This is a genomic window from Enterococcus gallinarum, assembly GCF_021496385.1.
In the GTDB taxonomy this organism is placed as follows: domain Bacteria; phylum Bacillota; class Bacilli; order Lactobacillales; family Enterococcaceae; genus Enterococcus_D; species Enterococcus_D gallinarum.
In genome coordinates this window covers 173,014-230,684 of record NZ_CP050816.1, presented here as the reverse complement: position 1 = coordinate 230,684, position 57,671 = coordinate 173,014, and the positions used below count along the sequence as shown (strand labels likewise).

General features: G+C 41.3%; 47 protein-coding genes and 1 other annotated feature (2 of these 48 only partly in view). Of the genes, 34 read left to right on the top strand and 13 right to left on the bottom strand.

Features of this window, described 5'->3' with window-relative positions; genetic code table 11:
* A protein-coding gene (locus HED61_RS01015) for a bifunctional metallophosphatase/5'-nucleotidase (protein ID WP_219645402.1) crosses the window boundary here: on the top strand, positions 1–840 show its 3' portion. 708 nt of this gene lie to the left of the window's left edge; 840 of the gene's 1,548 nt are visible here — the last part of the coding sequence; its start codon lies off the left edge, out of view; it ends in the stop codon at positions 838–840.
* Between the two features lie 192 nt (positions 841–1,032).
* Here the strand turns inward: HED61_RS01015 and HED61_RS01010 are convergent, their stop codons facing one another.
* Genes HED61_RS01010 through HED61_RS01000 form a run of 3 tightly spaced genes read right to left on the bottom strand, consistent with a single transcriptional unit; the run spans position 1,033 to position 2,618 of the window.
* Positions 1,033–1,194: a hypothetical protein gene (locus HED61_RS01010; RefSeq protein WP_021149110.1), complete on the bottom strand. Its 162-nt coding sequence runs from the start codon at positions 1,192–1,194 to the stop codon at positions 1,033–1,035.
* A 29-nt stretch (positions 1,195–1,223) separates the two neighbouring features.
* On the bottom strand, positions 1,224–1,574 hold the full coding sequence (locus HED61_RS01005; RefSeq protein ID WP_003128598.1) for a hypothetical protein: 351 nt from the start codon (positions 1,572–1,574) through the stop codon (positions 1,224–1,226).
* A 21-nt stretch (positions 1,575–1,595) separates the two neighbouring features.
* The gene (locus HED61_RS01000; protein ID WP_113850222.1) at positions 1,596–2,618 is read right to left on the bottom strand and encodes a lactonase family protein; all 1,023 of its coding nucleotides are present in this window, start codon (positions 2,616–2,618) and stop codon (positions 1,596–1,598) included.
* Positions 2,619–2,736: 118 nt separating this feature from the next.
* Between HED61_RS01000 and HED61_RS00995 the strand changes: the two genes are divergently transcribed.
* The 5 genes from HED61_RS00995 (at position 2,737) to HED61_RS00975 (ending at position 9,071) form a co-directional block, all read left to right on the top strand.
* Positions 2,737–3,087, top strand: a complete 351-nt coding sequence (locus tag HED61_RS00995; protein ID WP_003128600.1) for a PTS glucitol/sorbitol transporter subunit IIA — start codon at positions 2,737–2,739, stop codon at positions 3,085–3,087.
* An 11-nt stretch (positions 3,088–3,098) separates the two neighbouring features.
* Complete coding sequence (locus HED61_RS00990) at positions 3,099–4,262, top strand: AI-2E family transporter (RefSeq protein ID WP_219645401.1); 1,164 nt, start codon at positions 3,099–3,101, stop codon at positions 4,260–4,262.
* A gap of 228 nt (positions 4,263–4,490) precedes the next feature.
* On the top strand, positions 4,491–5,390 hold the full coding sequence (locus tag HED61_RS00985) for an ROK family protein (protein ID WP_103300335.1): 900 nt from the start codon (positions 4,491–4,493) through the stop codon (positions 5,388–5,390).
* A gap of 100 nt (positions 5,391–5,490) precedes the next feature.
* Positions 5,491–7,749, top strand: coding sequence for a helix-turn-helix domain-containing protein (locus tag HED61_RS00980; protein WP_138372197.1), 2,259 nt, complete (start codon positions 5,491–5,493; stop codon positions 7,747–7,749).
* A 29-nt stretch (positions 7,750–7,778) separates the two neighbouring features.
* On the top strand, positions 7,779–9,071 hold the full coding sequence (locus HED61_RS00975; protein WP_227173511.1) for a family 20 glycosylhydrolase: 1,293 nt from the start codon (positions 7,779–7,781) through the stop codon (positions 9,069–9,071).
* A gap of 259 nt (positions 9,072–9,330) precedes the next feature.
* On the opposite strand, the gene HED61_RS00970 is transcribed toward HED61_RS00975, so the two are convergent.
* From HED61_RS00970 to HED61_RS00955, 4 genes are read right to left on the bottom strand one after another with little or no spacing between them, the layout of a single operon-like run.
* A complete protein-coding gene (locus HED61_RS00970; RefSeq protein ID WP_003128606.1) occupies positions 9,331–10,629 on the bottom strand; it encodes an alpha-L-fucosidase in 1,299 nt (432 codons plus the stop codon).
* Positions 10,630–10,640: 11 nt separating this feature from the next.
* Positions 10,641–11,126, bottom strand: a complete 486-nt coding sequence (locus HED61_RS00965) for a hypothetical protein (RefSeq protein ID WP_060813083.1) — start codon at positions 11,124–11,126, stop codon at positions 10,641–10,643.
* 47 nt (positions 11,127–11,173) lie between these two features.
* The gene (locus HED61_RS00960) at positions 11,174–13,036 is read right to left on the bottom strand and encodes a beta-N-acetylhexosaminidase (RefSeq protein WP_219645400.1); all 1,863 of its coding nucleotides are present in this window, start codon (positions 13,034–13,036) and stop codon (positions 11,174–11,176) included.
* A 27-nt stretch (positions 13,037–13,063) separates the two neighbouring features.
* Complete coding sequence (locus HED61_RS00955; protein WP_003128609.1) at positions 13,064–13,690, bottom strand: YesL family protein; 627 nt, start codon at positions 13,688–13,690, stop codon at positions 13,064–13,066.
* A gap of 647 nt (positions 13,691–14,337) precedes the next feature.
* Here HED61_RS00955 and HED61_RS00950 point away from each other — a divergent pair.
* The 7 genes from HED61_RS00950 to HED61_RS00920 all read left to right on the top strand — a co-directional run bounded on the left by HED61_RS00950 (position 14,338) and on the right by HED61_RS00920 (position 26,083).
* A complete protein-coding gene (locus tag HED61_RS00950; RefSeq protein WP_171917743.1) occupies positions 14,338–15,681 on the top strand; it encodes an alpha-L-fucosidase in 1,344 nt (447 codons plus the stop codon).
* Positions 15,682–15,759: 78 nt separating this feature from the next.
* A complete protein-coding gene (locus tag HED61_RS00945; RefSeq protein ID WP_003128614.1) occupies positions 15,760–16,713 on the top strand; it encodes an ABC transporter permease in 954 nt (317 codons plus the stop codon).
* 15 nt (positions 16,714–16,728) lie between these two features.
* The gene (locus HED61_RS00940; protein WP_003128615.1) at positions 16,729–17,643 is read left to right on the top strand and encodes a carbohydrate ABC transporter permease; all 915 of its coding nucleotides are present in this window, start codon (positions 16,729–16,731) and stop codon (positions 17,641–17,643) included.
* A 19-nt stretch (positions 17,644–17,662) separates the two neighbouring features.
* The gene (locus tag HED61_RS00935) at positions 17,663–19,312 is read left to right on the top strand and encodes an extracellular solute-binding protein (protein ID WP_103300339.1); all 1,650 of its coding nucleotides are present in this window, start codon (positions 17,663–17,665) and stop codon (positions 19,310–19,312) included.
* Between the two features lie 90 nt (positions 19,313–19,402).
* Positions 19,403–22,429, top strand: a complete 3,027-nt coding sequence (locus tag HED61_RS00930; RefSeq protein WP_219645399.1) for an alpha-mannosidase — start codon at positions 19,403–19,405, stop codon at positions 22,427–22,429.
* Between the two features lie 28 nt (positions 22,430–22,457).
* Positions 22,458–24,695: a glycoside hydrolase family 3 protein gene (locus HED61_RS00925; RefSeq protein ID WP_021149121.1), complete on the top strand. Its 2,238-nt coding sequence runs from the start codon at positions 22,458–22,460 to the stop codon at positions 24,693–24,695.
* On the top strand, positions 24,689–26,083 hold the full coding sequence (locus HED61_RS00920; protein ID WP_081131381.1) for a glycoside hydrolase family 1 protein: 1,395 nt from the start codon (positions 24,689–24,691) through the stop codon (positions 26,081–26,083). Before HED61_RS00925 ends, HED61_RS00920 begins: the two co-directional genes overlap by 7 nt.
* 121 nt (positions 26,084–26,204) lie before the next feature.
* On the opposite strand, the gene HED61_RS00915 is transcribed toward HED61_RS00920, so the two are convergent.
* A complete protein-coding gene (locus tag HED61_RS00915; RefSeq protein WP_003128626.1) occupies positions 26,205–27,065 on the bottom strand; it encodes a MurR/RpiR family transcriptional regulator in 861 nt (286 codons plus the stop codon).
* A 217-nt stretch (positions 27,066–27,282) separates the two neighbouring features.
* Here HED61_RS00915 and rpsO point away from each other — a divergent pair, with 217 nt between their 5' ends.
* The 5 genes from rpsO to celB all read left to right on the top strand — a co-directional run bounded on the left by rpsO (position 27,283) and on the right by celB (position 34,247).
* On the top strand, positions 27,283–27,552 hold the full coding sequence (rpsO, locus tag HED61_RS00910) for a 30S ribosomal protein S15 (RefSeq protein ID WP_003128628.1): 270 nt from the start codon (positions 27,283–27,285) through the stop codon (positions 27,550–27,552).
* Between the two features lie 704 nt (positions 27,553–28,256).
* Positions 28,257–30,374 (top strand): polyribonucleotide nucleotidyltransferase, encoded by a 2,118-nt coding sequence (gene pnp, locus HED61_RS00905; RefSeq protein ID WP_234981408.1) that lies wholly within the window; start codon positions 28,257–28,259, stop codon positions 30,372–30,374.
* Between the two features lie 188 nt (positions 30,375–30,562).
* Complete coding sequence (locus HED61_RS00900) at positions 30,563–31,330, top strand: DeoR family transcriptional regulator (RefSeq protein WP_081131380.1); 768 nt, start codon at positions 30,563–30,565, stop codon at positions 31,328–31,330.
* A 160-nt stretch (positions 31,331–31,490) separates the two neighbouring features.
* Positions 31,491–32,882 (top strand): glycoside hydrolase family 1 protein, encoded by a 1,392-nt coding sequence (locus tag HED61_RS00895; RefSeq protein WP_219645461.1) that lies wholly within the window; start codon positions 31,491–31,493, stop codon positions 32,880–32,882.
* Positions 32,883–32,885: 3 nt separating this feature from the next.
* Entirely contained in the window at positions 32,886–34,247 is a 1,362-nt protein-coding gene (gene celB, locus HED61_RS00890; protein WP_219645460.1) for a PTS cellobiose transporter subunit IIC, read from the top strand.
* 179 nt (positions 34,248–34,426) lie between these two features.
* Here celB and fni read toward each other — a convergent pair whose 3' ends face one another.
* From fni to mvk, 4 genes are read right to left on the bottom strand one after another with little or no spacing between them, the layout of a single operon-like run.
* Positions 34,427–35,467, bottom strand: a complete 1,041-nt coding sequence (fni, locus tag HED61_RS00885; RefSeq protein WP_219645459.1) for a type 2 isopentenyl-diphosphate Delta-isomerase — start codon at positions 35,465–35,467, stop codon at positions 34,427–34,429.
* On the bottom strand, positions 35,467–36,546 hold the full coding sequence (locus tag HED61_RS00880) for a phosphomevalonate kinase (protein ID WP_156248051.1): 1,080 nt from the start codon (positions 36,544–36,546) through the stop codon (positions 35,467–35,469). The genes fni and HED61_RS00880 overlap by 1 nt, the downstream gene beginning before the upstream one ends.
* A complete protein-coding gene (gene mvaD, locus HED61_RS00875; RefSeq protein WP_003128638.1) occupies positions 36,543–37,562 on the bottom strand; it encodes a diphosphomevalonate decarboxylase in 1,020 nt (339 codons plus the stop codon). Before mvaD ends, HED61_RS00880 begins: the two co-directional genes overlap by 4 nt.
* A complete protein-coding gene (gene mvk / locus HED61_RS00870; RefSeq protein WP_003128639.1) occupies positions 37,555–38,487 on the bottom strand; it encodes a mevalonate kinase in 933 nt (310 codons plus the stop codon). Before mvk ends, mvaD begins: the two co-directional genes overlap by 8 nt.
* A 414-nt stretch (positions 38,488–38,901) precedes the next feature.
* On the opposite strand from mvk, the gene HED61_RS00865 reads away from it, so the two are divergent.
* Positions 38,902–39,546: a deoxynucleoside kinase gene (locus HED61_RS00865; RefSeq protein ID WP_003128640.1), complete on the top strand. Its 645-nt coding sequence runs from the start codon at positions 38,902–38,904 to the stop codon at positions 39,544–39,546.
* Between the two features lie 95 nt (positions 39,547–39,641).
* On the top strand, positions 39,642–40,544 hold the full coding sequence (locus tag HED61_RS00860; protein WP_003128641.1) for a magnesium transporter CorA family protein: 903 nt from the start codon (positions 39,642–39,644) through the stop codon (positions 40,542–40,544).
* A 4-nt stretch (positions 40,545–40,548) separates the two neighbouring features.
* Here the strand turns inward: HED61_RS00860 and HED61_RS00855 are convergent, their stop codons facing one another.
* Positions 40,549–41,184, bottom strand: a complete 636-nt coding sequence (locus HED61_RS00855; RefSeq protein WP_003128642.1) for a pentapeptide repeat-containing protein — start codon at positions 41,182–41,184, stop codon at positions 40,549–40,551.
* A 337-nt stretch (positions 41,185–41,521) separates the two neighbouring features.
* Between HED61_RS00855 and nox the strand changes: the two genes are divergently transcribed.
* The 14 genes from nox to HED61_RS00785 all read left to right on the top strand — a co-directional run.
* Positions 41,522–42,856, top strand: a complete 1,335-nt coding sequence (nox, locus tag HED61_RS00850) for a H2O-forming NADH oxidase (RefSeq protein ID WP_003128643.1) — start codon at positions 41,522–41,524, stop codon at positions 42,854–42,856.
* 191 nt (positions 42,857–43,047) lie between these two features.
* Positions 43,048–43,169, top strand: a sequence feature (ribosomal protein L20 leader region).
* A gap of 47 nt (positions 43,170–43,216) precedes the next feature.
* Positions 43,217–43,738 (top strand): translation initiation factor IF-3, encoded by a 522-nt coding sequence (gene infC, locus HED61_RS00845; RefSeq protein ID WP_003128645.1) that lies wholly within the window; start codon positions 43,217–43,219, stop codon positions 43,736–43,738.
* A gap of 60 nt (positions 43,739–43,798) precedes the next feature.
* The gene (gene rpmI, locus HED61_RS00840) at positions 43,799–43,999 is read left to right on the top strand and encodes a 50S ribosomal protein L35 (RefSeq protein WP_003128650.1); all 201 of its coding nucleotides are present in this window, start codon (positions 43,799–43,801) and stop codon (positions 43,997–43,999) included.
* Positions 44,000–44,060: 61 nt separating this feature from the next.
* Positions 44,061–44,420 (top strand): 50S ribosomal protein L20, encoded by a 360-nt coding sequence (rplT, locus tag HED61_RS00835; protein ID WP_003128653.1) that lies wholly within the window; start codon positions 44,061–44,063, stop codon positions 44,418–44,420.
* Positions 44,421–44,649: 229 nt separating this feature from the next.
* On the top strand, positions 44,650–45,261 hold the full coding sequence (locus tag HED61_RS00830; protein ID WP_156233639.1) for a YitT family protein: 612 nt from the start codon (positions 44,650–44,652) through the stop codon (positions 45,259–45,261).
* A gap of 29 nt (positions 45,262–45,290) precedes the next feature.
* The gene (locus HED61_RS00825) at positions 45,291–46,301 is read left to right on the top strand and encodes a LacI family DNA-binding transcriptional regulator (protein ID WP_103300348.1); all 1,011 of its coding nucleotides are present in this window, start codon (positions 45,291–45,293) and stop codon (positions 46,299–46,301) included.
* Between the two features lie 155 nt (positions 46,302–46,456).
* A complete protein-coding gene (locus HED61_RS00820; RefSeq protein WP_219645458.1) occupies positions 46,457–47,797 on the top strand; it encodes an ABC transporter substrate-binding protein in 1,341 nt (446 codons plus the stop codon).
* Positions 47,798–47,985: 188 nt separating this feature from the next.
* Positions 47,986–48,873, top strand: coding sequence for a carbohydrate ABC transporter permease (locus HED61_RS00815; RefSeq protein ID WP_103300350.1), 888 nt, complete (start codon positions 47,986–47,988; stop codon positions 48,871–48,873).
* A complete protein-coding gene (locus HED61_RS00810) occupies positions 48,863–49,687 on the top strand; it encodes a carbohydrate ABC transporter permease (RefSeq protein ID WP_103300351.1) in 825 nt (274 codons plus the stop codon). Before HED61_RS00815 ends, HED61_RS00810 begins: the two co-directional genes overlap by 11 nt.
* Positions 49,688–49,711: 24 nt before the next feature.
* Positions 49,712–51,478 carry a glycoside hydrolase family 35 protein gene (locus HED61_RS00805; protein WP_219645457.1) on the top strand — a complete coding sequence of 589 codons (1,767 nt, stop codon included), beginning with the start codon at positions 49,712–49,714 and terminating at the stop codon, positions 51,476–51,478.
* Positions 51,479–51,482: 4 nt separating this feature from the next.
* On the top strand, positions 51,483–53,423 hold the full coding sequence (locus tag HED61_RS00800; protein WP_219645456.1) for an alginate lyase family protein: 1,941 nt from the start codon (positions 51,483–51,485) through the stop codon (positions 53,421–53,423).
* Positions 53,424–53,437: 14 nt separating this feature from the next.
* Positions 53,438–54,568, top strand: coding sequence for a glycoside hydrolase family 88 protein (locus HED61_RS00795; protein WP_103300354.1), 1,131 nt, complete (start codon positions 53,438–53,440; stop codon positions 54,566–54,568).
* Positions 54,569–54,579: 11 nt separating this feature from the next.
* Positions 54,580–55,416: an MBL fold metallo-hydrolase gene (locus tag HED61_RS00790; RefSeq protein ID WP_171917839.1), complete on the top strand. Its 837-nt coding sequence runs from the start codon at positions 54,580–54,582 to the stop codon at positions 55,414–55,416.
* Between the two features lie 611 nt (positions 55,417–56,027).
* Positions 56,028–57,671, top strand: partial view of a SpaH/EbpB family LPXTG-anchored major pilin gene (locus tag HED61_RS00785; RefSeq protein ID WP_219645455.1) — the 5' portion only. 87 nt of this gene lie beyond the right edge of the window; 1,644 of the gene's 1,731 nt are visible here — the first part of the coding sequence; it begins with the start codon at positions 56,028–56,030; its stop codon lies off the right edge, out of view.

Below are 57,671 nucleotides of genomic sequence, written 5' to 3'. Positions count from 1 at the left end.
GCCATTGTCAATGGGGTCCCTGTGGTCCAGCCAGGTTATCGGGGCAGCCAAATTGGCCGAATCCAATTAACAATAGAGAAAAAAGAGGGACAAACAGTGATTACGGATCAACAAGCGACATTGCATTCAGTGGCAGAAGTTTCAGCCGATGAAGCAATTTTGGCAATGATCGAACCAATTGAGACGGAATTGGAAAGCTGGTTGGATCAGCCGCTAGGGAAAGTGAACGGGGATATGCGAATTACTGATCCGATGCAGGCACGGATCGTGGAACATCCATACGTGGAATTTATCAATCGCGTTCAGATGGCTGCCAGCGGAGCGGAAATATCTGGGACAGCGCTCTTCAATAATGAAGGGAAAGGCTTCGGTACAACGATCACGATGCGGGATGTCATCACGAATTATATTTATCCTAATACATTGGCTGTCGTAAAAGTGACCGGAGCAGAGTTGCGTCTTGCGTTGGAACAGACAGCGAATTACTTAGCCGTCGAAGCAGGAAAAATCGTCTTTAATCCAGCTTTTATCGAGCCGAAACCGCAATACTACAATTATGATATATACGAAGGAATCGACTATACGATTGATATGAACCAGCCAGTTGGCAAACGAATCACACGCTTGTTGTTCCATAATGAGCCTATCACGCCGGAACAGGAGCTGGAAGTTGTCGTAAATCAATACCGAGCGGTAGGCGGTGGGAATTACGCGATGTTTACAGCCGACAAAATTGTACGGGAGATCCAAGTGGATATGACTGAATTGATTGCTGATTATTTGAAACAACACCCAGTACTAGAAGCTGAGACGAATCAGAATTTCAAAATCGTGTACTAAAAAGCCAAAAAGGGCTGTGACATAAGTCATGCAACAAACGAACGATTCCGAGGAGAATGAGACTGTGCTTGCGCTTCAGCAAGTTTCCATCGCCAATAGACGATGGATGACACCCAGTTATCCTCGGATCGTCTTGTCTAGTTGCTACTTATGACACAGACCCTTTCTATGTTCTTGTAAAAGAAAATCAGATTAGTTTTCTACATTGCGGACATATTCATCGAAGTAGCGAATCAAATCGGCTTTTACCTGCTGATAGTCTTCTTCGCTATAGTTTTTTTCCTCTAATTTTGCTTGGAAAAAAGGAAGTTCTAACTCTTCTTTTAAGCGCTCAAGCACTTCTTCTTGGTTCATGAGATCACCTTTTCGTCTATTTGGTACCATCATAACAAATTGAATGCGGCTGTCAATGCTTCATACATTTCTTTCATTTTTTCCAAACGACTTTTAAGAGAAACAAAGTCATCGTCATCATGGAAAAGGACTTGTTTCAATTCAAAATAGTAAATCTCAAAAGCATCAAAGAAGCCAGTAACTTCGGATGTTTGCAATTCTTTAAAGGTATCACAACGAATATAGGCTTTTTCTGCAATGGCATAGGTTTCAGCCGTAGTCAATAAGACGAGGGCTTCATTGTAACGGCGGCTAGTGACCAATTCATAAGTTGACTGGCACTTATTATAAATATTTGAAAAATCTTTCAGTAAAAGCTCGATGGGTGTTTTATCAAACATGGGGGAGTCCTCCTGATCGTTTTATTTTTCAAATAAGACACAAACACATTCAGGCGCGTAAACGTCTTTTTGAATAGTAGTGAGTTCACCAGTTTCGGCGTTGCGACGGTACAAAGTCAAGTTGTCGGAATTTTGATTGGCACAAACTAAGAATTCGTTGGTTGGGTCCAAGTCAAAGTCTCGCGGGAAGTCACCTTCCGTTGATAGACGTTGAATGAAATTCAATCCAGCGCCATCTTCAGTTACTTCAAAGACAACGAGAGAGTTGTGTCCACGATTGGATGAATAAACGAAACGTCCATCTTTTGATACTCGGACAGCAGCCCCACTATTAAAGTCGGTGAAATCTTCTGGTAAAGTCGGTACTTTTTGGATTTCTTCAAAGCTGCCATCAGCTTCATTGTAGCGTAAAACAGTCAAAGAGCTGTCCAGTTCTCCTACCAGATAAGCATATTGGTGGTTAGGATGGAACACTAAATGACGAGGGCCTGTTCCGGCAGCTGCAACATAAACAGCCGCTTCTGTTAATTTTCCTTCAGCAGAAACGTCATACGTATACACACGGTCTGTTCCAAGATCACATACAGCTAAGCGTTGATCCGGCGTTAAGTCTGTGTAGTGTACATGAGGGTTGTCTTGATTTTCGTGAGGACCAACAGGTTCATCATGATAGATGTGATCAGTGGCTTCAATACTGCCGTCCGCCAATATTTTGTAGACGTTTACTTCACCTTTATGATAATTAGCACCATAAGCAAGTTGACGAGGTTCATCTACTGCTACATAACACAATGGTGCGCCTTCTTCGGTCACAGTATTCAACAACTCAAATTCAGGCGTATAAGCACCACAACCGCCTGCGCCATCAACTTCGGTCACAGTATAAACTCTTTCTTTTTTACTGCGGGCAAGATACGTTGGGCTCTTTTCTTCCGCACGCAAGGTCAAGTCGACCAATTGTTCTTTTTCTGTATCTAAAGTGATCGAATAGATCCCTTTACTTTCGCGACGCGTATAAGTGCCTAGGTAGATCGTTTGCAACATAAAAAAAGCCTCCTAATAGTTTGATTTCTTATTAATTCTACCATAGAATGCGGAAATGGGCGGATAGAAAAACTTCTTATGTTATAATAAAAAAAGAACATAAAGGGGAGGTTGTTGTATGAAACAAGGAACAATCAAAGCGATTGGGCCACAAGCGATCGATCAAAAAGAAAAAATGCTGATTTTTTTCGGCGACCAAGCAACAGAGATCTTAAGGGAGTATTCAGTGATCCAATCGATTCCAGATTCTCAAGATTTGGTCGTAGAAAACGGCGATACACTTATTTTTGGGGATCAGTCGTACACCGTGACACATGTCGGTCCTATCGCAAATCAAATTTTGCAAACGATCCAGCATGTGACATTTATCTTCGATGAAGTACCCGAAGAGCAACTGACCAGCGCTATCTATTTAGAACCTTTCAATTTGCCGACCCTTGAAGTTGGTATGAAAGTTATCTACAAGTAGGAGGCGGGGAAATGAAGGAAACAGAGAAGCGCCCTTTGTCCTGGTTTTGGAAGTGGTTTTTAAATAATCAAGCAGTCACGAGTCTATTAGTGGTTCTACTCGTCTTATTGATCTTGTTTATGTTTACGAAAGTATCCTATCTATTTGAGCCAATTTGGCAATTTCTGGCGATTGTTGGATTGCCAATCATTTTGGCGGGGATTTTGTATTACTTGATGAATCCTGCGGTTGATTATCTGGAACGAAAGGGAATCAAACGCATCTATAGTATTTTCGGTCTTTTTATTTTGGTCATCGGATTGATCGTCTGGGGCGTTGTGGTGATTGTGCCGAAGATCCAAGAACAGTCCATGAGTTTCGTTGAGAATTTGCCCGGATATTTGGATATCATTGAAAATAAAGTCAATGAGATTTTGTCCGATCCGATTTTCTCACAAGTTCAAGATCAATTGGAAGCATCTAATGAGAAGTTGATTGCATCAATGACCGACATCATTCAAAACTTATCACGGAGCACGATTCAAAATATCGGCAGCTTTTTTGGGGCCGTTGCAACGGTGGTATTGGCTGTCATAACGATGCCGTTTATTCTCTTTTATCTTTTAAAAGATGGACGACAGTTAGCACCTTATTTCGTGAAATTTTTGCCGACAAAAATGCGTAAACCATCATTGACGGTTTTAAAAGAGATGAATGATCAAGTTTCTTCTTATATTCGCGGGCAACTAACAGTCGCATTTGCAGTAGCCATCATGTTTATGGTCGGTTTTAGTTTGATCGGCCTAGATTATGCCATCACATTAGGGATCGTAGCTGGCTTTTTGAACTTGATTCCATACCTAGGCTCTTTTCTAGCGATGGTTCCGGCGGTCTTTTTGGGTATCGTCGGTGGTCCTGTCCTGTTGGTGAAAGTCCTGGTCGTCTTTGTGATCGAACAGACTATTGAAGGGCGATTGATCTCACCACTCGTTTTAGGAAACGAGTTGTCGATCCATCCCGTGACGATTTTATTAGTATTGCTGACTTCGGGTAAACTCTTCGGACTTGTCGGCGTGATTCTGGGGATCCCAGTATATGCTGCGGCAAAAGTGATCATTACCCATATTTTTGAATGGTATACGACCGTATCGAGTTTGTATGAAGAAGAAACGGAAAGCGATGTTCAGCAAGAATAGTTCGAAGAAAATTTTTTGACGAAAGATCTTTGTGAAAATCACACTGACTCACACATTTTTCTAGTTTTTTATCGGAGTATAAAAAAGCTGAATTTAGAAGGCTGGAGCGAATTGCTTCAGCCTTTTTGTTATGTGCGATTTTTGACACATAGTTGCAAGAAAAACATATAGCTTCTGTTTCTAGAGAATGCTTATACTGAAAGCACATACAAGCAAAGGAGCGTTGGAATGAAGATTCTTGCAGTAGATATCGGAGGGACAATGATCAAGACGGGGTTGTTGAATAGTCACGGAGAAAGAATACAATTAGGAAGCTTTCCGATGAATAAAGACTATTCAACTGTGATCGACCGATTGATTTCACATATTGATAATGACTATCCAAAAGACTTTTCCGGAATTGCTATTAGTACGACAGGATTAGTCGATCCAGTGACACAACAGATTGGGATGGATTCACCGCTTTATGAGGGATTTGGTAATCGCATGGTTTCTTTCTTAACGGACTATTATCAAAAACCCGTCATCGCGGAGAATGATGGCAATTGCGCGCTTTTAGCAGAAAAATGGCTGGGAAGAGGAAGAGGCGCTAGCAGTTTTGCTGTCATTGTTTTAGGTACCTCTGTGGGAGGCGGATTGATGGTCGATAACCAGTTGATTCGTGGCAAACACTTTTTAGCTGGCGAGTTTGGTTATATGCTGTTTCCTGAAGTCGAAAAGAAAGATTGGGAAATTTGGAGTATTGCCGGTGCAACAAGAACATTGGTAGAACAAGTTGCAGCCGAAAAAAAAGATCCCTCGATTGATGGGTATAAAGTTGTTGCTTACTACCAGCAAAACGATCCGGCAGTGACGATTTGGGTGGATCGCTTTATTGAAAAGCTAGCCGTGGCCTGCTACAACCTACAATACATTCTTGATCCAGAAATTGTTTTGATTGGAGGCGGAATCAGTGAAAGCGACTTTTTACTGCCGCTATTAGAAAAGAAGATTCAGCAGATTGCAGCGCAGATTCCTAGTACAGTTCGATTGCCAAATGTTGCCTGTTGCCAGTTTGGGAATGAGTCCAATTTAATTGGTGCTTGCTACAATTGGTTACTGCAAACTTTTGAAATGAAAACTAGCTAAAACAGTTGCAATTCTAAGATAAAAATGTAATAAAAAAATAGTCTCTATTTTTTTATTATGTAAGCGTTTAAATTGCAGCGAATGAAACAAGGGTCAGGTGATAAAAGTGAAAAAGTTTTACGATCAAAACGGGCAAAACACGTTCAGAGGGATCGCGCGCTCAATCAGTTCCTACTTGCTGGTATTCCTGATCCCCTTTTTAACGGTCTCGTGGATTTGGTATGCGACTTCTGTCAAAAGTATCAATGAACAGGTTGCATTAACGGCAAAGAATCAGTTGATTCAATTGAAATACTCCTTAGAGAACAACTTCCTTCAATTGAACTACCTGACCCAGAAAATGACGGATGACCATCAACTCTCATTAAATTTTTTGACCCATCCCTATTATTCAAAGGAAGGCAAAGCAAGCCTACAAACCTACAAGATCACGAATGAGTTTGTCGAAGAAGTTTATTTATACTATAAAGAAGAACCGGAGAACTTTTTTTCTTCGATTGGCAAATTATCCGTCGAAGGTTTCTTAGAAAAAGTAATCCCAGATAATGATATGCAGCAAGGACAGCTGATCGATCAGCTAGAGAAAGCTTATCCAACGTTGCTGACTATCGAAGGGGCATCATTGGCACGGCATCATTCCCGATTCTTCTACATTGTGCCGTTACAAAATGATGAACTGACTGTCTATGGAGCAGCTATTTATGAGATCAAAGAAGCCAGCTTAGCAAAAATGCTGGACTTGACCAATAGTGATGGTGCGAGTACGAATTATTTGATCAATGATGAGTTTCAGATTTTAGCTAGCACAAATCATAACGATTTGACAGTTTTTTTGAATGATCCCCAAGAAATGGCTCAGATCACCACTCAGGACACCTTTCAGTTTAATCAGCAAAAGTACCTCGTTCAATCAATTCCCAATGAGGAACTGCATATCTCAGTGGTATCGGTAACCAATCCATCACAAGCATTATCGCTGGTCAATCGCGTTCAAGAACATTTCATTCTTATTTTTATGTGTATTCTATTCGTGGGGATCATTGCTGTTACATTAATGGGGATCAGAAATTATCGACCGATCCGCAAAATCGAACATTTGGTTCGAGAATTCCATAAAGATATGGAGATGTCGGTCAATTCGATGGATGATGTTCATAATACATTGGCTGCTGTTTTAGAAGAACAGCAGGAACTGCATAAAGAAATCCAGATGCAGACGCCGCATGCTCGAGAACAAGTTCTTAGAAAGCTGATGAGCGGTCGTCTGCGTTCGGAACAAGAAGTTGCAAGGCTGATCGAAGCCGTTCATATTCATTTTCCTGCGGACAATTATTTTGTCATCACGATCGATACCAAAACCGTGGCTTCAAAATATAAAGCCGGCGAGAGCTGTTTTCTGATTGACTATATTGAAGAAATCAGCAGCCAAGGGTACACAGCCTACGCCACCGAGATCCTTTCCACTGAAGTGATCGCATTGACTGTGGGATTTGATCACAGATACCAACAGGAAGAGATCGTTCAAGAAGTCGCGGCAAAAATAGCAGCTGCGATTGGACTGCTTCCAGCAATTGGGGTGGGAACCATCGTCAATGAATTGACGGCTATCAATGAATCTTATATTGAAGGATTAGCTGCATTGGATTATCATGTCAGTAACAACCAGCAAATCATTTATTACCTTGAAATTTCCGCAGAAGAACAACGCTCGGCGATCCAGTATCCCGACAGTCAAAAATTAAAACTGATCCAAGCATTGAATCAAGGAAATAGCGATATCGCAATTGAAACGGTGCATTGGTTAATCAAAGACGGGTTAAGTAAACAACGATCTCAGCCGGTCCAAAAGATGTATGGCTATTATTTATTGAATACGGTTGCACAAACGGGAGGCGAATTAGTGGGAGAGGAGATTTTGCTATTTGCAGCCGAACATGCAGATTTTACCACTCTGATGCAGCTAGGAACGGTGTTGCAACAATTGGTCCAGCATATTTGCGAAAAAGTGAGGGATCGACCACAAAATCAAGAATCGGAGTTGAATGAAACGATTTTTGCTTACATCAAAGCAAACTTTCAGTCTTCTCAGCTGTCATTGGAATCTATTGCGGAAGAATTTAAAGTATCTGTCTCTTATATTAGCCGATTTGTGAAAAAAGAAAGTGGCAAAACATTTTCTAAGTATATCCAAGAACTGCGGTTAGAAAAAATCAAACAAGAATTAGTCGAAACCGATCTACCGATCAAAGAAATCATTCGGGACAACGGTTATTATGATGTCTCGAACTATACGCGTAAGTTTCGAACGATCGTTGGTGTAACACCAGGACAATATCGCAAAATCAACCAAAAACGCTGAAAATGCGAAAAATGAAGGGAAATGTGACAATGAAAGAAATGACTCAAAAAGCGAGAGAACTTTATACTTCTATTGGTGTCTCATTAGAAGAGGAACCAAAAATTAAGATCGAACCTGCACTAACGGCAGATTTTATTCTTGATGAGGAACAAAAAACGATTACTGCGAAAGATCCCCAGCAATTATTTTATGGTCTGACAACCTACTATTTGAATCAAGTGACGAAGAAACAACAAAAAAACAGCTACACCGCCCAAATCAAGGAGCGCTGCCTAATGATCGATATTGGCCGCAAATATTTTTCCTTAAAAGAACTAAAAGCACTCGTTCACAGTATGGCTTTTTTTCAGTTCACCCATTTGCAAGTCCATTTTTCAGAAAATGAAGGATTTCGAATCGAGTCTGAACGTTTTCCGGAGATTGTATCAACCGAACATTTAACAAAAACAGAGATCCGAGAACTAATCACATATGCCAAAGGTTACGGTATCGAGATCATTCCTGATTTTGACTCCCCAGGACATCTCAAGCAAGTTTTAGCCACCCATCCCGAATGGTGTTTACCTAACGCGACTGGTGGGGTCGATGCTAGGGCATTGAACATTCTTGACCAAGAGGCTGTCGCTTTCATCCGAGAGATCTACAAAGAATATGCAGAGCTATTTGTAGACAGCCATTATTTCCATATTGGTGCGGATGAATTTGTTGATTTTGACCGTCTAGAAGAGTTTCCGACTTTAGTTGAAGCTGCCAAAGAAGCATATGGACCAGAAGCAAGTGGGATTGAAGTATTCATTGCATATGTGAATGATTTGGTGGACTATGTGACTGACTTAGGTTTTGTTGTTCGTGTATGGAATGATGGGTTTTATCGCTTGAATCGAAAGGAACAGCTTTCCTTAACGAAAAACTGTGAGATTTCCTATTGGACACGCTGGAATCAAAATATGGCACCAGTCGCTCTTTATTTTGACAAAGGCTATTCTGTGATCAATCACAATGACAATTTCTTTTATTATGTAGTAGGTGAAGCTGCAGGGTATACGTATCCGACCTATGAAAAAATAAGCGATGAGTTTACATTAACGACTTTTGCCAACGGACAGCAAGTGACCCAAGAACAACTAGCACAAACCCCAGCGATCGCATTAGCGATTTGGGCAGATATCCCAGATGCAAAAGAAGGTGCGGCAGTGATCACAGAAGCTTTTTGGCTGCAAGCTATCATTAGCCTAAAAGTTTATGAAGAAACAGATCCAGGGAAAGAAACCTTTAGCCAACTATTTCAGAAATGGCAGTCGTTGTTGACTAAAGAGCAGTAAAGCGAAACGTTCTCTAGGAAAACGTGACTTGTTTTAAAGTGGACGATAAGAAGAGATTCCTAAGAAGAATACATGGAGAGAATACCTAAAGCGAGTATCTAAAGCGAGTATCTAAAGCGAGTATTTAAAGCAAGTACTTAAATAGTAGACGGCAGTCTAGTGAATCTTCGTCGTGGGTTTGCGAGGAAGATTTACTGTCTGCCGTCTATTTGCTAGAGATATTGTCTAGCGCTTTACGGTATTCTTTGTTCTACTCTTTTCACTTCAATGTAATCTCAAGGACTGGAATGAGAACATTAGGTGGCACTACCGGCAGCGTGACGACTAGATCATTAGGAGCAATGACAGCTTCCGTAGAAGTGATGACTTCATTAGGATCAAAGCCACGATAAAAAATTTCAGAGCCATCATGCAAGAAGCGGATAAAGCGAACTTGATCAGCAATTTCCGGCAAATGAATATGTTTGAAGGGATAGCTATATACATGCAAATAGAGTTTCTTGCCATTTTGAGTATAACGACAATCTTTAGGTACCGGGTATTTACTAGGACCACAATCGATGATAGCTTCTTTATGCAGCCGTATCCATGCACCAATCGCCTGCATTCGTTTGACTGCCCGCGGGTCGATCTCTCCTCGGGGATTAGGACCAATGTTCAATAAAAAATTACCCCCTTTTGAAACCGTATCGATCAACATTTTCACCAACATATCACTTGATTTCCATTCCAACGCATCGCGATCATAGCCCCAAGTCCCGTACATTGTCTGACAGGCTTCCCAAAGAACAGGTAAACCGTCTTTTTCCAGTGGTTTTTCTGGTTGAAATTGTTCAGGGGTGGTAATTCCCCGACCAAGTTCCAAGCGATCATTGATCAGCATATCCGGTTGGAGTGTCCGACAGATTTTTTCCAGTCGCGAACTGTCCCAGTCTTCTGCTCCTTTTCCTTTAGACCAGCCCCAATCACGATGACTGTAAGGAAAGTCGAACCACATATAATCGATCCTGCCATACTGAGTCAATAGTTCGGTCACTTGACCAGCAATGAAATCTTGATAAATAAGCATATCCCGTTGAGAATTGGACTCTCGAGCGGCTAAGTCACTTCTTTGAGGATGCAATCCATCAATCGTAAAATGAGGGTGGTACCAGTCAATCAGCGAATGATAGAGTCCGATTTTGATTCCCACATCACGAAACGCAGGCAATAATTCTGCGAGTAAATCTCGCTTAAAGGGTGTATTGGTGACTTTATAATCGGTCCATTCACTATCCCATAGGGCGAACCCTTCATGATGTTTCGTAGTAAAGACTATATATTGAACACCGCAATCTTTAGCTGTTTGGGCCCAAACAGCAGCATCAAATAAATTGGGATTAAATTGGTCGAAATAAGTTTCTCGATAAGTTTCGGGGGCAATTTCTTCGGTGGTCATAAACCATTCGTGGCGTGCACCAATACTAAATAAGCCAAAATGAATGAACAACCCAAACCGATCATGAATAAACCAGCTAGGATCGGGGTAATGATCAGGCCAATTCTGAAATGTTTTCATAGAGATACTCCTTAATCAATGAATTCGGTATTTGTCATAACCGTTTCTTTAATCTTCCACTGCCCATTCTCGAGCACAAAGGTATGATGGGCTTGGGTAATATGGTCGCGATAGTCATTCTGTCCTTGATTCACTGTTTTTTGCTGTGCAGCTACCAGCATGGAGTCTGCTTCTTGTTTGACAACTTCAAAAGACAAGAGTTCATGAGTCAAATCATATTTCGCAAAAAAAGCGTGCATTTCCTTTGCCGTAGATTCTCTGGCAGAAGTAACAAGGGTCGCTGTGTAGCCCTCAACGTCTTTCTGGGTGGCTGCCTGCAGGTTTTGCTTTAGTACGGTCAGACACGCTTGTGCTGCAGAAGAATCTGTAACGGCTCCTGTAACTTGCAAACGCGCTACAGTGGTTTCTGCTGAACGAGAAGTTGTCTGTTGATAAAAAAATAGACCGCAAATGAAAAGTAAACCAACGAAAAATAAGGGATAACTCTTTTTTTTCATGCAAATCCTCCTTGTTTTCTGCACTATTTTTTGTACTTTTTTTGTACTTATACATCAGATATCTTGCTGGCACTATAAATGCCATGGAAAAGATTTCTTCCCAAACTGCCGATACTTGAGGGATCATCTACTGGCAACAGTGGCATCTCTAGTTCTGGTAATCTAGTGATGTGACCATCCAAATAGTTCTGCAAACGCCATTGTGCCATCTCGGCACGTTTAGATAGAGCGCCGTAGCGAAGATCGATCACTTCAAACCCAAAGGGGCGGTTCCATTCAAACCACAGATCTCGATGAGATTGATGCAAGTGCTGTAATTCCTGCTGATAGCGCTGAATCATCTCAAGGGCTTTTTGAAGGTTCTCACGGTTTTTTTCATGATAGGCTTCTGAGATCCAGGGACTCAAAGAAGCTTTCAAAGCTAGTACCACCGCTAATTGGTGATAAAAGCGGAACATCCGTTGTGTGTCCTGTGTCCCCGTGACTGCGGCCAATCGTTGGGTCAGTTCCTCATAATGTTGGGTCAATGGTACCTCTCTGAATGACTTTTCATAAAGGCCATAAAGAATATCTTGATAAAGCAATAATTTACTTGGATTTGATCCAGAAGGATTTTCGGCAGCAACACCGGGAGTTTGGTCAAAAAGATCCAGCAAAAGAAAATCTTCTGCTTGTGATCCATGAAATAGTTTTAAGTGATCTGTGACAATCTCCCGCGATGGCGTGGCATAAAACTGGGCCTCGCTAAATAATTGTAGACCTAACAAGCTGGCAATCATCGGGGTCTCTGCGCCGTCATCTCCCCATAAGGTAGCATAGACTTCAGTGATGCCATTTGCTTTGGCACTTCTTAATGCTTGCTTCATTGTAGCGATGGTTTTGCCATAATTGGGTGCCAGTCCATTCCATGTCCAAATACCGCCAGCAAATACTGTGGGTTGGTTTAGCTTTTTATGTTCAGCAAACAGTCGTTGATACGTTTGAAAATCATGATGATAATAATCCCAGTACACCATGTTGACCGCTGGAATTTGCTGAATGACTTCTGGAGGAATGACGACTGCTGGATCATAGTAATCGCCTGTTGGAGAACCGATCCGAAAGAACATGTCACTCCACATCATGGGTTCTAGCTGTAGCTGTTCACAGAGAGTGATGACGTGTTTTAAATGTTTAATCATGATGGCAAAGCGATCTTCTAAACCATTGTGTTCGAGGTAACGGCCTTTTCCTAATTGGTGTGCTTCATCCATACCAATATGGATTTTATTTGTTTTGAAGCAGCTGCGAATGGAACGAAGAGCGGCTTCAAGAAAAATGTAAGTTTTGGGCTCACCAACTAGCAGAATGTCTTCCGTGTCACGTATCTCTTTGGCAAAATGCCACTTTAATGGATTTGTCAAATGAGCGAGTGTTTGGATCGCAGGAACTAATGTAACGCCTAATTGGTCAGCGTAATGGTCCAATTCTCGCAAGTCAGATTGACTGTATCTCCCTCGTAAATGACCAAAATAAGGATATTCAGGAATTTCGTAAGTATCTTCCATATATAGCATGAGACTGTTGAGCCCCATTTTACTGCTCAACAAAATGAAACGTTTCAACTGAGGTACTGTCAGTACTGCATTTCGAGATAAATCGATCATAGGACCGATTTGGTCAAATTGCGGAGTCTCTTCGTGGACAAAATCGGTATCTGCTTGCATCCATAGAAGGAGCCCTCGAAATAAATGGGCTTTTTCCTGATAGTAAATCGTGGCTTTTTCTGTATTGGAAATGATTTTCAATGATCCTTTTCGGCGGATCAATTCAAGCGGTTTGCCGGTTTCTGATAGTGACAAGCCAAGTTCAGGAGCAACGATTTGAAAAAAAGCGGCGACGTCTTCGTTGGTGACAATCTTTATCTCCATGATTCACTCTCCTTTAGTAAAAAATCGTCAGTGTTCATTTGTTAGCAACTCTGTTTTTTGGATCGCTTGATAGGCGAACCAACTGATTGGCCAGAGAAGCAAAGGGATGAAGGCAATGAATAACAAAATCGGCAAAAAGGTAGCGGCGAATGTAACCAAAAACACACCTAAGATCATGGCAATCGTTTGTGGCACACTAACGATCATTAAAAGAAACGCATTCCTGAAATAGACCCAAAAAGGAAGATGGTAGCGGACAAAGACCGGCAGCAAATAAAAGCTGATGAGCAAACCGCTGATAAAGAGTACCGTCAATCCGAAATGGAGAAAGGCATTTTGCAAGAATGTACTGGAGATCCGCAGCTCGATCCATAGCAGCAGCAAGATCGCCATTTGCAGCAAACCTAGTTGATTACTACGCCAAAAATTTTTGGCTGTTTGTTGTTTGAACCAACTATAAAGTTCGGCAGGCAGTGGTTTTTTTGCAAATAATTCAAAGAAATAGCGAATAACAGTAGCCGTCGCTGGAAAGAAGCCAAAAATGATTCCCCCCCGTAAGACAAAAAAGAACCACAAAAAATGCAATCGAATCACCATCAGCAAATAGTCACCCAAACGGTAAGATAGATCAAATAACCCTCGTGATTGTTTCATGGACACACCTCTTTTAACTAATTGATAAAAAGTAGAACACTACTAGCCAAATAGTAGCAAGAAATGGACCTTTTAGAAAGCGTATTCAAAAAATTACATAGCCGAACCAGCTAATACATACACCTTCCTAAAGCTATCTTTTGAAAACATTCGATTGCGACGAGGAGCGCTAGCCCGCAGGAGCAAGTCTTCTAGATAAAGAGAAAAGTACGACGAGGAGCGCCAGCCCGTAGGAGCAAGTTTTCTAATAAAGAGAAAAGTACAACGAGGAGCGCCAGCCCGCAGGAGCAAGTTTTCTAGATAAAGAGAAAAGTACAACGAGGAGCGCTAGCTCGCAGGAGCAAGTTTTCTAAATAAAGAGAAAAGTACGACGAGGAGCGCTAGCCCGCAGGAGCAAGTCTTCTAGATAAAGAGAAAAGTACAACGAGGAGCGCTAGCCCGCAGTTTTCTTACAAATGAGAAAGGCGAAATTGCTAGAGTGAACATGGCGTCTGATACCGTAAGCTAAAACTTCAATTGAAGTGGTGTGTTTCTTAAAAAGAGTGCTCTTTTGTTACAAAAAAATAAAGTTTGACATAGCTGCTGAAACTACATATTGATAGCGCTTTATTTTCTCGTTAGATTAGTGGCGAAAGGGGTTGGATAAATTGACAACAATTCGTGGGGACATTGAGTCTGCGAAAAACAGTAAGCAGGATGATCGTTGGTATCCTGAGTCAGAGATGCTGGCGAAGCGTTTGGAATGGTTCCAAGATTTAAAATTTGGGGTAATTTTCCATTATGGCTTATACGCACAAGCGGGTATCGTTGAATCATGGCAACTATCAGAAAAAGATGAATGGGCAAGGGAAAATAAAGCTTATCGAGAAGATATCAACACATTGCGTCTTGATTATTGGCAACTGATCAAAGCGTTTGCACCGATAGAATTAGATACTGATCAGTGGGCTGAAACGTGTAAAAAAGCTGGCTTCAAGTATTGTTTGTTCACAACGAAACACCATGACGGCTTTAATCTCTTCAATACGCTGGAGTCAGAATTCAAAATTGGCGGTAAATTGAGTCCTTTTAAACGAGATATCCTAAAAGAAGTTTTTGCCTCGTTCCAACAAGCGGGTATTGCTACTGGGGCTTATTATTCTAAGGCGGACTGGTACTCACCGTTTTATTGGCTGGATGATGAAACGATCAAAGGGCGTCACGCAAGTTATGATCCATTAGAACAGCCGGAAATCTGGTCGCGGTATGTGGATTTTGTTCATCGACAAATTCATGAAATCACTGGCAACTATGGAAAAGTGGATTTGCTATGGCTAGATGCCGGCTGGTGTGGGCAGGGGAAAGAAGATTTACAGATGGATCGCTTAGCGGAGATTGCCCGGCGAAACCAGCCAGAATTGATCATTGTTGATCGCATGATGGGCGGCAGACATGAGAATTATGTGACGCCAGAACGCAAGATTCCTTCTTTAGAAGAAATCCCAACAAAAGTTTGGGAGAGTAATATACCTATAGGCAATGACTGGGGCTATGTTCCCCATGACACCTTTAAAAGCAGCCAAGAGTTAGTCGATACATTAATCGATGTCGTCAGTAAAGGCGGAAACTTAATTTTAGGAGTGGGTCCAACACCAGAAGGAACTTTCACGAAAGAAGAGACCCAGCGCCTGCTAGAAGTAGGTGATTGGTTGGAACAATATGGAGAAGGCATTTACGAGACCCGAGCTAGACCAGAAGCGTGGACGGAGAATTGGCATCTTACCTATAGCAAAGATCAAAAAACACATTATGCCTTTCGCAGTATCACAACAAATATGCAGCCGCGAATTTTTCTGAAGGAGATCCATGCAAATGAAAAATCCGTGATCACAGATTTAGCAACCAATCAATCACTGACGATTCATGGAACGGGTGAAAACGCCTATATTGCTTCATCAGAAGTGCATCAGCCTGAACTTGGAGCAGTTGGCATTCGCATTTCTACACATTGAAGAAAAAATACACATTGCTTTGAAAGCGAATTCATTTCATATTTAGTATACAAACCAAAAACACAAGGAGGAGTATGAATGGAAACAACAACGATCAGAGAGCCTGTGTCAGCATCAAAAAGTAAAATCAAAGAAATGAAGACTAAATTAAAAAAGAGTCGACAGTTATATTTGTTTGTCCTGCCTGCTTTTTTGATTATTCTGATTTTTTCTTATGGGCCGATGTATGGTGTGATCATCGCCTTTAAAGACTATATGCCTTCTTTGGGAATATTCGAAAGTCCTTGGGTAGGGTTCAAACATTTTCAACGCTTTTTTGATTCTTATTACTTCTGGGATCTAATGAAAAATACATTAGGTATCAGTTTGTACTCTTTGATCGTCGGATTTCCGCTACCGATCATCCTTGCACTGGCTTTGAATGAAATCAAGGATGGTCCATTCAAAAAAATTACCCAGACAGTCACGTATGCCCCAAACTTTATCGCAGTAGTGGTAATGGTCGGAATGGTTATTGCATTTCTGTCTCCTTCCACTGGGATCATCAATCACTTTCTAGATTTTATCGGCGTGGGAAGAATCAATTTTATGACTGAACCGCGGTGGTTCAAAACAATCTATGTATTATCAGGCGTCTGGCAAGGCACAGGTTGGGGATCGGTTATTTACTTGGCAGCATTGTCTGGAGTGGATACTCAGCTGCATGAAGCTGCCACCATCGATGGTGCTTCTCGGCTCCAAAGAGTTTGGTATATCAATATTCCAACGATAATGCCGACCATGGTGATTTTACTGATCATGAGTTTTGGTAGTTTGATGTCGGTGGGATTCGAAAAAATCATTCTGATGCAAAACCCATTGAATATGGAATCATCGAATGTCATTGCAACCTTCGTTTATCAGCAAGGGCTTTTAGATGCACAATATAGTTTTGCAGCAGCTGTTGGGTTATTCAACTCGTTGATCAATTCAATTCTCTTGATTTTAGTCAACGGGATTGCGAAACGGCTGAGCGATTCGAGTCTCTTATAGAAAGGTGGTATAGGAATGAAAACAACTTCATTAGTGAAAGATACACGTGCAGATAAAATCTTTTTGGTTTTTGTTTATTTCTTTTTAGCCATAGCATTACTAATCGTTCTCTATCCATTGATCTATATCGTTAGTGCGTCGATTTCAAATCCTCATTTAGTCAACTCGGGGGAAATGTGGTTATTGCCAAAAGGGGTCACCTTTGAAGGCTATCGAACTCTCTTAGGCAATAGCAGCATCTGGCGCGGCTACTTAAATACGATCTATTACACTGTTTTAGGAACATCCATCAATTTGTTGGTGACACTGCCTTGTGCTTATGCACTCTCCAGAGATGATTTCTATGGCAGAAGAGCTTTTACCAATTTCATGCTAGTGACAATGTTTCTTTCTGGGGGCTTGATCCCTAGCTATTTACTGATCCGCAGCTTAGGGATGTTGAATACGGTTTGGGCTTTGGTTATCCCAGGAGCTGTCTCTGTCTATAATGTGGTCGTTACGCGGACCTTTTTTCAAACGACGATCCCAAGAGAGATGGAAGAAGCGGCAATCGTGGATGGCTGCTCGGATTTTCGCTTATTCATGCAGATCGTACTGCCTTTATCTACGCCAATCATTGCAGTTATGGCACTTTTTTACGGGGTAGGACACTGGAACAGTTTCTTCAGCGCATTGATCTATCTGTCAGATAAATCCATGTATCCATTACAAATGATTTTACGGGAAATTTTGATTTTACAAGATATGTCATCAAATACTGTCAGCAATGTGACTTCCGAAATGGCCAGTATGTTATACAGCAAGCAACAGTTAGCAGAGGTCATCAAATACGGTGTCATGATCGTTTCATCATTACCGGTCATTATTGTCTATCCATTTTTGCAGAAATATTTTGTCAAAGGCATGATGGTAGGATCAATTAAAGGATAAAACATAGAGGAGGAAGAAGATGGGAATGAAAAAAATTTTAGGAGTAACAGGGGTGTTTTTGTGCAGTGCGCTTTTACTCAGTGGGTGCGGGAACACAAAAAAGGAAACAACAGGAGAAAATGAAGGGGTAGCCATCAATCATGACAGCCAATTTCCAATCATTAAAGAAGGCGAAGAACTGACGCTGAACATTATGGCGCCAGGAGTAGGTATGGCAGAATGGGAAGATATGCCGACGCTGCAGGATTATCAAGAAAAAACAGGAATCAAACTGACTTATACAACACCCCCTTCTGCTGACTTTAGTACCAAGTTGAACTTAGCATTTGCTTCAGGGGATCTGCCGGATATCGTTTATGGCGCAGGATCGAATTCGCTCACTTCTTCAATGGAGATCGATTATGGTTCCCAAGGAATTCTGCTGCCGTTAGAAGAATATATCACGCCGGAAATTATGCCTAATCTTTATGCATTGACCCAAGAAGATCCGTCCATCTTAAAATCGATCACCACACCAGATGGCCATATTTATTCATTGCCGATGATTTCGAGAAATGCGACATCTATTTGGTGGCAAGGTCCGATGTGGTACAACGGAACGTGGCTAGATAAGTTGGATGTCAAGGAACTGCCAAAGACAACGGATGAATTGTATGATTTGCTGACACGATTCAAGAACGAAGATCCCAATGGTAATGGCAAAGCCGATGAGATTCCTTTGACCGATGTCGATATGAATTCAACAAGGGTATGGCTGATGGCAGCTTTTGGGTTACGGACACGAGGTGTTCAAGTAGATGATGATGTGGTTTCTTATACACCAATCTCGGAAAACTATAAAGCATTCCTTGAGTATATGAACAAATTGTATAGTGAAGGTTTGTTGGATGCGGAAGTTTATGGCCAATCTGATGAACAGAAAAAAGCAAAAGGACAAAATGATCAGTTGGGCTTGTTCGCCGATTACTTCAGCTTCTTTACGACAGGCCGCAGCGAGATTGAAGCGATGAACGATGCCATGTTCCAACCATTGACTTCAAAATGGTCGCCAGAAGCAGTGATTCCAGGAAGTCCACGAATTTCTCGAGGCACCTTTGCCATCACAAATGTCAATCCATCGCCGGAAGCTTCGATGCGCTGGGTGGATTACTTCTATTCTGAAGAAGGTACGAAATATATCGAACAAGGACCTGAAGGCGTTCTTTGGGAGTACAAAGAAAATGCTGACGGCCAAAAAGTACGAGTTTATGCAGAAGGCATTGATACAGAAAATACAGAAGATGAACGTGGCAAGATCACACCAGCATACGGGTTGACAACACCGAACATTGTTATCGATACGACAGGTGAATATCAAATCTTGAAATCCGCGGATGAACAACCTGATACTCGTTTCAGTGACTGGGTGGCCAAAGAAACAGCAGATAAGATGGATGACATTGCGGAAGTGCCATTTCCATTACTTTATCTGACTGTAGAAGAAAATGATAAAGTGGCTGCTACGGCTACTGACTTGACAACGTATGTCGAACAAATGGAAGCCAAATTCATTACGGGTGTTGAGCCAATCAGTAATTGGGATAAATATGTTTCGACGATCGAGTCCATGGGGATCGATGACTACATTTCCGTTTACCAAACAGCATATGATCGTTGGAAAGAGAACTAGAGTCACGGCAATAGGAGAAGCGGGCTTGGACAATTTCTTGTCTGCCCGCTTTTTTCCTCCTCAGAAACCGAGTAAAGGAGAGAATACAGCGTGCAGTTATTTGAATTTGAACGTATCCGTAAGATTTTATTTCAATTAAAGAATTACCGGATTCGCTATCAGGTGCCTGTTAATGACTTGCAGTTAAAGCAAGAAAACTGGGCACCTTATGTGCAAGGAACTTTTTTTGGAGAAAAGAATTGTTATTACACAATGAAAGGAACTTTTGAACTACCGGAAGACTGGAAAGAGATGTCGGTTGCTTTGCAAGTCTATTCTTCGCTCTCTGAATGGGACAATACGACAAATCCGCAAATGAAAGTGTCCTTGAATGGGAATTACATTCAGGCAATTGATGTCAACCATCGAGAAGTGAGGTTGGATCCCTCGGAGCTAACAGGAACAATAGCCTTACAGATCGATATTTTTTCGGGACGAGAAGAGAAGAAGTTTCCGCTTTACGTGAATCTATTGGCGATCGATCCTATTGTTGAGCAAGTCTGGTTTGATTTCTCGACGATTTTTGACAGTTGGCGTGCCATTAGGAAATTTGGCGGAGAAGAACAAATCTATCAAAGCTGTCTGTCACAAGCTGCCAATGCATTAGATTTTCGAGCCCCCTATACGCCGCGATTCTATGAAGGCCTCACAAACGCGCAAGAATGTCTGCAAGCGTGTTACAGCCAAGAGATTCGTCAAAAAGTGACCGCAGTCGGGCATACCCACATCGATCTGGCATGGCTTTGGACGGCACAGCAAGCGGTTGAAAAAGGAGAACGCAGTTTTCAGACCGTATTAAAATTGATGGATGAATACCCTGAATATACGTTTCTCCAAAGCCAACCCCAGTTATATCAAGCGATCAAAGAACAATATCCTGAGTTATATCAGGCAATCAAAGAGAAGATTAAATCTGGACGCTGGGAAGTAGAAGGTGCTATGTGGGTAGAAGCAGATTGCAACTTGACCTCCGGTGAATCATTGGTAAGGCAGATTTTATACGGCAAACGCTTTATCAAAGAAGAGTTTGATCATGAGAGTCAGATTTTGTGGCTGCCGGATGTTTTTGGCTATTCCGCCGCATTGCCACAGATCTTGCAAAAGACCAATACACCTTATTTCATGACAACTAAATTGTCTTGGAATCAATTCAATCAGATTCCTTATGATTCGTTTTACTGGCAAGGGATCGATGGCAGCAGAGTTTTGACTCACTTTATTACAACGATCAGTGAAGGCTACAGTCCAAGACCCTACTACACCACTTACAATGGGCTTTTAGACCCTTATACAGTCAAAGGCAGCTTTGAACGGTACCAACAAAAAGATCAGCATGATGAGATCTTGATTGCATACGGCTATGGAGACGGCGGCGGCGGACCTACTAGAGAGATGCTGGAGACAAAACAGCGGTTATCAAAACCACTCCCTCAGATGCCAGTGATCACTGGCGATCATGCGGGCAAATTTTTTGACCGATTAGCCGCAGCTTTTGCTCATTCAGAAGCCCCGGTCTGGTTTGGCGAACTCTATTTTGAGTACCATCGTGGGACACTGACCTCCATCGGTAAAAATAAGAAAGCCAACCGCAAAGGCGAATTTTTATTGCAAACTATTGAGAAGCTTTACAGTGCCTATCGAAGCGAAGCGTATCCGCAAGAGCTCCTCGAAAGGCTCTGGAAAAAATTGTTGTTCAATCAATTTCACGATATTTTGCCAGGAAGTTCGATTGGCGAAGTGTACCAGCAGACAGAAGAAGAGTATGCTGCTCTTTTTGAAGAAGGCGAGCAATTGATCCAGTCCCTCGTGGCAGGAGGAACCGCCAGTGATGCAAATCATCAGGTGGTCTATAATCCATTAGGCTTTACTCGTGATGCCGTAATCAAAGTTGATAGTCCGGCGATTCAAGAAGATTATCTGACACAGCGAACCGAAGATGGTTGTTTGCTGGTCAAAGTTCCGCAAGTCCCTAGCTTAGGTCTGCGTCCCCTAACGTTGAGGGAGACTATCTCAGAACCAGTAGAACAAGAGTGTGTTCCGTTGACTCGTCAACTGGAAACGACCGACTTTGTCGTAACATTTAACGCGGCATATGAAATGACTGCTCTTTTTGACAAAAGACACCAGCGAGAGGTCTTGCCAGCAGGAGAAGTGATGAATCAATTGATTGCCTATGAAGACTTACCGATGGATTATGATGCGTGGGATATAGACATCTACTACGATCGTAAAGCTTATCCAGTAGAGGATGTGACTGACGCATCAATCGTCGAGCGAGGCGAGATTCGTGACACGATCCGTATCAAACGGACGTTTGAGCAATCAACGATCATTCAGCTGATCCATTTCTATCATGGAACCGGCAGGATCGACTTTGAGACAACGGTCGATTGGCATCAGCATCATCTTTTATTGAAGGCGCAGTTGCCAATTGCCGTCAATACGCTAGATGCCACTTTCGATATCCAATTTGGGAATGTCAAACGTGCCATCCACAAAAATACCACTTGGGATTTGGCACGTTTTGAGAGTTGTGGGCAAAAATGGGTCGACTTGTCTGAAGATGGTTATGGCGTCAGTGTGTTGACGGATTGTAAATACGGATTCAGCACAGCTTACCAAAAAATTGGTCTCTCTCTTATCAAGTCGGCGACTGATCCCTATCCAGAAGCAGATCAAGGACTTCATTCGTTTACCTATTCTCTCTATGTTCATGAAGGTGACTGGAAAAAAGGACAAACGATGGAAGAAGCGTTGGCACTCAATGTACCAGCATATGTATTGGCAGATTTTGATCAGCAGCAAGAGCAATCTTTTTTACAAGTGGATCACAATAATGTGCTGATCGATTCGGTCAAAAAGGCTGAAGCAGATGAAGCCATCGTGGTACGTTTGTATGAATACCACAATCGCAAAACGACATGCCGCTTGACCGCAGCTAAAAAAATCAAACGAGCAGTGCTAACGAATTTATTGGAAGAGGAACAGCAGGATTTAGTGGTCACGGGCGTGTGCCACCAAGTGGTGATTCCTTTCAACCCTTATGAAATTCAAACGGTCAAGGTCTATTTTGACTAATCGGCATTTTTGATGATAGGAGTTTAAAATGATCGAAGAAATTGTAAAGAAGATGTCCCTAAAAGAAAAAATCGGCCAGTTGAATCAGCGATTGTATGGCTGGCAAGTTTATCAGAAAAAGGAAGGAAAACTTTATTTGACAGACTACTTCAAGTCGGAAGTTGCTCGCTTTGGCTCGATTGGCTGGATCTACGGCGTTTTCCGAGCAGATCCTTGGTCGGGCAAGGACGCAACAACGGGTCTCTCGGTGGAAGAATCACGGGAAGTCAGCCGGATGATTCAGGACTATTTAAAAGAACATACTCGTCTTGGAATCCCAGCTTTTTTGACAGAAGAATGTCCTCATGGTCATCAAGGATTAGCAGCAACAACACTGCCGGTCAATTTCAGTACAGGGGCTAGTTGGAATCCTGATCTTTATCAGAGCGTGCAGACGTTCGTGGCACAAGAGTTACGAGCTAAAGGGGCACAAGTTGGGCTGATCTCTACCTTGGATATCGTACGAGATCCTAGGTGGGGACGAACCGAGGAATGTTTCAGTGAAGATCCCTACTTAGCCAGTTGTTTTACGCAAGCTGCGGTCAAGGGAATGCAAGGGGAAATACTTGGTCATGAACCGACAACCCATGTACTGGCCGTGTTAAAACATTTTGCAGCTCAAGGTTCAAGTATGGGCGGGCACAATGCAGGACCAGTCAATATTGGGGAGCAAGAATTGCGAGAGATTCATTTACCCGCTATGCTGGCGGGAATTCAGGCAGGGGCACTAGGGTGCATGGCTGCTTATAATGATTGGGATGGTGTCCCTTGTCACGCGAACCCTCGCTTACTTCAAGAGATTTTGCGAGAGGAAGCCGGCTTTGCAGGAGTTGTGATGGCAGATGGTTGTGCGTTGGACCGTTTAGCGGATTGGCTAGGAAACAAACCAGAAGCGGCAGCCCGGGCCATGAACAGCGGCGTAGACATCAGTTTATGGGACAATGTTTTCCCTCAGTTGGAAGCTGCTGTTGATCAAGGGTTGATTAAGCAAGAAACCATTGATCAATCCGTGATGCGCGTTCTGAAACTGAAAGAGCAGCTAGGACTTTTTGACGAACCGGTGCCTACGGTGTCCGTTCCGGATCAAAAGCAGTTTCAAGAAAGTGCAACTCGTTTAGCAGAAGAAGCCATCGTTTTGTTGAAAAATGAGCAAGTCTTACCGTTAAAGAAACAAAGACAAACAATTGCTGTTATTGGTCCTCATAGCAAAAACAGCTATCATCAGCTAGGGGACTATACTCCTTTCAAAGAACTGTCTGAGTGCCGCAATCTGTGGGAGGGGTTGCTGGAAATCAAGGGGACCGAAACCACTTTTATTCAAGCAGATGGCTGCGGCATCACAGAAGGAACCAAAGAGCAACTGACTGCCGCATGCCAAGCGGCAGCAACAGCGGATCAAATCATTTTAACGATTGGCGGCTCTAGTATTCGTGACTTTTCGACGGATTTTGATAAGAATGGAGCTGCCTTGCAAGGATCTGCGGAGATGACCAGTGGGGAAAATATCGATCTGGCGTCTTTGGCATTGCCAGAATGTCAAAAACGATTGATTACTGAATTGAAAAAATTTCAGAAACCTCTGATCGGTATTGTCATTGCTGGCCGTCCTCATCTGTTAAGTGAGGTCAGTACCGCTTTTGATGCGTTGCTTTTTGCAGGTTATCCAGGGCAATTTGGCGGAAGTGCGCTAGCTCGGATTCTTTTTGGCGAAACGAATCCCAGTGGGAAACTAGCTGTTTCTATTCCAGATGAAAATGGGCAGCTGCCAGTTTATTACAACTACCGTGAGGCTGCTTTCCAGAGAGATTACACAGATTGTTCAGGAACCCCTCGTTATGGGTTTGGTTATGGTCTAAGCTATGCAGAATTTATGCTTAAGGGAATCCATGCGCAGTATGCTCCGCAAGCAATCCAAATTAATGGAACAATCGAGAATCTTTCGGTGATAGCAGGAGCTGAAGTGGTACAAGTGTACCTTCGCAATTACTCACAGCAGGTCTTACCGCGTGTGAAAGTGTTATGCGGTTTTCAAAAAGTCTTTTTGCCAGCCAAAAGCACCGTCGACTTTTCTCTAACAGTTTCTTATGAAACGTTGAAACGGTTGAACATTTCACCAAATGAATTGCCAGCTGATTTTATCATCCAAGTCGAAGCAGCCAATCAGAAACAAGTATTCACGAAGCCATTGAAACAAGAAGAAAATGGAAAAGGAGAGAAATCATGTTAAAATTCCCGGAAGGATTTTTATGGGGAGCAGCTGCTTCTGCTCCTCAAACGGAAGGCGCTGCGGCGATTGATGGCAAAAGCCCTTCAACTTGGGATAAATGGTTCGAATTGGAGCCAGACAAGTTCTATGATCACGTAGGACCTAGTGATACTTCGAATACCTACCGACACTTTCGAGAAGATGTGGCGCTGATGAAAGCCATGAATCTGAACTCTTATCGGACGTCAATTGCTTGGACACGACTAGTACCTGATGGAAAGACGGTCAACCCTCAAGCAGTCACCTTCTATCGTGCCTATTTTCAAGAAATGGTCGATCAAGGAATCGAACCTATCATCAATTTGTTCCATTTTGATATGCCGTGGTGGTTAATGGAAAGAGGTGGTTGGGAAGCCAGAGAATCGGTAGATTACTTTGCCGCTTACGCTCGTATCGCCTTTGAGCAATTTGGCGACATTGTCAAAAAATGGGCCACATTCAACGAACCTTTAGTTCATATTGAATGCGGATATATGGGGGATGCCCATTGGCCTAAAGTTCATAATTTTAAACGAGCGATCCAAGTAGGTTATCATACACTGTTAGCTCACGCAAAAGCAGTAGCTGCTTTTCGCGAACTTGCGATTCCTAACGGAGAGATAGCGATTATCTTAAATTTATCGCCCGTCTATCCGAAAAGTCCGCAGTCTGCTGATCTTGAAGCTGCTGAATGGGCAGACTTACTCTATATTCGCAGTTTTTTAGACTGTACAGTCCTCGGACGATTTCCAGAAAAATTAGTCGCGATGCTGAAAAAGTCAGGTCTTGCTCCTGTAACAGAGGAGGGGGACCGAGAACTTTTTGCCTTAAATACGGTGGACTTTATTGGTTGCAATTACTACCAGCCATTACGAGTTCAAGCCCCGATTGCGCCGAACGATCCAATCACAGGGCCGAGGGATCTTTTTCGAGGCTATGATTGGCCGGACAAAAAAATCAACCCTCATCGCGGTTGGGAAATCTTTCCGCAAGGTATTTATGACATTGCCATGCGTCTAAAGAATAGCTATGGCACGATTCCTTGGTATATTTCTGAAAATGGTATGGGGGTTTCTCAAGAAGAACGCTTCGTAACGCAAGAGGGGGAGATTAATGACACCTATCGCATCGAATTTGTAACAGATCATCTCAAAGAACTGCAGCGAGCGATCGAAGCAGGAGCCCCTTGCTTCGGTTATCACATGTGGACATTTATCGATTGTTGGAGTTGGCTGAATGCGTATAAAAATCGTTATGGGTATTATCGAGTAGATTTGACAGATGATACCCGAACACCAAAAGCGTCGAGCTTTTGGATGGCGCAAGTAGCAAAGGACAATGGGATCGATTCAGGGAATGGACCTGATTAGCCAACAAATAAAGCATGCTTCAGAGGGACGATTGGACCTCTGGAGCATGCTTTGAGTGTTTCAACTGATTTTATTTTATGCTTAAGTTTCGACCACTGAATTTAGCAGGCGCATTTGACGATCAGAGATATTTGTGACGATAGTCAGCAATGGCCTGTCTTGATTCGTAGATATTTTGAGCCAGCTGTTCATTTTTACTCAAAAAGACATAGAACAGCACATCAACTGCCAAAAGATGAGCAATAATCGAGTTGGTTGCTGCACTGCGCATATTGGCTTCTTTCGGTCGGGAAACTTGCAGCGGAACATCTGCTAATTTCGAAAGGGAATTACTGCCAAAGCGAGTCAAAGATAGAACTGGAATCCCCATCTCCTTCGTAAACTCCGCAAGGTGTAGGATTTCAGGTGTTTGACCACTGTTTGAGACAGCCCAGAGCAAACATTCTTTTTCGTGTTTGATCAATTGAGGCAACAGCGAATTATAGTCGGTTTCGAAAATAACCACTTTGCCTAAGCGAGTCCATTTTTGTTGGATATCTTGAGCAATCAAAGAGGAAGCACCGATACCACATACGAAGATCCGATTGCGGGTTTTCAGTAGGTCCGCTGCTGCCAGCATTACTTGTTCTTCTAAAAGGTCCGCAGTCTCATGCATAGTCACTTGGGCATTATGGCTCAATTTCGCAGTAATATCATGAAAAGATTCGTTCAATGCAACATCTGCATAGCCAATGATCTCCTCATGGGTTTGTCGGGAGCCAGATTCCGCAGAAAGCTGAATCTTAAGATCAGTTAGGCTGGAAAAGCCTGTTTTCTTTGCAAAACGAACAACTGTAGGGGCGCTGATCCCGGTAGCTTGAGCCAACTGACTCGCAGTCATCGAAGGAACTTTTTCAGAATTTTTTTTGATGTAATCAAAAAGTTTTTTTTCGGAATTGGATAATTCGCTCTGGATACTTTCAATGCGAGAAAGGACGCTCATAAGGTCACCTGCTTTAAGAAATTTCTAGATTTAGTATACCATAAGTTGGAGTGTTGCTTTCATTTTAAAATGAAAAGATTCAGCGAAGAAACTTGCATTTTTAGGTAGAATAAAGTAAAGTAATTACGTGTGAATACACGCTACCTGTTACTTGGTTCAACGAGTCACCAACGTTTTACTCAGTCGCAGGTGAAAAAAGAAAAAAGAGGTGAAAAACATGGCAATTACGAAAGAACGCAAAAACGAAATCATCAACAAATTTGCTCGTCATGAAGGAGATACTGGTTCTCCAGAAGTTCAAATCGCTGTTCTTACAGAAGAAATCAACCATTTGAACGAACATGCACGTATGCACAAAAAAGACCACCATTCATACCGTGGCCTAATGAAAAAAGTTGGTCACCGTCGTAACTTATTAGCATACCTACGTCAAAAAGACGTACAACGTTACCGCGAATTGATCCAAGCTTTAGGATTACGTCGTTAATCAAACAAAGAAAAGTGAGGTTCAACCCGAATCTCACTTTTTTGCTATGAATCACTGCGACTGGGCGGCACAAGCCGCACAGAGCAGATGATGAATAGTACTAGGCGACTAATCAGAAGCGTAGTCACCCGAGCGGAATCACTGCGACTGGGCGGTACAAGCCGCACAGAGCAGATGATGAATAGTACTAGGCGACTAACCAGGAGCGTAGTCACCCGAGCGGAATCACTGCGACTGGGCGGCACAAGCCGCACAGAGCAGATGATGAATAGTACTAGGCGACTAACCAGGAGCGTAGTCACCCGAGCGGAATCACTGCGACTGGGCGGCACAAGCCGCACAGAGCAGATGATGAATAGTACTAGGCGACTAACCAGGAGCGTAGTCACCCGAGCGGAATCACTGCGACTGTCTTGCTATAGCAAGACATGCAAGTTCTTCTTAGCAATACTTATAAGAACTGTGAGCGAAGCGAAAGCGGAGACGAGCAGATGATATACTAGGCGACTAATATAGTGGCCCCATCTTTTTAACAAACTCAATTAGCGGGACTTGACTGGTGAATCAAACCCGCAACTAAAAAAGAATCTCTGAGACACGGCGAGCAGCTTCCTACTAACCAAATGAAAGCAGCGGAAGCACCGATCCGCTTTTTTCATTTGTTTAGTAGTGACTTGCTTGGCTCAGAAAAAAAGGAGCAGATTATGACAGAAAAACAAGTATTCAAAACGACTTGGGGCGGGCGTCCGCTACAAGTTGAAGTTGGCCAATTAGCCAAACAAGCAAATGGCGCAGTACTCGTCCGCTATGGCGATACAGTAGTTCTTAGTGCAGCCGTTGCTTCAAAAGAAGCAAAAGATACAGACTTCTTCCCTTTAACGATCAATTATGAAGAAAAAATGTACGCAGTCGGGAAAGTTCCTGGTGGTTTCATCAAACGTGAAGGTCGTCCAAGTACCGAAGCAACATTGACTGCTCGTTTGATCGACCGTCCAATCCGTCCAATGTTTGCGGAGGGTTTCCGAAATGAAGTCCAAGTGACAAACATTGTCATGAGTGTGGAACAAGATTGCTCACCAGCAATGGCTGCAATGCTAGGCTCTTCTTTAGCGTTGTCTATTTCCGATGTGCCTTTTGACGGACCAATCGCTGGTGTTGAAGTTGGCCGTGTCAATGGGGAATATGTGTTGAATCCAACCGTTGAACAAGCAGAGCAAACAGATATCGAATTGACGGTTGCTGGTACGAAAAAAGCCATCAACATGGTAGAATCAGGAGCGAAAGAAGTTTCTGAAGATGATATGTTAGGCGCTTTGCTGTTCGGTTTTGAAGCAATCAAAGAATTAGTTGCTTTCCAAGAAGAAATCGTTGCAGCAGTCGGTAAACCAAAAATGGAAGTGACTTTGCTTCAAGTAGATGCTGACTTGAAAAAAGAAATTTTCGATGGCTACTATCAAACAATGAAAACGGCTGTTATGACCGAAGAAAAATTGGCTCGTGAAGACGAGATCGACAACGTCAAAGAAACAGTTAAAGAAGTTTATGCAGAAAAATTTGCGGGTCATGAGGATGAAGCGCAGCTTCTAAAAGAAGTGAAACAAATCGCAGAAGACCTTGAAAAAGATGTTGTCCGTGAATTGATCACGATCGACAAAATTCGTCCGGATGGCCGGAAATTGGATGAAATTCGTCCATTAGCCTCAGAAGTCGGTCTGTTGCCTCGTGTTCATGGTTCAGGACTATTCACTCGTGGGCAAACGCAAGCATTATCTGCTTGTACATTGGCACCATTGGGTGAACATCAAATCATTGATGGTTTAGGGGTAGAAGAATCAAAACGGTTCATCCACCACTATAATTTCCCGCAGTTTTCAGTTGGTTCAACAGGACGTGCCGGTTCTCCAGGCCGTCGTGAGATCGGACATGGCGCTTTAGGTGAACGTGCCTTGGCGCAAGTAATCCCAAGTGAAGAGGATTTCCCTTACACAATCCGTTTAGTGGCAGAAGTATTAGAATCCAATGGTTCATCCTCACAAGCAAGTATTTGTGCGGGTACATTGGCATTGATGGATGCTGGTGTTCCAATCAAAGCCCCTGTTGCTGGTATCGCGATGGGACTTGTCTCTGATGGCGAAAACTATACAATCTTGACCGACATCCAAGGATTGGAAGATCATTTAGGCGATATGGACTTTAAAGTTGCCGGAACAAAAGATGGAATCACAGCCTTACAAATGGATATCAAGATCCAAGGAATCACCGAGCAAATCTTAACTGAAGCTCTATCGCAAGCGAAAAAAGCACGGATGGAAATCTTAAATGAATTGACTTCAACTATTGCTGCACCACGGGAAGAATTGAGTCCATACGCACCGAAGATCGAGATGATCCAAATCGACCCAGCCAAAATCAAAGATGTGATTGGTAAAGGTGGCGACACGATCAATGGCATCATTGATGAAACAGGCGTGAAGATCGACATCGATCAAGACGGAAAAGTATCAATTGCTTCTTCTGATGCGGAAATGATCAAGAAAGCTATTAAGATCATTGAAGATCTAACAAAAGAAGTCAAAGTTGGCGAAGTTTATTTAGGGAAAGTTGTTCGTGTTGAAAAATTCGGCGCTTTTGTCAACTTGATCAAAGGCAAAGATGGGTTAGTTCACATTTCTCAACTTGCAAATGAACGGGTCAACAAAGTAGAAGATGTTGTCAAAGAAGGCGATGAAGTTCTTGTGAAAGTCACAGAGATCGACAAACAAGGTCGGATCAATTTGTCTCGCAAAGCATTATTGACTGACGATAAAGCAGAGAAAAAATAATTTTCTTAACTAGTTATCCGCAAGAGAAGATTTTGCAAACGTAAATCAACGTCCAACCCCCCAGTAATCGATTCGATTACTGGGGGGTTTTTACGACATAAGGCACAGACATTTCGCTGATAATAAGGTAAACTGACTCAAAGAGGTCGGGCAATCAAAAATTCAAAAAACGTATAGAAGGTGAAAAAATGAAAGCCACACAGGGAAGTGTTTTTCGACGACGAGAGGCCTTGATCACCTACTTAGATAAGTATGATTATGGGACTGTTTCAGAATTAGCGGATCGATTTCAAGTATCAGAAGTGACGATTCGCAGGGATTTGTTGTTTCTGGAAAAAAAGCAGTTGATTGAACGTTATTATGGCGGCGTGAAACGGATCAAGAAATCAGAAAAAAGAGAATCCCAGCAACTTGGATCGGTAGAAGAATTTCCTTGGCAACGATTGCTTCCACCGTTACACCTTTTGCTGCAAGAAAAGAAATTGATTTTTGTGGGGGCTGGACGCTGGTCGAAAGAATTGATCCACGCAGTTGCTGATTTTGATTTAACGATTGTGACCAATGACCATTCCGCATTGATTGATCTAAAACCAGGACGGGCGATTGTTTGTCTGTGTGGAGGAGAAGTGGAAAGCAACTCCACTGCGTTAGTCGGAGATATAGCGACACTGGCTTTCAGCAAATATACGGCTGATTTGTGTTTGATTGAAGCCTCAGGAATCGACTCCCATGAAATCACAACAACGACACTAAGTGAATCCTTTGTGTATCGGACGATGCTTCAGCATACTCAAGGAGAGAAAATCATCTATACGGAAGGAGAAAATATTGGCCATGTCCGAGGATTTATGATTGATCGTACGTTTATGGCGAATCGCTTGTTTAGCAATAGGCAACTTTCAGAGATCGAGACGGCGCAATTTTCTTCTCAAGGTCTGCAGTTTTCACTGCTATGATTTTAATTTAGCATTGAAGTTTTTCTCAGACAATCAATTAAGGAGAAACGTTCATAAATATTCTTTCATGAACAGTTCTTGTCCGGCTATTGCTTTTGATCAAGGAGACGATTATCCTAAATACCAGAAAGCGCTTTACTAAAAAAGACAGGAGAACATCATGACATCAAAATTTCCAACAGATTTTTTATGGGGAGCATCCATTTCTGCACATCAAACAGAAGGAGCTTATTTAGCGGATGGTAAAGGACTAAGTGTTCAAGATACTCGTCCCCGAGACAATAACAAGATCGCCGATTTTACAGTAGCGGTGGATCATTATCATCGGTACAAGGAAGATATCGCCTTGTTAGCAGAACTAGGAATCAAAGTTTTTCGCTTTTCAATTGCATGGTCACGGATCTACCCTGAGGGGCGGGGAAGTGTTAACCAGAAAGGATTGGACCATTATAGTGCTGTCATCGACGAACTGTTGAAGCAGGGAATCCAACCATTTATTACATTAAATCATTTTGATTTACCACAAGCATTGGAAGATCAAGGAGGCTGGACAAATCGCAGTACAGTTGAAGCTTTTGAAACCTATGCTAAGACATTGTTCAACGCTTATGGTGATCGGGTGACCCATTGGTTGACGATCAATGAACCGAATATCATGCTCTTAGTCGATCGCAAGATACTAGGCAAAACGATTCCTCTACCTGAGAAGTACCAGCAATTCCATCATCTGATGATTGCTGAAAAGCTTGCCTTCAAACATTGCCATGAACTCGTTCCAAATGGAAAAATTGGACCAGTCCCTAATATCTCGCTTGTTTATGCAGCAACCAGCAAGCCGGAAGACAATCAGGCGGCCCTTTATTTCAATAGCGTTCGGAATTGGGCGTATTTAGATTTTGCCTGCTTAGGACGCTATAATACAGTCTTTCAAGATTACTTGAATCAAAATGGGGTGAGGATTACTATCCACCCAGAGGATCAGGCTTTGATGACCAGTGCCTTCCCAGACTTTGTAGCTATGAATTTCTATACAACGGTCACAGTTGAACAGCCAACGATGGAAGGAGACATGACGAATGGGATCAGTGATCAACAAAGTGAAGACATCATGGAACGAGGGTTTTATAAAGGATTTACGAATCCCTATTTGAAGAAAAATGCGTTTAACTGGACCATTGATCCTCTGGGCTTAAAAACGACTTTGCAAACACTCTATGATCGCTACCATCTACCAATCCTCATCACAGAAAACGGTTTGGGAGCAGAAGATCATCTGGAAGAAAACAGCGCAGTCCATGATCCTTACCGTATCGACTATTTGCAGCAGCACATCCAGCAATGTCTAGCAGCTATCGAGTCAGGAGTGGAATTGATTGGCTATAGTCCTTGGTCTGCGATCGATTTGATCAGTGTCCATGAAGGCATCAAAAAGCGCTATGGTTTTATTTATGTGGATCGGAATGATGCCGATGAAAAAGAGCAAAAGCGTGTGAAAAAAGATAGTTTTTACTGGTATCAAAAGTTGATCGAAAACGGACATTGGGAGGGATAAGCAATGAATCATGTCTTTACTTTTTTAGAGCAGCGATTGATGCCGCCATTAAATAAAGTCGCTAACTTGCGTTTTATCCGAGCAATCATGCAAGCGGGAGTCATCACGGTTCCTTTCACGATCGTTGGCTCGATTTTTTTGATCATCAATAACCTGCCTCAAATTATTCCGCCGCTGGCCAGCTTTTTTGAACAGACGATTTTGAAATTTTCCCCGCTTTATAGTGTCGCGACAACTATGTCTATCGGCTCGATCGCACTCTTTTATTGTTTAGCCACTGCGTATTATTTAACGGACATCTATCGCAAAGAAGAAAAACTCCAATTGAGCAGCTTTGTTGGCGCAATTCTTGGGTTGTTTGCATTTTTGATGACGATCATTCAAGTCGATATTTCAGATAGTGGGGCACAATTGCTTCAAACAACTGGAGAGACAGCTATCATCTATAATGGTGTAGCACTTGGCTCTTGGGTGACACGGTTTAGTGGGATCGGTATTTTTATCGGTATCCTTACGGCGGCGCTGGCAACCCAAGTCTATCGTTTTTGTGTTAAAAAGAAAATCACGATCCAAATGCCAGCGGGAGTACCAGATGGGGTCAGTAAAGCATTTGCTTCCCTGATTCCAGCGATTATTATTGCTTTTTTGATGATTCTGATCAATGGCTGTTTAGCCGTTTTTCATACCGACTTGCATGGTTTGTTGTCAAAACCATTTGAATTTGTAAAAGATTTGACAGGTTCTTGGCTAGGGATCATTGTAATCATGTTGTTGATCCATTTGTTGTGGGCCGTTGGTGTTCATGGAACAGCCGTCATCAAAAACAGTTTTATCAATCCTATTTTATTAGTTGCTTTAACCGAAAACATCGATGGAGCAACCAACATTTTTGCCGGTGATTTTGTCAATATGTACATTTTTATTGGCGGTGCTGGCAGTACGTTAGGGTTGGTCTTGTTGATGCTGTTTCGAGCTAAATCCCAACAGTTGAAAGTATTGGGCAAAGCGGCGATCCTTCCAGGATTGTTCAATATCAACGAACCAGTGATCTTTGGTGCGCCAATCGTCTATAATCCTTATTTGATTATTCCTTTTATTGTGACACCGCTGATCAATGTGACGATTGCTTATTTTGCTACATCCTTTGGCTTTGTAGCTAAAGTGATCACCGGGATTCCTTGGATCTCACCTGTTGGGATTGGAGCATTTCTTGGAACTGGCGGCGACTTTCGCGGAATCTTGATCGCTATCCTTAATTTATTGATTTCGGTTGTCTGCTATTATCCATTTTTCCGAATGTACGATAGTAAACTTTTTGCGGAGCAGCAAGCAAACGAAGCAGAAGCGACTCTCCATGATCAGTAGACAAAAAGAGCGTGGGACAAAAGTAAAAAACACTTTTGTCCCACGCTCTAAACACGTCTAAATGGCGGAAGCAGAAGCAACTCCGAGAAATTAATCGAACTACCCCAAAATTTGAAAAGCAATTTCCGTGTATTCCTCCTTATTTTGCGGAGTTTAACATTTCTGTCCCAGCCTCTTTTTTAGCGAAAACTATAATCCGACAACGAAATATGCCGGGCATGACACCAGTCTTTGACAGAACCGGAGAAAATTAGCGGTACATTGGACAAATCCTGTGTCCGGGTTTGTCCGACCATGGTGTAGAGCAGCTGAAGCTGTTCTTTCCAAGACTGGATGGTGGCAATCGTTTCTTCAGGTCCTTTATCTAAGAGCATGGTCAAAATCGTAGCAGAGATTCCGACACTTTTGGCACCAAGACATAAAGCTTTGAAAATATCAAAGGCATCTCGAATCCCTCCTGAAGCGATTGTCGTGAAGGAGTGTTGCACTTCGTTGGCTTCTAGTAAAGAGATAACCGTCGATTGGCCGAAGTGATTCAAGTAAGCCATTTCTCGTTTTTTTCTGCGGGCATTTTCAATTTGGGTAAAACTCGTTCCGCCGCTACCAGCAACATCGATCGTTTGTACGCCTACCGAAATCAATTGCTGAATAGTCTCTCTGGTCATACCAAAACCGACTTCTTTTACGACAACTGGTACTGGAGCCGCCTTTACGATTTGTTCCAGCAGACTTAGCCAATTGCTGAATTCACGGTCCCCTTCTGGCATCACCAATTCTTGAGGGGCATTCAGATGGATCTGTAAGGCATCGGCTTCAAATAAGTCGATCGCACGCAAGGCATTTTCAACGGAACTACCAGCACCGACATTTGCTAAAAGAAAGCCCTCTGGATTGACTTGGCGAACGACTTGGAACGTGTCGGACAGCGCTGGGTCTTTTAATGCAGCTGAGACAGAACCAGTCGCCATCATCAGGTCACAAGCTTTCGCAACTTCAGCCAAGTCTTGGTTGATTTTTTTGCTTTTCTCACTTCCGCCTGTCATGGCGTTGATGAAAAAAGGGGTAGCGAAAGAGCGGCCAAAGAGTTCCGTTTCCAAAGTGACTTGTGCGCTATCGATCTCGGGAAAGGACTGGTGAATAATTTGAACCGCATCAAAATCATTCAGCCGTGGCTTGTGAAAGGCTTTTGCCAATGAGACGTGTTCATCTTTTCGATTCATTAAATCTCCTCCCGATAATGATAGACATGCAGCGGCAATGGAATAATGTCGGCTTTTTCCCAAGCGCTCATCAATGGTAAGATCCCGGTTTTTTGATCGACGATCACAATGCCGCAATCCCCGCCGCCAGCGCCTGAAGACTTGGCGGCCCCGCGATAGGTTTCTGCTAAGTCACATAGTTTCTTTAAAGCGGGTGTTTCAATGGTTACACCAGTCAGACTAGATAATCCTACAAGTAATTTTCGATTTTCGGTAATCATTTTTTTGATTGTTCGGCTGTCTTCATTTAAAAAGCCATCAATCAAACGATTGACACAGTCTTTGCTGTCTGCCAAAAATTTGGCATAGCCCTTTTCTTTGGCTTCTTTTGATTGATAGACTTGGTCAACTAAATCAGAAGTGGAAGCAGGACTACCTGTCCACCCAATCAACAGGCGCAATGTTTTTGGTACAGTCAATGGACGGATCGAAAGCTCTGGCCAATCACTGGTCAATAGCTGAGTCAATGTCCATTCCTGCTGTTTTCGTAAGACCCACTCATGATCAAATGTGGAAAAAGCTAGCCAGCCACCATAGCAAGAAGCAGCAATGTCACCACACGAGCCATTCCCTTGCACGGCCAAATGGGCCAATGCGGCGATCTTGAATTGCGTCAAGCGATCCATTTTTAGATCATAGTAGAGGTTGAGTGCTTTGACGGTAGCAACGGTCACTGCACCGCTAGAACCAAGTCCATATTTTCGACCGTTGGAATTATCTAACTCACTCGTTACTTTTAAGTCATAAAAAGAGAGCAGGGTTCCTTTTTCTTGAGCGTATTTTTCTGTTAGACGAATAGCAGCTAGAATGTAATGAAAAGGATTTTCTCGGTGGTCCAGTACTAGTTCGCCATTGCGGCGAGTCCAGCGGATCGGCAAGTCACTGTACTGGGCAGATTGGATACTGCCGTTTTTGCGGGCGCCTTCGATCGTCACATTGATGAATTGATCCACCGCAACGATGATCGCTGGATGTCCAGGTTCAACGACCGCATACTCACCTGCAATAAATAATTTGCCGGGGACTGAGATTTCTATCATTTCGACACTCCTTCATTTGTCATAGACGGATCGGTCACTGTCATTGGTAAATCAACCAACCCTTGTCCTGCGTGAGCAACGATTAATTGTTCAGGATGAAAATCTTTTTTCAGCTGGGTTAATATAGCTTCTTCGTCTTTTCTTTGACAAAGCACTTTGACATTTGGTCCGGCATCCATCGTAAAGTAGCAGGCCAGCCCTTTTTGACGCAAGGAACGGACGCAATCCATTGCTCGCAAGGATTCAGGAGACCAGTAGGTGAACGGTGGAGTCGCCGCCATAGTAGTGGCATGCATTTTTAGGGCATTGGCTTCTGTCGTTTCACCTAATAACTGAAAGTCTTTTTCGCGGATGGCTTGCTTTAACTTTTTCAAATCGTGTGGTGTGCTTTCTAGCCAACCAGAATAATAGCTGGAAGTCTCTACAGTCCGACGCATCCCGTCACGACTGGAAACATCTTTTTCTTTGTCGTTGATCAAAATGAAAAGCATACTTAGCTCTTTTTCCCAGCCTTCCGAAGCAATCGGTGTTGCGTAAGACGTGTCATCATCACCAGTATGCCATTCGACAAAGCCGCCAAAAATACTGCGACAAGCAGAGCCAGATCCCCGCCGAGCGAGACGGGATAGTTCTGTTTGTGATAATTGTAAGTCAAGTGCTGCGTTACAGGCTCCGGCTAAAGCAGCTAGTCCACTAGCAGATGAAGCAAGACCAGCAGCTGTTGGAACGAAATTGCGGCTGTTGACTTGCGCGAAAAAAGGACAATTGGCTTTTGCGCGTACAAGATCCAAAAAAGCGGAGATTTTCTTCGTTGCAGCCTCACTCTGCTGTTTGTCATCCAGGAAAAAACGGTCTTGAGTATATTCCTCTGAAAAGGTAACAGAGGTTTCTGTATAGAAAGCATCTAACGTCAAAGATAAGCTGTTATTCATTGGCAAGATCAGTGTTTCGTTCTCCTTGCCCCAATATTTGATCAAAGCAATATTCGTGTAGGCTCGCGCCTTTCCTTTATACATGTTCGTAAGCTCCTAATCCTTGAATCCAAGTGGCATGGGCGCCATTGGACAATAAAATACGGCTGATCACTTCAGCCTGTGTTTTTGTTTGAGTCAAAGCGATCATACAGCCACCGCGGCCACCGCCCGTCAGCTTTGCGCCAAAAGCGCCGTTGGCTAATGCCAGTGACACGAGATCGTCCAGGTTTTGATTGCTGACACCTAGTTGCCGGAGGGTCTCATGTGCGTGGGTCATTGCCTGACCTAGCTGCGTCAGCTGATTATGTAAGATAGCTTCTTTAGCGGTCTTTGCTAAAGAACCTAAGCGGCTGATAGCCTGACTCGTTTGGTGTTTTTGCGTTTCAAACAGATGCGCGACGCTTTTGACAGCTGTGCGGGTCTGACCTTTGATCCCTGTATCGGCGACTAACAAAAAGCCATCGATCGTCAATGGAAAAGAAGTAATCGGCTGCCCTTTGGTAAAGTAGATCGCCTCGTTGCCGCTTGTTGCTGCAGCATCAATACCGCTAGGATTTCCATGCGCGATTTTCTCAGAAAAATCGACATAATCCAATAGCCGTTCTTTTTTTAACTCTTTGTGCTGCCAATCAAAAAAGGCCCGAGTCAACGCAACTGCAACTGCCGCACTTGAACCCATTCCTCGTTCTGAAGGGATTGTACTAACGATCGAAACAGAAAAGGGACCGGTTTGATGGTCTTGCTGCAAGCGATGAAGAAGTTCTTTCACATTTTTTAAATGCGAAGGAGCTTCTTCTAGTGGGCCGTGGTAATAATTGGAGGTTAAATCATTCGTTAGGCTGGCAGTGATCGTCACGTGGACCTTTGCGCCAGCAAATGGAAAAGCGATGGCGGGTTCACCATAGACGACCGAATGTTCACCCATTAATATGATTTTCCCTGTAGCTATGCCAGTACCGAGTGACATTCATTATCCTCATTTCTCTTAGAACTGCAGCAGAAGTCAAAAGAATGTCTCAGAGGAAGCAGCAGGCAAAAAAATAAAGGTTCCCCTTTGATCCTGTGAGTCATTCTTTTAAACTAAGCTGCAATCTACTTAATAATTACTAGTGATTTCATCATAGATCCTTGTTTTTCCGTTAGAACAGAAAAGTTCGCAGAAAAACGAATAAAAGATTCTTTCTTATTTTACTAGAAGAAGGCTGTTTCGTTAAGCATTCCGAAAAAGAAATCGTAAAAAACTGAAAATATTTAAACTTTTATTGAAAATTTTTTGTTTTTATGCTTCAAAAGCGCTGGGTTGACGATACAATATCTAGTAGTGTATAGTTGATTACGCAAATGAAACATACAATATTTAGTGATGAGTGAGTTGGGGGATATGAGCGTGATCGTATTAGCAGGAACTATCGGCGCAGGAAAATCAAGTTTAACTGCATTGTTAGCTGATCATTTAGGCAGTCAAGCATTTTATGAGTCAATCGATGATAATGAAGTGCTGCCGTTGTTTTATGCCGATCCAAATAAATATGCTTTTTTATTGCAGATTTATTTTTTGAATAAACGTTTTGATAGTATCAAAAAAGCATTGAATGATGATAATAATGTATTGGATCGATCCATTTATGAAGATTCACTGCTTTTCCATTTGAATGCTGATTTAGGACGAGCAACGGATACAGAAGTTCGGGTTTATGATGATTTATTGGCCAACATGTTGGAAGAATTGCCTTATGCAGCTCATAAAAAACATCCAGATTTATTGGTCCATATTCGGGTTTCTTTTGAAACTATGTTAGAACGGATCAATAAACGGGGACGGGAATATGAACAGTTATCCTTTGATCCTACCTTGTATGACTATTATCAAGAATTGAATCTGCGGTATGATCAATGGTATGAAGAATACCAAGAAAGTCCAAAAATCCAAATCGACGGCGATCAATTCAACTTTGTTGAAGATCCAGAAGCAGCCCAAAAGGTATTAGCGATGGTCGACGAAGCACTGGCAAAAGTGCGCAAATAAAGCAACAGCTGGAGTCCAGCCCATAAAAGTGGGGATTCCAGCTGTTTTCTTTTATAATAGAAGAAAGCGAACATGTAACGTGTGGAGGGAAACCAGTGGAAAAAAAACGATTTTACAATGGCCGTTATGAATGGATTCAAGTGGATCAACAAGACAGTAGCAGTATTGCGCGTTTACAAAGACAGCACCAGTTGACTGATGAGATGTTAACTTACTCATTAGACAAGAATGAACGTGCCCGTGTGGAGTTCGATACTGATGACCAAGCATTGTTGTTGGTGTTCAACGTACCTCAACAAGAAAAGAAAGACAATCATTTTGAAACAAGTCCGATGACGTTTATCTTAAAAAAAGATCGGCTGTTTACTTTTTCTTCGAGAAATACCCAATATGTGATTCCGATGATGGAACGGATACTCGTGCAAAATCCTTTGCAAACACCGATTCATTTTCTTTTTAATAGTCTTTTTTTGATCTCAGGAACTTTTTTTCCTTTAGTCGAAGAAGTCAATAGCGATCGCGTGCATCTCAATCAACGGCTGCGGGAAAAGACCACCAATAAAAATTTGTTGGAAATGTCTGACTTGGAGATCGGACTCGTTTATCTGGTTTCGGCAACGAAACAAAATGCCGTTTTATTAGAACAGATCAAAGCTTTGTCATTCTTTCGTTTAATGGACGACAATGAAAAAGAGCAGTTGGATGATGCACTGATCGAAGCGAAACAAGCCGTTGAAATGACTCAGTTAGCGTTTCAAATTCTGGAACAATTGTCAGGTACGTACAATAATTTGTTGAACAACAACTTGAACGACACGATGAAATTCCTGACTGTTTGGTCGTTGTTGCTGACGGTACCATCGATCGTTACCAGCTTCTTTGGCATGAACGTTCCATTGCCCTTCACGAATACCGTGTTTGGCTGGGGAATCGCTCTGCTGATCAGTTTAGTCTTGTCAGGATGGATGTTGATTGCACTCTGGCGCAGAATCAAGTGATGCTTCAGTCAATCACTAGACCTAACCCCGCTGCAATCACTAATGCTTGTTCTTGGTCAACGATCAATCCCCGCAACAATTCTTGCGAAAGAGCGATTTTCTGGAAAGGATTGGTCCGCAGATCCAGCTGATAGAGTTTGGTTCGGAACCAATTACTGTTTGTCAGCTGATTGTGTTGCAACTGGAGATTTTTCCATTGGACTTCGTAAAATTCTGTGTCATTCAGCTGGCACTCTGCAAAGCGGATCGTTTTGAGATTGGTGTTGCTGAAGGAAGCAAAATTGCCGACGCAAGATTCAAATGTACAGTCACGAAAATAACTTTCTGCAAAATTTGTACCGGTCAGCTTGCAGTTTTTGAAGTGTACTTGATGAAAGCTAGCGCCCAAACATTCCATATTGGAAAAGTCGCAGTTTTCAAAGAAAACATTTTGGCATTCCCAATGCTCTAGTCTTGTCTTTTGCATGGTGACCTTTTTCAAGTGGCACTGTTTTAAAATGAGACCCGTACAAGCGTCATAACTGGCATCAGTTTCTGTAAAAAAAGCTTGTTCAAAAATTTCTTCATCTTCAAGATAAAAATCTTTTGTTTCTGAGTATTCAATAATCGGTAAAAGAGGATCCGGCTGCTTTTTTTTCATTTTGCACCTCAAAATTTTGTTTTTTTAATAGTATACCATGTTTTGAGCGATGCCTTTAGCAGTGCAAAGATGTTTGATGGATAGATTGTGAATTTAATTCAATAGGCTAACTTTAGCTGCTGAAATAGCAAGGTTTTATGAAAAATAAATACGCTTATATTCACAAGGTTATGAATTGTTTTAAGAAAAATCTTCATTTCAGAAGCATAATTCAAGGATAATTCGGCAATAACCAGTAAAAACTGTCATTTTTTTATCGGTTTGCGAAAATCTTGATAGTTTTTAAATTCACAATGTAGCTATAATGAAACCATAAACAAAAGGGGGAAATTTTTCCATGACAAAAACAGTGATTATTGGTGCGAACCACGCAGGGATTGCCGCAGCAAATACCTTATTAGACAATTACCAAGATCAAGAAGTTGTAATGATCGATCGGAATACAAACCTCAGTTACCTTGGTTGTGGGACTGCATTATGGGTTGGACGTCAAATCGATTCGTATGAAGGCTTATTCTATACAAAACGGGAAGATTTTGAGGCAAAGGGAGCAAAAATCTATATGGAAACAACTGTTGACCATATTGATTTTGAGAAAAAAACGGTTCATGCAGTAACAAAAGATGGTGAAGAAGTGGTAGAAACATATGACAAACTTGTTTTGGCAACAGGTTCAGTACCAATTTCGCCAAAAGTACCTGGTCGTGATTTAGCCAATATTCATTTCTTGAAGAGATTCCAAGATGGCCAATCTGTGGATAAAGAACTAGCAGCTGAAGAAGTAAAAAATGTTGCTGTCATCGGGGCCGGCTATATTGGAGTGGAAATTGCAGAAGCTGCAAAACGTCGTGGTAAAAACGTTCTTTTATTTGATGCCGCTAACCGTGCATTACCAAACTACTATGACAAATGGTTCACGGATGACATGGATCAAAACTTAGCAGAGCATGGGATCGAATTGCACTTTGGTGAATTAGCTCGGGAATACAAAGGAACCGACAAAGTAGAAGCAGTGGTAACGGATAATGGAGAATATCCAGTGGATCTTGTGATCAATGCGATCGGCTTCTTGCCAAACAATACATTAGGCAAAGAGCACTTGGAACTATTTACGAATGGTGCCTACTTGGTAGACCGTCACCAACAAACAAGTGACCCAGATGTTTTTGCGGTTGGAGACTGTGCAACGGTTTATTCGAATGCATTGCAACAAACGACCTACATCGCTTTAGCAACAAATGCCGTTCGCTCAGGGATCGTAGCTGGCCATAACATTGGCGGTACATCATTGGAATCAACTGGGGTTCAAGGATCAAACGGAATCTCAATCTTTGGTTACAACATGGTTTCTACCGGTCTTTCCGTAGAAGCAGCAGAACGTAACGGTGTGAAAGTGAAGTATTCAGATTATGAAGATACGCAAAAACCTGGATTCATGAAAGAAAACGATACCGTGAAAATCCGGATCGTTTACGAAGAAGAATCACGTCGGGTGATTGGTGCCCAAATGGCATCACGTACTTCAGAAATCGCTATGGGAATCCACATGTTCTCATTAGCAATTGAAGAAGGTGTAACCATCGACAAGATGAAATTACTTGATATCTTCTTCTTACCACACTTCAATCAACCATACAACTACATCACAATGGCTGCATTGAAAGCTGAATAATAAATAGCTGAGGGAGCTGTGACAAAAATCTTGTCGCAGCTTCTTTTTTCAAATAAACGATTAGAAGTAGCTTCTTTGGAACCAAGCCGAAACTTCAGGTGGCTGGTCACTTTTGTTAAGCGCTCTTTTTTGAAATAATCATGAAAATCATTGACAAGAACTAAAAAAAGCAGTATACTATAAAAGTTGAGAAATTAAAGCAGAAGCACCCGCTTCTCGCCTGAGTGACTGTATCGCTGGGCAGAATAGGATTCCTACTTTTCGTGTATGGAGTACGTGCGGGTTCGTGAAGAACTCGTTTTTTTATTGTCTGATTTCGAATCGACAAGCTTTTCTTTCTCTCAAAAAACTCGGAGGTGAATGACCATAGCAAAGGATATGATGGTAAACGACGGCATTCGTGCACGTGAATTGCGTTTGATTGATCAAAATGGCGAACAACTTGGTGTAAAGAGTAAAGCTGAAGCATTGCAAATTGCAGAACGAGCAAACCTTGATGTGGTATTGGTGGCACCAAATGCGAAACCACCGGTAGCAAGAATTATGGATTACGGAAAATATCGTTTTGAGCAACAGAAGAAAGACCGTGAAGCTCGTAAAAAACAAAAAGTAATCAACATTAAAGAGGTTCGTTTAAGTCCAACGATCGACGTCAATGATTTCAACACAAAGTTGCGTAATGCACGTAAATTCCTTGAAAAAGGGGACAAAGTAAAAGCTTCGATCCGTTTCAAAGGCCGTGCCATTACCCATAAAGAGATTGGTCAGAAAGTGTTGGATCGTTTGGCTGAAGAAACAGCTGATTTAGCATCCGTTGAACAAAAACCAAAAATGGATGGACGCAGCATGTTCTTAGTATTATCGCCAAAAAATGATAAATAATGACTCACTGAGTTTCAGTTTAAAGTCAGATAACGAAAGATTTTGAGGAGGAAATTAGTTATGCCAAAACAAAAAACACACCGCGGATTAGCAAAACGCGTAAAACGTACTGGCGGCGGCGGATTGAAACGCTTCCGTGCATTTACTAGCCACCGTTTCCACGGTAAAACAAAAAAACAACGTCGTCAATTGCGTAAAGCTTCTATGGTTTCAGCTGGCGATTACAAACGTATCCGTCAACAATTAGCACGCATGAAATAATTGCGTCCCAGGCTTTACAAATTCAAACAACTATCGATTTTCATATTAGGAGGAATTATACATGGCACGTGTTAAAGGTGGAACAGTAACTCGTAAACGTCGTAAAAAAGTGCTAAAATTAGCAAAAGGTTACTACGGTTCTAAACACACTTTATTTAAAACAGCAAAAGAACAAGTAATGAATTCATACAACTACGCATACCGCGATCGTCGTCAAAAGAAACGCGACTTCCGCAAATTGTGGATTGCTCGTATCAACGCAGCGGCTCGTATGAATGGCTTAAGCTACTCAAAATTGATGCACGGTTTGAAATTAGCTGAAATCGACATCAACCGCAAAATGTTAGCTGACTTGGCTGTAAACGATGCAACAGCATTTACTGCATTGGCTGACCAAGCAAAAGACGCTTTAAACAAATAAACTCACGTTGTTCTACAACGATTGAACCCGCTCAATGAGCGGGTTTTTTGTTTCTATGGGGATAAGAAAGCTGTTTTTCTGTCTATGGAGTGATTTGGTGAATTTAAATAAGCGGTCAATTTATTTTTTAGTTCACTAAATATTCACTAAACTAATTGTCGAACCTCCAAATTAGTGGTATATTAAATTATAATGAAATCGGATTCCAGTTTGAGGTGGAGGCTGTGAGATGAATAAATTGATCATCACTGATAAGGCAATGGATGAGACAAGGAATATTTTGAAAATTGTTTTAGGAAATGTATTGATGGGTTTTGCTTATGCAAAATGGATGAAGCCAAATGGCATTATAAATGGCGGTGTTACAAGTATGGCTATGATCGTTGAAAAGGTGACAAGCATACCGATTGTCTATTTAACGTCGGGCATCACACTGCTTCTATTAGTTTTTTGTTGGTTATTCTTAGGGAAAGCCAATTTTTTCAAGTCTATCGTCAGTAGTATTTGCTATAATATATTTTTTGCTCTTTTTTATTATATAGATATCAACTTTCAAGTGAATATAGGAATTGACTTTTTACTTGCCAGCATTTTTATTGCAATAGGATATTATTGTTGTATTTCTGCAAATGCTTCGACAGTAGGGATGGATGTGATTGCTTTGGCAATCAATAAAAGACATCCTGAATTTAACATTGCTCGAGGAATCCGTTATATCAATTTTATGGTACTGGCTTTAGGTTTTTTAACATACGGAATAAAATCCGTTGTTATTGGCGTTTTATTCAGCTTGGTCAACTCATACATGTTAGATGTTTTATTGAAAAAGGCAAAAATATAATTTAAACAGAGAGAAAATGAGGTGTTCGTATGGCAACAATCAAAGATATAGCAGATTTAGCTGGTGTGTCTAAAACGACTGTTTCAAGGGTGTTGAATTTTGACCAAACTCTTTCTGTTAGTGATGAAACTAGAAAGCGGATTTTTGAAGCAGCAGAAAAACTTGAATATACGAAATATAAGCGGAATCGAGTGATTGATAAAGGGAAAATCGCGATCGTTCAATGGATGACTGAAAAGGATGAATTGGATGATGTCTATTATCTTTCGCTTAGAATGAGTGCAGAGAAGAAGATTTTAGATGAAGGGTATGAAATCCTTCGTTATTTTCGCAATGATGAAATGCTTTTCGATGATGACATCATCGGCATCATTTCAATTGGCGAATGTTCACCGGAACAGCAACAATCTTTGATCGATTTTACGGATAATCTAGTCTTTGTGGGGATGGATATTCTTTCTGCAAAATATGACTCTGTTTCACTCGATTTTGATCAAGCGGTCAGTAGTGTAGTAAATTTTTTTGTTGAAACAGGGCATAGGAATATTGGCTTTATCGGAGGACTTGATTACGGCAAAACATTACCCAATCATCCTATTGGCAAGGATACGCGGACCATTGCATTTGAAAAATATACTCGGATAAAAGGTGTGTATAATCCAGAAAATGTTTTTCAGCACTCTTTCGATGTTGAGAGTGGCTACGAAATGATGACAAAAGCTATCGAAAAACTTGCCGATAATCTACCTACTGCTTTTTTTACTGCAAATGATCCGTTAGCGGTAGGGGCTTTAAGGGCTTTATTGGAAAATGGAATCAAAGTACCGGAAAGAGTTTCATTGATTGGTTTTAATGATACTAGCATAGCGAAACATGTCTTTCCGACCCTTAGCTCAGTTAGGATACATACGGAAATTATGGGGGAAGTGAGTGTTGAATTATTACTCGAACGCTTAGAAACGGAGCGCCAAGTAGCAAAAAAAGTAATCATTGCGACGGAATTAAGTTTGCGAGGAAGTACCGATAATGAAAAGAAGTGAGAAAAAGCCATGACAAACCTCTTGTCATGGCTTCTTTTTTGTTCAAATATATTCAGTAAACAAATATAAAAAGTTCAGTGAACTTATTGACCTTTTGTTTACTTTCGTGTATTCTATGTATTGAAAAAAAGCGTTTACAATATGGAGGGGAAAATATGAAGTTCAGAAAAATGTTGTGCGGTACGTTAGGCTTATTGGCAATCGTTAGTTTGGCAGCATGTGGTGGAGGTGATTCTAAGTCTGAATCGAAAGCGGATTCAGCAAAAGATTTGGCAAAAGAAGCACGGGTAGAAAAGGCGAGCATTGAAGTGTATGTGCCACAAGGGAAAAATACGGATTATTTAAAAAAATCGATTGAGCTTTATAACAAGAAGTATAGCACTGAACTAGAATTGAACCCGGTAGATGTGGCACCTGCAATTCCGATGGTGCAAAAGGTAACACCAAAGCTAGTCGCTAATGAAAAAATGCCAGATTTGATTTTTTTACAAGACAGCAATGCAGGTTCTGTTTTTGATAAATTTGAAGATCTCTTTTATTCAGCAGAAGATTTTGGATTTGTGAAAGATTATGGAAAAGACTTTTATTCAGCCAAAATGAATATGTTAAGTAATATTGCACCATCGAAAAAAGTTTTTGGATTTCCAAATGACTGGGGCAATGCATCTATGTTTTACAATGAAGAAGCATTTAAAACAGCTGGTGTAGATATGAAACAAATCAAAACTTGGGATGAATTGATCGAGGCTGGTAAAAAATTAAAAGAGAAAACTGGCAAAAAGCTATTATTTATGAGGGATACTGGCGAGTTAGACTTGGTCAAGTACTTAACAGAACAGCAAGGCGTTTCATTATTTGATAAAGACGGAAATTTGAATCTCTTAGATCCTGCTGTAAAACATTCTTATGAAATCATAAAAAAATTACAAGATGAAGATTTAGTTGCATATGGTAACTCAAAAGATTATACAGTGATCGGTCAAGACTGCGGTATTATTCTTGCTGGGGGCTGGTTGGCATCATATCAAGCAAGTGACTATCCCGATGATGAAGGGAAATGGAGAATTGGTGCGATTCCAGCAGTTGATGAGGACAATAATTATTCTCCAATGAGTGGTGGCTCTAGTTATTACGTTCCGAAAAATTCGGAAAATGCATTGGCTGCACTACAATTTATTACTTTTGCATTAACAGATAAAGAAGCGTTAGATGCTTATATGGAGTTAAGCGGCTTACCTGCGAATACAACAGCTTATACAAGTGAAGTTGCTCAGAAGGAATTTCCTTATTATGGCAATCAAAAAATCTTATTGACACTTGATGAAATCAGCCAAAACAGTATTGAAGGGTATGCTTTCCCTTATTCAGCTGATTTAGACAACTATATTGAAGCTGCTAGTTACGATATCAAAAATAACGGTGTTTCTGTTGATGATGCATTGAAGAAACAAGCTGATGATTTTGCTTCAAAATATGACGTTAAAGTGAACGAATAATTTTTAAAGGGGTTATTCTACAAAGCTAACCAATGACTGTAGGAATCCATGTACAATGATTCTGATTTCTAGCAGGTCCTTCAGTTCATGACGATCAACTGATTTCAGACGTAGAGGTAGTTGAAAGTTATAGCGTTGTTTTGAGTGATAGAATAACCCCGATTTTAAAATTGAAAAGGGGTATCCATATGGAATTTCGTAAAAAGAGAGGGATTACAAATTATTCCCGCACAGCCTACATTATGTTGCTGCCATTTCTTCTTCTTTTTATCGTTACATTACTTATTCCAGCCGTCATGTCATTGGGATTTAGTTTCTCGAAAGTATCGACAGCAATTGAATTTATTGGTTTGGAAAACTTTATTGCCATTTTTAAAGATCCATTATTTTTTAAATCCTATTTCAATGTTTTCATTTTTATGCTTTTTTCCATACCAATCACAATCTTCTTAGCACTGATTTTTTCTGTGTTGTTAAATAAACCAACGATTAAAGGAAAAGGTTTTTTTCGTACCGTGTATTACTTACCAGCTATTACTTCAATCGTAGCTGTTTCCTCAGTGTTTTTGACCTTTTACAACCCCACAGGATTATTTAACTCAGTTTTGGCGACGATTGGATTAGCGCCAATTCCTTGGCTGACTGATCCCTTTTGGGCTAGGGTTTCGATCATTATTATTTCGGTCTGGTTGAACGTGGGGTATTACACCGTTTTATTTTTAGCCGGCTTGCAAAATATATCAACTGAAATCTATGAAAGTGCGGACATTGATGGAGCAAACAGCCTGCAAAAGTTTTTTAAGATCACGATTCCACTATTGAAGCCTGTAGTTTTGATGGGGATGATTTTATCAACCATTAACGGTCTAGGTGCGTTTGAAGTACCAAACATTTTATTTAAAAATGGCTTTGGTCCAGAATCTTCGGCTGTAACTGTCGGTGTTAATTTATATAAGACGAGTTTCGAAATGGTCGATTTTGGAAAAGCTTCTGCGATTGCATGGACAATGGTAATCATTGCGGCCATTTTATCCATCATCCAATTTATTGTAGGGGGAAAAAACAATGAAGCGTAAGCTGAACCCATTACTTATTTACTTTGTACTCTTAATTGGATTGGTCATTTTTGCATTACCTTATGTATACATGCTGATTGCCTCTACTCAGTCCAATGATGTCATTTTAGGCGAAAAAATAAATTTCACGATTGGACCTCATTTTTTGAGAAACATCAAAGAAGTCCAAGAAAAATATGATTACATTCGCGTACTGATCAATTCAGGCATCATAACTTTTGTGGGTACAGCCGTTTCAACTTTTATCACGACATTAGCGGGATATGTAATGGCGAAATACCGCTTTAAGGGAAGTAATCTAATTTTTAATCTAGTCATGATCTCCCGCATGATTCCTGGGTTCGCGACATTGATCCCTACTTTTTATATTTTAAGTAAGTTTGGTCTGACAAATACGTTTGCCGGTGTCATTATTCCTAGTGTGGCCTCCACGACTTCCGTGTTTATGATGCGACAATATGCACAGCAGTTTCCTAATGAATTAATGGAAGCATCGAGAATTGATGGCGCAAGTGAGTGGACGATCTTTTGGAAAGTCGCGGTTCCGGTTTTAACACCTAGCATCATTACGACTGCTTTGCTTACCTTCATGGGATATTGGAATTCCTACTTGATTCCATTGATCGTACTGTCTGACTCCAAGAAATTTACGGTGCCGTTGATTATACAAAATATGACACAAAACAATTATGACCCATTGAATTACGGCGCATTGATGGCAATTTTGGCCACATCAGTTATACCGATCGTTTTGCTATATATGTTTTTACAATCAAAATTCAAGTCAAATGGGCTAGATTCAGCGATTAAATAGGTGCTTTTTAGGAGGAACAATGGAATGAAGTTTGAAATCAAAGAGGAATTTTACCTAGATGATCAGCCGCTAAAATTAATTTCTGGCGCTGTCCACTATTTTAGAATTCCGCCAACACAATGGGAACAAACATTGCGTAATCTGCAAGCGATGGGCTGTAATTGTGTTGAAACATATGTGCCGTGGAATTTGCACGAACCAAAAAAAGGAGTATTTGATTTTGAGGGGTTGGCAGATGTAACGACATTTTTGGATATAGCTGAAAAATTAGGGTTATTTACAATTATTCGTCCAAGTCCTTATATCTGTGGTGAATGGGATTTCGGTGGCTTGCCTGCTTGGTTGTTAAGCGATAGTAAGATGCGGATCCGTAGTCAATATTCTGGTTATTTACAAGCAATAACGGAGTATTATGAACAACTTTTGCCGAAATTGGTTCCATATCAATTTACCCATGGAGGCCATCTTTTGATGGTGCAGGTGGAAAACGAGTATGGCTCCTATGGTGAAGACAAAGATTACCTGAAATTCTTAGTGAAAGAGCTTCGGAAATATCTCACGGTTCCTTTATTCACTTCTGATGGAGGTTGGCGAGAAGTATTGGAAGCTGGCACTCTTCCAGAAGAAGACATTTTAGCTACCGCTAATTTTGGTTCTGATGCAAACGAGAACTTTGCTTGGCTCAAACGTTATCAAGAAAAAAACAACTTGATTGAACCGCTTATGTGTATGGAATTTTGGGACGGCTGGTTCAATTCTTGGCAGAAAAAAATTATTCGTAGGGATCCGCAGGAAACAGCTGAAGAAGTTCGCGAGGTAATAAAACGAGGCAGCATTAATTTTTATATGTTTCAAGGTGGAACGAATTATGGATTTTATAATGGCTCTTCGGATGCAGGCGTTCGGAATGAACCGCAAATCACTTCATATGATTATGATGCACCATTGACAGAGTGGGGGGCACCTACCGAAAAATATTTTGCCATTCAAAAAGTGATTCAAGAAGAAATTCCTGCAGCGCAGACATCTGAACCACTCTATCCTCAGTTAGTTAGTTTGGGGGTTTTTCCAATTCAAGAAAGCGTAGGATTATTTTCTGTTCTCGACGAAATCAGCAGTCCGATCAGCAATGATTACACATTACCGATGGAGTATTTAGGACAGAATTTTGGCTACACTCTTTACCGTAGTCAATTAATGGAGAAGCGGCGGATAGAAAAATTGAAAGTCATTGATGGATTGGATCGTATCCAGTTTTTTGTGAATCAAGCTAGAGTAGCAACCCAATATCAAGACACGATCGGCGAAGAAATTACTTTTGACCTAACTGAAGAACAAAATGAATTGAGTTTGCTAGTTGAAAACATGGGAAGAAACAATTACGGTCCTAAGCTCGTGGCAGAAACCCAAAGAAAAGGGATTCGCAGTGGTGTGATGGAAGATATCCATTACATCAGCAACTGGGAACACTATTGCCTTGAATTCGAGCCAGAACAAATTGCTAGAATCGATTTTTCTAAAGCGATGACACCAGATACACCGGCTTTTTATAAGGCAACAATTGCTTTAGAACAGGTTGGAAATACTTTCCTAGATTGTAGTAGCTTTGGTAAAGGCGTTGTTTTTGTAAATGGGCAAAATATGGGACGCTATTGGAATGAAGGACCAGTCAAAACCCTCTATATTCCGGATTATTTCTGGCGAAAGGGCGCGAATGAAGTCATCGTTTTTGAAACAGAAGGAATCCCAATTGATGAATTACGTTTCCTTCAATCACCAATCATGGAGTAAAGCAATGAATAAAAACTATGTAGGTTTTTTTAACTGTACCACAAAAGAGGAACTTAATTCGTTTAAAGAGGAGCTGCTTGAGTACCCAAACGATTGTCAGAAATTATTGATGCGAAGTAGACGTTTTGTCTCGGGAGAATATCTTTTTGACAATGAATGGGACATGGAGAGAACACATGAATCTATTCATTGGCAGTTGGCTGAGATTCAATGGGGTGATAGTCCAAATAATGATCCAGAATGGAATTATATGTTGAACCGTCATCGGTTTTTGGTAGATATCGGATTGGCCTATTTGCTGACAGAAGAAGAAATTTACAAAAGGTATTTGGCCGATTTTCTACAGGCTTTCATAGAGCATAATCCATTGAATGAACAGACGAAGGGCTATAGTTGGCGAACGATCGATGTAGGCTTGCGAGTGGTTCATTGGCTTAAATTACTTGAAATCCATCGTCATTTCCCATTGTTTACACCAGAACTAGCGCAACGAATGGAAGAAGAAATCAGCCATCATGGCAAGTATCTCTATGATCATCTTTCGATCGAACGAGGACAAAGTAACTGGCAAGTGTTGGAAATTGCTGGTTTGTATAGTATCAGTCTAGCTTATCCCGAATGGGCATCAGCAAGTGACTGGCGAGTAGCTAGTTTGGCTTATTTGGAAGAATCACTCGCACTTCAAGTGGAAGAAGATGGCATGCAGCGAGAACAATCGTTTATGTATCATAACGAAGTGTTGCTTTCTTTGCTGCAAATCATTCAATTGGCACAAAGAAATCAGCAAGAAATTCCTGAACTGATTCTGAACTATGCCAAAAAGACGACGCAGGCAGCGGCATCTTTTGTCAAACCTGATGGCAAGCAACCCGTCTATGGTGATAGCGATTTAGAAGATATGACGGGCCTTTTGCAGTATGCAGAGGGAATAGTAAGTCCTTCATCTTTTGCAAAAAAACGTCCCACTTTTTTTGCAAAGCAATCGTTTGGTTATGGGGAATTTCCGTTAGAAAATAAATTTTTATCTGTTTTTTCGGTACATCATTTCCAACAAGCCGGATTGATGATTGCCAAAACACCTGAAGACTATACCTTGTTTAAATGTGGTCCATTGGGTGGGGGACATGGACATGATGATTTACTTCATGTGTCTTATACACACCGAGACAAAGATATTTTGATTGATTCTGGCCGTTATAGTTATGAAGTATCTAAAGGTCGACTTGATTATAAAGCGCCTTATGCACACAATACAATCGTAGTGGATGATCAGAATTTCAATCACCATACAGATGCTTGGAACAGTGAAAAAGTCGCTTCACCAATCAATCAAAAATTGCTGTCTCATTCAGGTATTCACTTCTTTGAAGGAGGACATCTAGGCTATTTTGATTTGTCAGATCCAGTCTATCTCAATCGGAAATTAATACACTTTCCAGAAGGGTTTTGTTTGATTAGTGATAGTTACTTCTGCCATGGAGCGCATAATATCTGTACCTATTTTCATTTCAATTCGAATGACGTCCAGCTGACACAAAGAGGACTGATACTTGAGGATCTGGATTTCGAATTGATCAGTCTGGATGAAAGAATGAAAGCAACGATTGAGGATACTGTTGTTTCGCCAACGTACAATGAAACCAAGTCCATTTGCTGCGGTATTCTTAAAAAGGAAATTCAAAGGACAGACACTAGTTCCTATGTTCTTGCTCCACAGGGTCTTATTCAAAATGTCGAACAACTTCCGGTTTATGCAGAGGACCAAAAGCAATCACCAAATGTAGTAGAAGCCATCAAATTTACATTTGAAGAGGGGACACAACAACTGGTCATTTTGCAACATCAAGAACCAAATGTAGGAAGACGTGCTTATCGGATAGAAGGTAAATACTATTATGGTCGGATAATGGTAGTAAAAGATAATAAACGAATGGTTTTGTACTGATGGGAGGATCCTATATGCTATCCAAGGAACGCATCGAAGAAGAAATAGAATTTGTTTATCAAAAAATCATTGGTAATTTAACGACTTTTGAAACGTTAGTCCCAGCAGCTGTTTCAACTGATTATGTTTACCCAGCAGTAGAAAATGCTGATTGGACCGATGGTTTTTGGATCGGAATGTTGCACTTGGCACAATCTTATCGACCCGATGAACGAATTCAAAAAGTGATCACTAAACAGCTAGCTGTTTTTAGTAATCGTTTAGACAAAGAAATCGTCTTGAATCATCATGATATTGGTTTCTTGTATTCATTATCCGCAGTAGCAGATTATCGGGAAAATAAGACAGTTTCGTCAAGAGAGATGGCTTTGCGGGCAGCTAAAGTTCTGATGCGTCGGTACAATGAGAATGCGGGAATCTTTCAAGCTTGGGGAGATGTAACAGACAAAGAACAACAGGGAAGAATGATTATTGACTGCAATATGAATTTGCCTCTTTTGTATTTTGCTTCTAATGAAACGGGAGATCCAATGTATCGAAAAGCAGCAGAAAGCCACGTGAAGCTAGCACAAAAATATTTGATTCGAGAAGATTTTTCAACTTTTCATACGTATTATATGGATATCCAAACAGGAAAACCCCGTTTTGGCGCGACTGCTCAAGGTTTTTCTGATGATTCTTGCTGGGCAAGAGGACAGGCGTGGGGGATCTATGGATTTCCTATCAGTTTTACGCATATCGGGGATACTACACTTTTGGACGCTGCTTGTCATCTTGCTGATTATTATTTAGCTCATTTGCCAGCAGACAAAATTGCCTATTGGGATCTATTCTTTCAATCAGGGGCGGAAGAGCGGGATACATCGGCTTCAGCCATCACTGTATGTGGATTGCTAGAATTAGCAAAACATCTACCACTAACAGATGGGAAGAAACAACGCTATGAGGCAGCTGCTGAAGAAATCATCTTAGGATTAATGGAAAGTTATACAACAAGAAACTACCCGGAATCAAATGGATTACTGGTTCAAGGTGTTTATTCCAAACCTAATGGGAATGGGGTAAACGAATGTACTGCTTGGGGTGATTATTTTTATTTTGAAGCACTAACAAGATTGCATCGTAGCTGGTCAACTTACTGGTAGGAGGAGGAAAGATGAAACTACACTATTTAGGTACTGCGGCAGCAGAAAGAGTTCCTGCGATTTTTTGTCAGTGTCGTGTGTGTCAGTATGCCCGACAGTATGGGGGAAAGGAGTTGCGGTCCCAAACACAGACATTAATAGATGATGGGGATTTGCTGATCGATTTTCCTGGCGACAGTTATTTGCATTTGCGCGAACATCAATTAAATTTTAATACGATTGAGCATCTATTGATTACACACTGGCATAGTGATCACTTGTATGCTGAAGATTTAGCATTCCGTATGAGCCCTTATGGGAATGATTTAGACAATAAATTGACTGTTTACGGCAATGCAGAGGTTCATCGATTTTATGATCGGGCGTTTCAATTGGAAGGAATGACCGAAGGAGCACGAATCGAATTTCAAGAGCTAGCCCCTTTCGAATGTTATACGATCGGTCAATATACCGTGCATGCATTGCCTGCAGTTCATGGAAAAAAAGAGGGGGATTGTTTTATCTATGTGATTGAGCGGGAAGGCAAACGCTTATTCTACACTCATGACACTGGATTTCCTACATTGGATGTGTTGGACTACTTAGAAGAACATCATTTGAAGTTGGATGTGATTTCCCTTGATTGTACCGGACAAGGTTTAAAAGGATCTGGCGGTATTCATATGAATGTAGAGGAGAATCTGCAATTAATCACAACCTTAAAAGAACGTGCATTGTGCGATGATGCAACAATTTTCATTGCAAATCATTTTTCTCATAACGGAGGTCTTACCTATCAAGAAATGAAAGCATTAGGAGACAAACATCAACTGATTACAGCCTATGATGGGATGATTATTGATATTTAAAGTATACTCCTCTTATCCGCAATAAAAACGACAAACTAACAGTATTGATCCAATTCAAATTGGGGTTATTTCATTAATTGACTCGCCTCATAAATCTCTTGTTTATACGGAGATTTATGAGGTGTTTTTTGTTTTTTGTCTATCAACGAATAGAGAGAAACCGTTAAAAATGCGCAATATGACAAAATAAGTTGATTTATTTTGAATTTTGTCTTTTTCATAAACAGGTCAATAAGTGAAAGAGATTTCTCAATCCCAAATCATGTGATTTTTAACACATATTTCAGAAAAAAACGAAGTAAAATGTCCTTATTTATTAATAAAAATGCTCAAGTCTGAGATAAAAATCGCTTTTATCCATTCATTTCCAGGCGCAAAATGATAAGAATTACTCCTTTTTTAAAAAGATTACTAAGTAAGAATGAGACTCAAATACTTATTTTTTGAAAGGATTTTGTCAGTTCCTAATAGCGAAAATATCCGATAATCTGTTTAGATAATCTTTGCACTTTTTTAGGAGTGATCTTTATGTAAAACGAAAATGTTGGATTGGTTGTTTAGGCATGTGTAGGTTAGGAAAGATTTAAAAAAATATGAAAGAAGGTACAGAAATGAAACGAAAGAAAAAATTAGTTACAAAGTTCGTTGTTGCAACAACTCTTTTCACAGCAGGTAGTTTGGTGGTTCCAGCTGTTGGCACTTTATCTGCCTATGCAGCTACTACAGGTCCTGTTGCAGATAATACTAGCCCTCGTTCTATTACACTTTGGAAATATGAAGTGAAAGATCTATCTGAACTGGGTGATCGTGGCGATGGGGAGATGGATGATACGGTTACAAAGACGCCGTTAGCTGGGATTAAGTTCCGCATACAACGGGTAACGGCAATCGGTGATGCTGCTTTAACGAATCCATTAGATCAAAAAGAAGGAACCGATTATACGATTGACAACACATTTACTGCTCAAACAGTAACGACAGGAGCAGATGGGTCTGTCAAAGCGAATTTGGGTGGCGGCAATGCGGCAGATGGCATTTATTTAGTTACCGAATTAGAAGATGACCGTGGTGTCTCTCCTGCCGTTGCAAAACCAGCAGATCCATTCTTTGTGCAAGTACCTCAAACGGACCGTGAAGATCTAGGCTCATTAATCTATGATGTAGTCGTTCAACCGAAGAACATTATGGAATCTTTGCTTGAACCAGATAAGACCGTTGAAGAAGGAAAAGGTTTCTCCAATAAAGCAGGAAATCATTTCACTTGGGAAGCCAATGCCACTCTTCCAAGCGGACTCTATCAAATTGCAGCGAAAGACATGGTTATTACACCAGTTTATGACAAAGATGGCAATCAAGTTGCGGATATTCCAGTCTCTGCAGGCGACGAAATTTACGCTGACTACTATACGATTCGCGATACATTGAACGAAAAGATTTTGTTGGATGGGTTAACTGTTAATACGAAGACAGATTCCAGTGACTGGGTAGCACTTGAATTTGGCACAGATTATACCGTTACACTGAATGGTGCTAATGTGGCAACAGAACCAGTCACTGACCAATCTGAGAATGCAAAAGCTGTTGCTGTTAGTTTGACTGAAGCTGGAATGAAGAAAGTTGCCACTAATGGCGATACGAAGATCCAAGTTGTTTTTGAAACCCATACAGACAAAGACTTCAATGGAACCATTGTCAACCACATGGATGTAGATTATTTAAGTCCAGGATTAAAACCGGTTGAAGTACCATCTCCACCTGAAGAAGACCCAGAATACTACACAGGCGGATTTGACATCAAGAAGACAGCAGAAGACGAAGCTAAATTGTTAGCAGGGGCAGAATTCCATCTTGCAACAAGTGAAGAAGATGCGAAAGCCAATAAATTCTTAGCTTCTGATGGTAAGTCTTATACATTGAATAACGATGGCTCAGTTACTGACATGCCAAATGGCGTCACTCTTTTAAAAGCTACCTCTGACGATCAAGGATTGGCAGAATTTAATGGTCTTGAGTTGAACTGGTATACCGATACAGACGGTGACGGACAACAAGATATTGGTACCGAGCCAACATTTGATGCCGATCAAATCAAACGTGACTATTGGGTAGTAGAAACAAAAGCACCAGAAGGCTATGAATTATTGAAAGCACCACAACAAATCACAGTCAATTTAGCAAGTGAATCTAATGACATCATTGAAGCAACGATCGTCAATGAAACGAAGACCGATCTACCATTTACTGGGGGAGCTGGA

Coding starts and splice junctions, on each gene's coding strand:
- infC (WP_003128645.1), top strand. CDS start 43,217: ATGACCATAGCAAAGGATATGATGGTAAACGACGGCATTCGTGCACGT.
- HED61_RS00855 (WP_003128642.1), bottom strand. CDS start 41,184: ATGAAAAAAAAGCAGCCGGATCCTCTTTTACCGATTATTGAATACTCA.
- HED61_RS00825 (WP_103300348.1), top strand. CDS start 45,291: ATGGCAACAATCAAAGATATAGCAGATTTAGCTGGTGTGTCTAAAACG.
- HED61_RS00805 (WP_219645457.1), top strand. CDS start 49,712: ATGAAGTTTGAAATCAAAGAGGAATTTTACCTAGATGATCAGCCGCTA.
- HED61_RS00945 (WP_003128614.1), top strand. CDS start 15,760: ATGGAAACAACAACGATCAGAGAGCCTGTGTCAGCATCAAAAAGTAAA.
- rpmI (WP_003128650.1), top strand. CDS start 43,799: ATGCCAAAACAAAAAACACACCGCGGATTAGCAAAACGCGTAAAACGT.
- HED61_RS00915 (WP_003128626.1), bottom strand. CDS start 27,065: ATGAGCGTCCTTTCTCGCATTGAAAGTATCCAGAGCGAATTATCCAAT.
- HED61_RS00935 (WP_103300339.1), top strand. CDS start 17,663: ATGGGAATGAAAAAAATTTTAGGAGTAACAGGGGTGTTTTTGTGCAGT.
- HED61_RS00970 (WP_003128606.1), bottom strand. CDS start 10,629: ATGAAAACATTTCAGAATTGGCCTGATCATTACCCCGATCCTAGCTGG.
- HED61_RS00800 (WP_219645456.1), top strand. CDS start 51,483: ATGAATAAAAACTATGTAGGTTTTTTTAACTGTACCACAAAAGAGGAA.
- HED61_RS00975 (WP_227173511.1), top strand. CDS start 7,779: ATGAAAGAAATGACTCAAAAAGCGAGAGAACTTTATACTTCTATTGGT.
- HED61_RS00960 (WP_219645400.1), bottom strand. CDS start 13,036: ATGGAGATAAAGATTGTCACCAACGAAGACGTCGCCGCTTTTTTTCAA.
- nox (WP_003128643.1), top strand. CDS start 41,522: ATGACAAAAACAGTGATTATTGGTGCGAACCACGCAGGGATTGCCGCA.
- HED61_RS00925 (WP_021149121.1), top strand. CDS start 22,458: ATGATCGAAGAAATTGTAAAGAAGATGTCCCTAAAAGAAAAAATCGGC.
- HED61_RS00900 (WP_081131380.1), top strand. CDS start 30,563: ATGAAAGCCACACAGGGAAGTGTTTTTCGACGACGAGAGGCCTTGATC.
- HED61_RS00985 (WP_103300335.1), top strand. CDS start 4,491: ATGAAGATTCTTGCAGTAGATATCGGAGGGACAATGATCAAGACGGGG.
- HED61_RS01000 (WP_113850222.1), bottom strand. CDS start 2,618: ATGTTGCAAACGATCTACCTAGGCACTTATACGCGTCGCGAAAGTAAA.
- rplT (WP_003128653.1), top strand. CDS start 44,061: ATGGCACGTGTTAAAGGTGGAACAGTAACTCGTAAACGTCGTAAAAAA.
- mvaD (WP_003128638.1), bottom strand. CDS start 37,562: ATGTATAAAGGAAAGGCGCGAGCCTACACGAATATTGCTTTGATCAAA.
- mvk (WP_003128639.1), bottom strand. CDS start 38,487: ATGTCACTCGGTACTGGCATAGCTACAGGGAAAATCATATTAATGGGT.
- HED61_RS00995 (WP_003128600.1), top strand. CDS start 2,737: ATGAAACAAGGAACAATCAAAGCGATTGGGCCACAAGCGATCGATCAA.
- HED61_RS00810 (WP_103300351.1), top strand. CDS start 48,863: ATGAAGCGTAAGCTGAACCCATTACTTATTTACTTTGTACTCTTAATT.
- HED61_RS00830 (WP_156233639.1), top strand. CDS start 44,650: ATGAATAAATTGATCATCACTGATAAGGCAATGGATGAGACAAGGAAT.
- fni (WP_219645459.1), bottom strand. CDS start 35,467: ATGAATCGAAAAGATGAACACGTCTCATTGGCAAAAGCCTTTCACAAG.
- HED61_RS01005 (WP_003128598.1), bottom strand. CDS start 1,574: ATGTTTGATAAAACACCCATCGAGCTTTTACTGAAAGATTTTTCAAAT.
- HED61_RS00790 (WP_171917839.1), top strand. CDS start 54,580: ATGAAACTACACTATTTAGGTACTGCGGCAGCAGAAAGAGTTCCTGCG.
- HED61_RS00815 (WP_103300350.1), top strand. CDS start 47,986: ATGGAATTTCGTAAAAAGAGAGGGATTACAAATTATTCCCGCACAGCC.
- HED61_RS01010 (WP_021149110.1), bottom strand. CDS start 1,194: ATGAACCAAGAAGAAGTGCTTGAGCGCTTAAAAGAAGAGTTAGAACTT.
- HED61_RS00920 (WP_081131381.1), top strand. CDS start 24,689: ATGTTAAAATTCCCGGAAGGATTTTTATGGGGAGCAGCTGCTTCTGCT.
- HED61_RS00990 (WP_219645401.1), top strand. CDS start 3,099: ATGAAGGAAACAGAGAAGCGCCCTTTGTCCTGGTTTTGGAAGTGGTTT.
- HED61_RS00865 (WP_003128640.1), top strand. CDS start 38,902: ATGAGCGTGATCGTATTAGCAGGAACTATCGGCGCAGGAAAATCAAGT.
- HED61_RS00940 (WP_003128615.1), top strand. CDS start 16,729: ATGAAAACAACTTCATTAGTGAAAGATACACGTGCAGATAAAATCTTT.
- HED61_RS00880 (WP_156248051.1), bottom strand. CDS start 36,546: ATGATAGAAATCTCAGTCCCCGGCAAATTATTTATTGCAGGTGAGTAT.
- HED61_RS00955 (WP_003128609.1), bottom strand. CDS start 13,690: ATGAAACAATCACGAGGGTTATTTGATCTATCTTACCGTTTGGGTGAC.
- HED61_RS00820 (WP_219645458.1), top strand. CDS start 46,457: ATGAAGTTCAGAAAAATGTTGTGCGGTACGTTAGGCTTATTGGCAATC.
- rpsO (WP_003128628.1), top strand. CDS start 27,283: ATGGCAATTACGAAAGAACGCAAAAACGAAATCATCAACAAATTTGCT.
- HED61_RS00795 (WP_103300354.1), top strand. CDS start 53,438: ATGCTATCCAAGGAACGCATCGAAGAAGAAATAGAATTTGTTTATCAA.
- HED61_RS00965 (WP_060813083.1), bottom strand. CDS start 11,126: ATGAAAAAAAAGAGTTATCCCTTATTTTTCGTTGGTTTACTTTTCATT.
- celB (WP_219645460.1), top strand. CDS start 32,886: ATGAATCATGTCTTTACTTTTTTAGAGCAGCGATTGATGCCGCCATTA.
- HED61_RS00895 (WP_219645461.1), top strand. CDS start 31,491: ATGACATCAAAATTTCCAACAGATTTTTTATGGGGAGCATCCATTTCT.
- pnp (WP_234981408.1), top strand. CDS start 28,257: ATGACAGAAAAACAAGTATTCAAAACGACTTGGGGCGGGCGTCCGCTA.